The organism is Pseudomonas sp. NY15463 (assembly GCF_048068415.1).
In the GTDB taxonomy this organism is placed as follows: Bacteria; Pseudomonadota; Gammaproteobacteria; order Pseudomonadales; family Pseudomonadaceae; genus Aquipseudomonas; species Aquipseudomonas mosselii_C.
Map to the genome: position 1 here is coordinate 1 of NZ_JBLUQD010000003.1, position 55,907 is coordinate 55,907.

The 55,907-nt window shown below is 62.7% G+C and carries 54 protein-coding genes (1 of these 54 running past the window's edge); 28 read left to right on the forward strand and 26 right to left on the reverse strand.

Going from position 1 to position 55,907, the window contains the following annotated elements:
• Positions 1-127: 127 nt before the first annotated feature.
• Both ACNFIC_RS07830 and ACNFIC_RS07835 read right to left on the reverse strand, forming a co-directional pair.
• Positions 128-1,348, reverse strand: coding sequence for a CaiB/BaiF CoA transferase family protein (locus ACNFIC_RS07830; protein WP_416780649.1), 1,221 nt, complete (start codon positions 1,346-1,348; stop codon positions 128-130).
• A 15-nt stretch (positions 1,349-1,363) separates the two neighbouring features.
• On the reverse strand, positions 1,364-2,545 hold the full coding sequence (locus ACNFIC_RS07835) for an acyl-CoA dehydrogenase (protein WP_138221598.1): 1,182 nt from the start codon (positions 2,543-2,545) through the stop codon (positions 1,364-1,366).
• A 163-nt stretch (positions 2,546-2,708) separates the two neighbouring features.
• On the opposite strand from ACNFIC_RS07835, the gene ACNFIC_RS07840 reads away from it, so the two are divergent.
• The 10 genes from ACNFIC_RS07840 (at position 2,709) to ACNFIC_RS07885 (ending at position 12,475) form a co-directional block, all read left to right on the forward strand.
• Positions 2,709-3,620: a LysR family transcriptional regulator gene (locus ACNFIC_RS07840; RefSeq protein WP_416780651.1), complete on the forward strand. Its 912-nt coding sequence runs from the start codon at positions 2,709-2,711 to the stop codon at positions 3,618-3,620.
• A gap of 418 nt (positions 3,621-4,038) precedes the next feature.
• A complete protein-coding gene (locus ACNFIC_RS07845; protein WP_138221600.1) occupies positions 4,039-5,160 on the forward strand; it encodes a Re/Si-specific NAD(P)(+) transhydrogenase subunit alpha in 1,122 nt (373 codons plus the stop codon).
• 11 nt (positions 5,161-5,171) lie between these two features.
• On the forward strand, positions 5,172-5,492 hold the full coding sequence (locus ACNFIC_RS07850; RefSeq protein WP_138221601.1) for an NAD(P) transhydrogenase subunit alpha: 321 nt from the start codon (positions 5,172-5,174) through the stop codon (positions 5,490-5,492).
• Positions 5,489-6,925, forward strand: a complete 1,437-nt coding sequence (locus tag ACNFIC_RS07855) for an NAD(P)(+) transhydrogenase (Re/Si-specific) subunit beta (protein WP_138221602.1) — start codon at positions 5,489-5,491, stop codon at positions 6,923-6,925. The genes ACNFIC_RS07850 and ACNFIC_RS07855 overlap by 4 nt, the downstream gene beginning before the upstream one ends.
• A gap of 187 nt (positions 6,926-7,112) precedes the next feature.
• Positions 7,113-8,606 (forward strand): acetyl-CoA hydrolase/transferase family protein, encoded by a 1,494-nt coding sequence (locus ACNFIC_RS07860; protein ID WP_138221603.1) that lies wholly within the window; start codon positions 7,113-7,115, stop codon positions 8,604-8,606.
• A 360-nt stretch (positions 8,607-8,966) separates the two neighbouring features.
• A complete protein-coding gene (locus ACNFIC_RS07865; RefSeq protein ID WP_138221604.1) occupies positions 8,967-9,182 on the forward strand; it encodes a DUF1127 domain-containing protein in 216 nt (71 codons plus the stop codon).
• A gap of 281 nt (positions 9,183-9,463) precedes the next feature.
• Complete coding sequence (locus tag ACNFIC_RS07870; protein ID WP_416780657.1) at positions 9,464-9,781, forward strand: DUF2388 domain-containing protein; 318 nt, start codon at positions 9,464-9,466, stop codon at positions 9,779-9,781.
• A gap of 87 nt (positions 9,782-9,868) precedes the next feature.
• Positions 9,869-10,162, forward strand: a complete 294-nt coding sequence (locus tag ACNFIC_RS07875; RefSeq protein ID WP_138221606.1) for a DUF2388 domain-containing protein — start codon at positions 9,869-9,871, stop codon at positions 10,160-10,162.
• Between the two features lie 37 nt (positions 10,163-10,199).
• Positions 10,200-10,520: a DUF2388 domain-containing protein gene (locus ACNFIC_RS07880; protein ID WP_138221607.1), complete on the forward strand. Its 321-nt coding sequence runs from the start codon at positions 10,200-10,202 to the stop codon at positions 10,518-10,520.
• Positions 10,517-12,475: a DUF4105 domain-containing protein gene (locus ACNFIC_RS07885; protein WP_138221608.1), complete on the forward strand. Its 1,959-nt coding sequence runs from the start codon at positions 10,517-10,519 to the stop codon at positions 12,473-12,475. The genes ACNFIC_RS07880 and ACNFIC_RS07885 overlap by 4 nt, the downstream gene beginning before the upstream one ends.
• A 128-nt stretch (positions 12,476-12,603) precedes the next feature.
• On the opposite strand, the gene ACNFIC_RS07890 is transcribed toward ACNFIC_RS07885, so the two are convergent.
• Positions 12,604-13,005 carry a GFA family protein gene (locus tag ACNFIC_RS07890; RefSeq protein ID WP_138221609.1) on the reverse strand — a complete coding sequence of 134 codons (402 nt, stop codon included), beginning with the start codon at positions 13,003-13,005 and terminating at the stop codon, positions 12,604-12,606.
• Between the two features lie 269 nt (positions 13,006-13,274).
• Between ACNFIC_RS07890 and ACNFIC_RS07895 the strand changes: the two genes are divergently transcribed.
• The 5 genes from ACNFIC_RS07895 to ACNFIC_RS07915 all read left to right on the forward strand — a co-directional run bounded on the left by ACNFIC_RS07895 (position 13,275) and on the right by ACNFIC_RS07915 (position 19,928).
• Positions 13,275-14,582 carry a CitMHS family transporter gene (locus ACNFIC_RS07895; protein WP_138221610.1) on the forward strand — a complete coding sequence of 436 codons (1,308 nt, stop codon included), beginning with the start codon at positions 13,275-13,277 and terminating at the stop codon, positions 14,580-14,582.
• Positions 14,583-14,655: 73 nt separating this feature from the next.
• Entirely contained in the window at positions 14,656-15,426 is a 771-nt protein-coding gene (locus ACNFIC_RS07900) for a TerC family protein (RefSeq protein WP_138221611.1), read from the forward strand.
• 236 nt (positions 15,427-15,662) lie between these two features.
• A complete protein-coding gene (locus tag ACNFIC_RS07905) occupies positions 15,663-17,321 on the forward strand; it encodes a Na/Pi cotransporter family protein (protein ID WP_138221612.1) in 1,659 nt (552 codons plus the stop codon).
• 30 nt (positions 17,322-17,351) lie between these two features.
• Positions 17,352-18,758, forward strand: a complete 1,407-nt coding sequence (locus ACNFIC_RS07910) for a M16 family metallopeptidase (RefSeq protein ID WP_138221613.1) — start codon at positions 17,352-17,354, stop codon at positions 18,756-18,758.
• A gap of 147 nt (positions 18,759-18,905) precedes the next feature.
• Positions 18,906-19,928 carry a DUF5924 family protein gene (locus tag ACNFIC_RS07915; RefSeq protein ID WP_138221614.1) on the forward strand — a complete coding sequence of 341 codons (1,023 nt, stop codon included), beginning with the start codon at positions 18,906-18,908 and terminating at the stop codon, positions 19,926-19,928.
• A gap of 78 nt (positions 19,929-20,006) precedes the next feature.
• On the opposite strand, the gene ACNFIC_RS07920 is transcribed toward ACNFIC_RS07915, so the two are convergent.
• The 6 genes from ACNFIC_RS07920 to ACNFIC_RS07945 all read right to left on the reverse strand — a co-directional run bounded on the left by ACNFIC_RS07920 (position 20,007) and on the right by ACNFIC_RS07945 (position 25,389).
• Positions 20,007-21,236 (reverse strand): nucleoside recognition domain-containing protein, encoded by a 1,230-nt coding sequence (locus ACNFIC_RS07920; RefSeq protein WP_138221615.1) that lies wholly within the window; start codon positions 21,234-21,236, stop codon positions 20,007-20,009.
• A 138-nt stretch (positions 21,237-21,374) separates the two neighbouring features.
• Positions 21,375-22,709 carry a glutamate/aspartate:proton symporter GltP gene (gltP, locus tag ACNFIC_RS07925; RefSeq protein ID WP_138221616.1) on the reverse strand — a complete coding sequence of 445 codons (1,335 nt, stop codon included), beginning with the start codon at positions 22,707-22,709 and terminating at the stop codon, positions 21,375-21,377.
• Positions 22,710-23,439: 730 nt separating this feature from the next.
• A complete protein-coding gene (locus ACNFIC_RS07930) occupies positions 23,440-23,898 on the reverse strand; it encodes an inhibitor of vertebrate lysozyme family protein (protein WP_138221617.1) in 459 nt (152 codons plus the stop codon).
• 3 nt (positions 23,899-23,901) lie between these two features.
• Positions 23,902-24,063 carry a DUF1328 domain-containing protein gene (locus tag ACNFIC_RS07935; RefSeq protein ID WP_138221618.1) on the reverse strand — a complete coding sequence of 54 codons (162 nt, stop codon included), beginning with the start codon at positions 24,061-24,063 and terminating at the stop codon, positions 23,902-23,904.
• 44 nt (positions 24,064-24,107) lie between these two features.
• Positions 24,108-24,392, reverse strand: coding sequence for a hypothetical protein (locus ACNFIC_RS07940; RefSeq protein ID WP_138221619.1), 285 nt, complete (start codon positions 24,390-24,392; stop codon positions 24,108-24,110).
• Positions 24,393-24,567: 175 nt separating this feature from the next.
• Complete coding sequence (locus tag ACNFIC_RS07945) at positions 24,568-25,389, reverse strand: BON domain-containing protein (protein ID WP_416780663.1); 822 nt, start codon at positions 25,387-25,389, stop codon at positions 24,568-24,570.
• Between the two features lie 208 nt (positions 25,390-25,597).
• On the opposite strand from ACNFIC_RS07945, the gene algB reads away from it, so the two are divergent.
• Together algB and ACNFIC_RS07955 are read left to right on the forward strand one after the other, a co-directional pair.
• Entirely contained in the window at positions 25,598-26,944 is a 1,347-nt protein-coding gene (gene algB, locus ACNFIC_RS07950; protein ID WP_138221621.1) for a sigma-54-dependent response regulator transcription factor AlgB, read from the forward strand.
• Positions 26,941-28,719: a KinB sensor domain-containing domain gene (locus ACNFIC_RS07955; RefSeq protein ID WP_138221622.1), complete on the forward strand. Its 1,779-nt coding sequence runs from the start codon at positions 26,941-26,943 to the stop codon at positions 28,717-28,719. The genes algB and ACNFIC_RS07955 overlap by 4 nt, the downstream gene beginning before the upstream one ends.
• On the opposite strand, the gene ACNFIC_RS07960 is transcribed toward ACNFIC_RS07955, so the two are convergent.
• From ACNFIC_RS07960 to ACNFIC_RS07995, 8 genes are all read right to left on the reverse strand, one after another.
• The gene (locus ACNFIC_RS07960) at positions 28,720-30,336 is read right to left on the reverse strand and encodes an EAL domain-containing protein (protein ID WP_416780666.1); all 1,617 of its coding nucleotides are present in this window, start codon (positions 30,334-30,336) and stop codon (positions 28,720-28,722) included.
• Positions 30,337-30,460: 124 nt separating this feature from the next.
• A complete protein-coding gene (locus ACNFIC_RS07965) occupies positions 30,461-31,237 on the reverse strand; it encodes an N-acetylmuramoyl-L-alanine amidase (protein WP_205884558.1) in 777 nt (258 codons plus the stop codon).
• Between the two features lie 66 nt (positions 31,238-31,303).
• Positions 31,304-31,693: a hypothetical protein gene (locus tag ACNFIC_RS07970; RefSeq protein ID WP_138221625.1), complete on the reverse strand. Its 390-nt coding sequence runs from the start codon at positions 31,691-31,693 to the stop codon at positions 31,304-31,306.
• Positions 31,694-31,816: 123 nt separating this feature from the next.
• Entirely contained in the window at positions 31,817-33,883 is a 2,067-nt protein-coding gene (locus tag ACNFIC_RS07975; protein ID WP_416780668.1) for a diguanylate cyclase, read from the reverse strand.
• A 212-nt stretch (positions 33,884-34,095) separates the two neighbouring features.
• Positions 34,096-34,950 carry an endonuclease/exonuclease/phosphatase family protein gene (locus ACNFIC_RS07980; RefSeq protein WP_416780669.1) on the reverse strand — a complete coding sequence of 285 codons (855 nt, stop codon included), beginning with the start codon at positions 34,948-34,950 and terminating at the stop codon, positions 34,096-34,098.
• Positions 34,951-34,961: 11 nt separating this feature from the next.
• The gene (gene dsbA / locus ACNFIC_RS07985; protein ID WP_138221628.1) at positions 34,962-35,597 is read right to left on the reverse strand and encodes a thiol:disulfide interchange protein DsbA; all 636 of its coding nucleotides are present in this window, start codon (positions 35,595-35,597) and stop codon (positions 34,962-34,964) included.
• A gap of 151 nt (positions 35,598-35,748) precedes the next feature.
• Entirely contained in the window at positions 35,749-36,366 is a 618-nt protein-coding gene (locus ACNFIC_RS07990; RefSeq protein WP_138221629.1) for a c-type cytochrome, read from the reverse strand.
• A gap of 31 nt (positions 36,367-36,397) precedes the next feature.
• Complete coding sequence (locus ACNFIC_RS07995; RefSeq protein WP_138221630.1) at positions 36,398-36,700, reverse strand: c-type cytochrome; 303 nt, start codon at positions 36,698-36,700, stop codon at positions 36,398-36,400.
• Positions 36,701-36,893: 193 nt separating this feature from the next.
• Here ACNFIC_RS07995 and yihA point away from each other — a divergent pair, with 193 nt between their 5' ends.
• Positions 36,894-37,526 carry a ribosome biogenesis GTP-binding protein YihA/YsxC gene (gene yihA, locus ACNFIC_RS08000; RefSeq protein WP_138221631.1) on the forward strand — a complete coding sequence of 211 codons (633 nt, stop codon included), beginning with the start codon at positions 36,894-36,896 and terminating at the stop codon, positions 37,524-37,526.
• Positions 37,527-37,873: 347 nt separating this feature from the next.
• Here the strand turns inward: yihA and polA are convergent, their stop codons facing one another.
• Positions 37,874-40,624 (reverse strand): DNA polymerase I, encoded by a 2,751-nt coding sequence (gene polA, locus ACNFIC_RS08005; RefSeq protein WP_416780673.1) that lies wholly within the window; start codon positions 40,622-40,624, stop codon positions 37,874-37,876.
• Positions 40,625-40,699: 75 nt separating this feature from the next.
• Between polA and ACNFIC_RS08010 the strand changes: the two genes are divergently transcribed.
• Both ACNFIC_RS08010 and ACNFIC_RS08015 read left to right on the forward strand, forming a co-directional pair.
• Positions 40,700-40,990, forward strand: a complete 291-nt coding sequence (locus ACNFIC_RS08010) for a DUF2782 domain-containing protein (protein ID WP_138221633.1) — start codon at positions 40,700-40,702, stop codon at positions 40,988-40,990.
• 67 nt (positions 40,991-41,057) lie between these two features.
• Positions 41,058-42,008, forward strand: coding sequence for a homoserine kinase (locus ACNFIC_RS08015; protein ID WP_138221634.1), 951 nt, complete (start codon positions 41,058-41,060; stop codon positions 42,006-42,008).
• Positions 42,009-42,155: 147 nt separating this feature from the next.
• Here ACNFIC_RS08015 and ACNFIC_RS08020 read toward each other — a convergent pair whose 3' ends face one another.
• Complete coding sequence (locus ACNFIC_RS08020; RefSeq protein WP_416780675.1) at positions 42,156-43,112, reverse strand: zinc ABC transporter substrate-binding protein; 957 nt, start codon at positions 43,110-43,112, stop codon at positions 42,156-42,158.
• 18 nt (positions 43,113-43,130) lie between these two features.
• On the opposite strand from ACNFIC_RS08020, the gene zur reads away from it, so the two are divergent.
• The 4 genes from zur (at position 43,131) to ACNFIC_RS08040 (ending at position 45,985) form a co-directional block, all read left to right on the forward strand.
• On the forward strand, positions 43,131-43,616 hold the full coding sequence (gene zur / locus ACNFIC_RS08025) for a zinc uptake transcriptional repressor Zur (RefSeq protein WP_138221636.1): 486 nt from the start codon (positions 43,131-43,133) through the stop codon (positions 43,614-43,616).
• Positions 43,613-44,386 carry a zinc ABC transporter ATP-binding protein ZnuC gene (znuC, locus tag ACNFIC_RS08030; RefSeq protein ID WP_138221637.1) on the forward strand — a complete coding sequence of 258 codons (774 nt, stop codon included), beginning with the start codon at positions 43,613-43,615 and terminating at the stop codon, positions 44,384-44,386. The genes zur and znuC overlap by 4 nt, the downstream gene beginning before the upstream one ends.
• Positions 44,379-45,161 carry a zinc ABC transporter permease subunit ZnuB gene (znuB, locus tag ACNFIC_RS08035; protein WP_416780678.1) on the forward strand — a complete coding sequence of 261 codons (783 nt, stop codon included), beginning with the start codon at positions 44,379-44,381 and terminating at the stop codon, positions 45,159-45,161. The genes znuC and znuB overlap by 8 nt, the downstream gene beginning before the upstream one ends.
• 116 nt (positions 45,162-45,277) lie before the next feature.
• Positions 45,278-45,985, forward strand: coding sequence for a PA5502 family lipoprotein (locus ACNFIC_RS08040; RefSeq protein ID WP_416780680.1), 708 nt, complete (start codon positions 45,278-45,280; stop codon positions 45,983-45,985).
• A gap of 53 nt (positions 45,986-46,038) precedes the next feature.
• Here the strand turns inward: ACNFIC_RS08040 and katE are convergent, their stop codons facing one another.
• Positions 46,039-48,183 carry a catalase HPII gene (gene katE, locus ACNFIC_RS08045; protein WP_416780681.1) on the reverse strand — a complete coding sequence of 715 codons (2,145 nt, stop codon included), beginning with the start codon at positions 48,181-48,183 and terminating at the stop codon, positions 46,039-46,041.
• 221 nt (positions 48,184-48,404) lie between these two features.
• On the opposite strand from katE, the gene ACNFIC_RS08050 reads away from it, so the two are divergent.
• The 3 genes from ACNFIC_RS08050 to ACNFIC_RS08060 all read left to right on the forward strand — a co-directional run bounded on the left by ACNFIC_RS08050 (position 48,405) and on the right by ACNFIC_RS08060 (position 50,918).
• The gene (locus ACNFIC_RS08050; RefSeq protein WP_138221641.1) at positions 48,405-49,412 is read left to right on the forward strand and encodes a methionine ABC transporter ATP-binding protein; all 1,008 of its coding nucleotides are present in this window, start codon (positions 48,405-48,407) and stop codon (positions 49,410-49,412) included.
• A complete protein-coding gene (locus tag ACNFIC_RS08055; RefSeq protein ID WP_138221642.1) occupies positions 49,412-50,083 on the forward strand; it encodes a methionine ABC transporter permease in 672 nt (223 codons plus the stop codon). The genes ACNFIC_RS08050 and ACNFIC_RS08055 overlap by 1 nt, the downstream gene beginning before the upstream one ends.
• 64 nt (positions 50,084-50,147) lie before the next feature.
• A complete protein-coding gene (locus ACNFIC_RS08060; RefSeq protein WP_138221643.1) occupies positions 50,148-50,918 on the forward strand; it encodes a MetQ/NlpA family ABC transporter substrate-binding protein in 771 nt (256 codons plus the stop codon).
• A gap of 109 nt (positions 50,919-51,027) precedes the next feature.
• Here ACNFIC_RS08060 and ACNFIC_RS08065 read toward each other — a convergent pair whose 3' ends face one another.
• Genes ACNFIC_RS08065 through ACNFIC_RS08085 form a run of 5 tightly spaced genes read right to left on the reverse strand, consistent with a single transcriptional unit; the run spans position 51,028 to position 54,911 of the window.
• The gene (locus tag ACNFIC_RS08065) at positions 51,028-51,660 is read right to left on the reverse strand and encodes an SCO family protein (RefSeq protein WP_138221718.1); all 633 of its coding nucleotides are present in this window, start codon (positions 51,658-51,660) and stop codon (positions 51,028-51,030) included.
• Positions 51,657-52,556, reverse strand: a complete 900-nt coding sequence (gene cyoE / locus ACNFIC_RS08070; RefSeq protein WP_138221717.1) for a heme o synthase — start codon at positions 52,554-52,556, stop codon at positions 51,657-51,659. The genes ACNFIC_RS08065 and cyoE overlap by 4 nt, the downstream gene beginning before the upstream one ends.
• A complete protein-coding gene (locus tag ACNFIC_RS08075) occupies positions 52,541-53,614 on the reverse strand; it encodes a COX15/CtaA family protein (RefSeq protein ID WP_416780686.1) in 1,074 nt (357 codons plus the stop codon). Before ACNFIC_RS08075 ends, cyoE begins: the two co-directional genes overlap by 16 nt.
• Positions 53,615-53,623: 9 nt before the next feature.
• Positions 53,624-54,202 carry a hypothetical protein gene (locus ACNFIC_RS08080; RefSeq protein ID WP_138221715.1) on the reverse strand — a complete coding sequence of 193 codons (579 nt, stop codon included), beginning with the start codon at positions 54,200-54,202 and terminating at the stop codon, positions 53,624-53,626.
• Positions 54,168-54,911: an SURF1 family protein gene (locus ACNFIC_RS08085; RefSeq protein ID WP_138221714.1), complete on the reverse strand. Its 744-nt coding sequence runs from the start codon at positions 54,909-54,911 to the stop codon at positions 54,168-54,170. The genes ACNFIC_RS08080 and ACNFIC_RS08085 overlap by 35 nt, the downstream gene beginning before the upstream one ends.
• 62 nt (positions 54,912-54,973) lie before the next feature.
• Here ACNFIC_RS08085 and ACNFIC_RS08090 point away from each other — a divergent pair, with 62 nt between their 5' ends.
• On the forward strand, positions 54,974-55,177 hold the full coding sequence (locus tag ACNFIC_RS08090; RefSeq protein WP_416780688.1) for a twin transmembrane helix small protein: 204 nt from the start codon (positions 54,974-54,976) through the stop codon (positions 55,175-55,177).
• A 105-nt stretch (positions 55,178-55,282) separates the two neighbouring features.
• Here the strand turns inward: ACNFIC_RS08090 and ACNFIC_RS08095 are convergent, their stop codons facing one another.
• On the reverse strand, positions 55,283-55,907 hold the 3' portion of the coding sequence (locus tag ACNFIC_RS08095; protein WP_138221712.1) for a cytochrome c oxidase subunit 3. 263 nt of this gene lie beyond the right edge of the window; only the last 625 of its 888 coding nucleotides appear in the window; the start codon falls outside the window, past its right edge; its stop codon occupies positions 55,283-55,285.

Here is a 55,907-nt window from a genome sequence, read left to right on the forward strand (position 1 = left end):
CTGGAAGTGGGGCGCATTATAAGGGGATCTGAAACCCCGTCAACCCTTATTTTCAAAAAACCTTAATATCGCCGAAAAACAAAGCGGGGAGGCCTGTCGGCCTCCCCGCTTTATATAGAGAGAAGCGTCAGAGCACACCCGCCCCACGCAGCCGCTGCACAGCCTCGGCACTCAGCCCCAGCACTTCGCCGAGCACCGCCTCGGTGTGCTCGCCCAGCAACGGCGGCCCCTGCCGATACTCCACCGGCGTCTGCGATAGCCTGATCGGGCTAGCCACCTGCGGGACGCTCCCGGCGAGCGGGTGGGGAATATTCACCGCCAACCCACGGGCGAGCACCTGCGGATCCTGGAACATCTGCGCCAGATCGTTGATCGGACCACAAGGCACACCAGCCTGCTCCAACGCACTCACCCATTCGGCCGTGGTCTTGAACACTGTCGCCTGGCGAATCAATGGGATGAGCTCAGCACGGTGCGCCACTCGCTGCTTATTGGTCGCGAAGCGCGGATCATCCGCCCACTGCGGCTGACCGGCCACCTCGGCGAACTTTCGGAACTGCCCATCATTACCAACGGTGAGGATGAAATCCCCATCCGCCGTGGGAAAGTCCTGATAAGGCACGATGTTGGGATGCGCATTCCCCAGGCGACGAGGCGAGACTCCTGTGGTGAGGTAGTTCATCGCCTGATTGGCGAGGCATGCCACCTGAACATCCAGCAACGCCATGTCGATGTGTTGGCCAATCCCCGCCTGGTCACGGTGGGCGAGGGCAGCCAGTATCGCCACCGTGGAATAAAGGCCCGTCAGGATGTCGGTCAATGCGACACCTACCTTCACAGGTCCTGCACCGTCTTCACCCTCCGGGCGTCCAGTCAGGCTCATCAGCCCACCCAGCCCCTGGATCATGAAGTCGTACCCCGCCCGCTTGGCATATGGCCCGGTCTGACCGAAGCCGGTAATCGAGCAGTACACAAGCTTCGGGTTCATCGCCTTCAGGCTTTCATAGTCCAGCCCATAGCCCGCCAAGCCACCTACCTTGAAGTTCTCGATCACCACATCCGACTTGGCCGCTAGCTCACGCACAAGGCGCTGCCCCTCGGGCTGGGTGAAATCGATGGTCACCGAACGCTTGTTGCGATTGGCCGACAGGTAATAAGCCGCCTCACTGGTATTTTCCCCCGCGGCGTCCTTGAGGAAGGGCGGCCCCCAAGCGCGGGTATCATCCCCCGAGCCTGGACGCTCGACCTTGATCACGTCCGCCCCAAGATCAGCGAGGATCTGCCCCGACCACGGCCCGGCCAGCACCCGTGAAAGATCCAGCACCCGCAGATGGGAAAGCGCACCCATGGCCTGGCTCCTCTATTAATAGAACGCCTGGATGCCGGTTTGCGCACGCCCAAGGATCAGCGCATGCACGTCATGGGTGCCTTCATAAGTGTTGACCACTTCAAGGTTGACCAAGTGACGCGCCACGCCGAATTCGTCGGAGATGCCATTGCCACCGAGCATGTCACGCGCCATGCGAGCGATATCCAGGGCCTTGCCGCACGAATTGCGCTTCATGATGGAGGTGATCTCAACGGCAGCGGTGCCTTCATCCTTCATCCGCCCGAGGCGCAGGCAACCCTGCAAGCCCAAGGTGATTTCGGTCTGCATGTCAGCGAGCTTCTTCTGAATCAGCTGGTTGGCTGCCAACGGCCGGCCAAACTGCTGGCGATCCAACGTGTACTGGCGAGCCGTGTGCCAGCAGGCTTCGGCCGCCCCCAACGCACCCCAGGAAATGCCGTAGCGGGCGGAGTTGAGGCAAGTGAACGGCCCCTTGAGGCCACGCACCTGCGGGAAGATGTTCTCTTCGGGCACGAATACGTTGTCCATGACGATTTCGCCGGTGATCGAGGCGCGCAGGCCAACCTTGCCGTGAATCGCCGGGGCGCTGAGCCCTTGCCAGCCTTTTTCCAGGATGAAGCCGCGAATATCGCCTGCGTCATCCTTGGCCCAGACCACGAACACATCGGCGATCGGACTGTTGGTGATCCACATCTTGGCGCCCGTCAGGCGATAGCCACCCTCGACCTTGCGCGCACGGGTAATCATCGAACCTGGATCGGAACCGTGGTTGGGCTCGGTCAAGCCGAAGCAACCAATCCACTCCCCGGTGGCCAGCTTGGGCAGATACTTCTGCTTCTGTGCTTCGCTGCCGAATGTGTTGATCGGCACCATCACCAATGAAGACTGCACGCTCATCATCGAGCGGTAGCCCGAGTCGATGCGCTCCACCTCGCGCGCAATCAGCCCGTAGCACACATAGTTCAAGCCACTACCGCCGTACTGCTCGGGGATGGTCGCACCCAACAGACCCACTTCGCCCATTTCGCGGAAGATCGCAGGGTCGGTCTGCTCATGACGGAACGCCTCCAGCACACGCGGAGCCAGCTTGTCCTGGGCGAATTGGAAAGCGCTGTCACGCACCATGCGCTCCTCTTCAGTGAGCTGCTGGTCGAGCAGCAGGGGATCGATCCAGTTGAAGCTTGCTTTACCGGCCATGTGCAGAAACCTCGAAGTCGGGCAGGGAAGGGTGGCGTTGGATTGATCCTAGGCCCGAACCGTCGGCACGACAAACGAGGATTGCGCACGCTTTAGTGATATTTTCTCACTTCGTAATCAGCCAAACGCCAAGTCTGCTGACTAACTAGTGAGGTCGACGTACATGCGCCGTAAGATCCCGAGCACCACAGCCCTGGTTTGCTTCGAAGCGGCGGCACGCCACGAGAGCTTCACCAAGGCTGCCCATGAACTGGCCCTTACCCAAGGCGCGGTCTGTCGGCAGATCGGTGGCCTGGAAGCGTTCCTCAACGTGGAACTGTTCCGGCGCTCGCGCCGTGGCGTGAAGCTGACCGAAGCGGGCCTGTCCTATAGCCGCCAGGTCTCGGCGCAGCTCGATGCCGTGGAGCGCGACACGCTATCGGTCATGCGCCAGCAGGGCGCGAACGTGATAGAGCTGGCGGTAGTGCCAACCTTCGGCACTCAATGGCTTTTGCCCAGGCTCAAGGACTTCCAGCGGCGCCACCCGGAGGTCACGGTCAACCTCACCAACCGCACGCGACCTTTCCTGTTCGCCGATACTCCGTTCGATGCCGCCATCTACTTCGGCGATGCCGACTGGTCGGGCACCCAGGCCCATCGCCTGATGGGCGAGAACCCGCTGCCGGTGTGCAGCCCAGCCTTGCTGGGCGGCCAAGATAGACTTGAGGCCAAGCGGATTGCCGAGTTGCCGTTACTGCAGCAGACCACACGCCCTTACGCCTGGCGACAATGGTTCGGCGGGCAGGGCATGAGCGTTGAGCGCGATTTGACCGGCCCTCGCTACGAACTGTTTTCAATGCTGGCCCAAGCGGCCATGCACGAGATGGGCATAGCACTGATCCCACCGTTCCTGATCCAGCGCGAGTTGGAAGAGGGCAGGCTGGTGGTCGCAAACAGGCATGCCCTGTCCAGCGACAAGGCCTACCATCTGATGATTCCCGAGCGGAAGGTGGAATCCGCCTCGCTGCGGGCCTTCCGAGACTGGCTGGTGGCACAGGCGCAACAGTACACGGCGCTTGAGAAACGACAGATCTGACCCGGTAGTCAATTATTCTAAACACCTACAGATATACGTATTTGTCGCCAATTCGTAATCTGTACCAATGACACGAAAAACTCGATCAACCCTAGCAGCCGCGCGGTTTTGCAGCGTATTTTGCGACATTCACCACGCTACTAACGATCATCGGCAAAAAATTTTCAAAATTCCTCCTAACCTCGAAATAGCGCGTCCTTGAAGGGTTTCTAGCCGTCAGTTGCGACATACGGTCACAGGATGACTTGTAGTTTTGAGTTCGTATCGCTTCAGAACCGGTTGAAGGCCCTTGGGTTCGTCTGCAAAATGCCTCCCCCGGCCGGGATCCGGCGGGGTCGTGCTCTACGACCGCCCAGCTGCACCTTCCGAAGTGCGCGGGTTTTTATAAAGACAAAAGGTCACCGCAGGAGACAAAGTCGTGCACATTGGTGTTCCTCTCGAGACGCAGACCGGTGAGACAAGGGTCGCCGCGACCCCGGAAACCCTCAAGAAACTGATAGGCCAGGGCCATCAGGTCACCGTGCAACGGGGCGCTGGGCTCAATGCCAGCATCCCGGACACGGCCTTCGAAGCCGTTGGCGCGAAACTGGGCGAAGCGGCCGATGCCTTCGGCGCGCAGTTGGTGCTCAAGGTGGTCGCGCCCAACGATCAGGAGCTTGCCCTTATCAACCGCGGCAGCCTGCTGGTGGGCATGCTCAACCCGTTCAACAGCGAACTGATCGGCAAGATGGCCGAGCGAGGTATCACTGCCTTCGCCCTGGAGGCCGCGCCACGTACATCGCGGGCCCAAAGCCTCGACGTGCTGTCGTCCCAGGCCAACATTGCCGGCTATAAAGCCGTGCTGCTGGCGGCCCATCACTATCCGCGCTTCATGCCCATGCTGATGACCGCTGCCGGCACGGTGAAGGCAGCCCGCGTGCTGATTCTGGGCGCCGGTGTCGCTGGCCTGCAGGCCATCGCCACGGCGAAGCGCCTGGGCGCGGTGATCGAAGCGTCGGATGTACGCCCGGCGGTGAAGGAGCAGATCGAGTCCCTAGGCGCCAAGTTCATCGATGTGCCCTACGAGACCGATGAAGAACGCGCCTGCGCCGAAGGGGTGGGCGGCTATGCCCGGCCGATGCCGGCCAGCTGGATGCAGCGTCAAGCGCAGGCCGTGCACGAGCGCGCCAAGCAGGCCGACATTGTCATCACCACCGCACTGATCCCAGGACGCAAGGCCCCCACTTTGCTCAGCGCCGAAACCGTCGCACAGATGAAGCCCGGTTCGGTGGTCATCGATCTGGCTGCTGCCCAAGGCGGCAACTGCCCGCTGACCGTCGCCGACCAGGTGGTTCAAACCAATGGCGTGATCATCGTAGGGCCGACCAACCTGCCCGCCCAGGTGAGTGCCGATGCATCGGCGCTGTACGCACGCAACCTGCTGGACTTCATGAAGCTGCTGTTCGACAAGGACGGCGCACTGACCATCAACCTCGAAGACGACATTGTCGCCGCGTGCCTGATGTGCCGCGACGGCCAAGTCGTGCGCAAAAACGGCTGAGGAGCACGACAATGGAAGACATGCTGATTTCCCACGGCATCTATAACCTGATCATCTTCGTGCTCGCCATCTATGTCGGCTACCACGTGGTATGGAACGTCACCCCGGCCCTGCACACCCCGCTGATGGCCGTGACCAACGCCATCTCGGCGATCGTCATCGTCGGCGCCATGCTGGCGGCCGCGCTGACCGTCACCCCGGCAGGCAAGCTGATGGGCACCCTGGCCGTGGCACTGGCCGCAGTCAATGTGTTCGGTGGCTTCCTCGTCACCCGCCGCATGCTTGAGATGTTCAAGAAGAAAACCAAGAACGAGGCGCAGAAGTCAGCATGAGCATGAATCTGGTAACACTTCTGTACCTGGTCGCTTCGGTCTGCTTCATCCAGGCGCTCAAGGGCCTGTCGCACCCGACCACCTCGCGGCGCGGCAACCTGTTCGGCATGCTTGGCATGGGGATCGCCATCCTCACCACGGTAGGCCTGATCTACAAACTCGGGGCTGAGCTGGCGACCGCCGGCATCGGCTACGTGATCGTCGGCCTGCTGGTCGGCGGTACTGCCGGCTCGATCATGGCCAAGCGTGTCGAGATGACCAAGATGCCCGAGCTGGTCGCATTCATGCACAGCATGATCGGCCTGGCGGCGGTATTCATCGCCATCGCGGCGGTGCTAGAGCCACAGTCGATGGGCATCGTGGCCACCATCAGCGATCCGATCCCGACCGGTAACCGTCTGGAGCTGTTCCTCGGCGCGGCGATTGGTGCCATTACCTTCTCCGGCTCGGTGATCGCGTTCGGCAAGCTGTCGGGCAAGTACAAGTTCCGCCTGTTCCAAGGCGCACCGGTACAGTTCGTCGGTCAGCACAAACTGAATCTGATCCTGGGCTTGGCCACCATCGCCCTGGGGCTGCTGTTCACCTTCACTGGCCACTACAGCGCGTTCACCCTGATGCTGGTGCTGGCCTTCATCATGGGCGTACTGATCATCATCCCAATCGGCGGCGCCGACATGCCGGTGGTGGTCTCCATGCTCAACAGCTACTCGGGCTGGGCAGCGGCCGGTATCGGCTTCTCGCTGAACAACTCGATGCTGATCATCGCAGGTTCGTTGGTCGGTTCGTCCGGTGCGATCCTCTCGTACATCATGTGCAAGGCGATGAACCGCTCGTTCTTCAACGTGATCCTCGGCGGCTTTGGTGGCGATACCGATACTGGCACAACACAAGGTACGAAAGAGCAGCGCCCAGTGAAGTCCGGCTCAGCCGACGATGCCACCTTCCTGTTGAGCAACGCCGACAGCGTAATCATCGTCCCCGGTTACGGCTTGGCGGTGGCACGCGCCCAGCATGCACTCAAGGAACTGACCGAGAAGCTGACCCACAACGGCGTGACCGTGAAGTACGCGATCCATCCGGTGGCGGGGCGCATGCCTGGGCACATGAACGTGCTGCTGGCCGAAGCCGAGGTGCCGTACGACCAGGTGTTCGAGATGGAAGACATCAACGCCGAGTTCGGCCAGGCCGATGTGGTACTGGTCCTGGGTGCCAACGACGTCGTCAACCCGGCAGCCAAGAACGATCCCAAATCGCCGATCGCCGGCATGCCGATCCTCGAAGCGTTCAAGGCCAAGACCATCATCGTCAACAAGCGCTCCATGGCCAGTGGCTATGCGGGCCTGGATAACGAGCTGTTCTACCTGGACAAGACCATGATGGTGTTCGGCGACGCGAAAAAAGTCATCGAAGACATGGTCAAGGCCGTGGAATAACACCACCCCTATATAAAGAAGCGCATAAGGCCCCCGAGGAGTTATTCCGCGGGGGCCTTTTGATTGGCTTGATCCAGATCAACGGCTCTACTTCCGGCCCTGGCATACGACCATGGTCGCGGGACGGCATCGGGCGAAATCTCTAGACTGCGCTCCCAGTAGCCTCAGTAGCCCGAGATAACAATCCATGTACCGTGATCGTATCCGCTTGTCCTCCCTGCACAGCAAGGTAATGAGTGCGGCTGATGCCGCTGGACTGATCCAGGACGGCATGACCGTCGGCATGAGCGGTTTCACCCGCGCCGGCGAAGCCAAGGCCGTGCCACACGCACTGGCCGAGCGTGCTAAACAGTCGCCGCTGAAGATCAGCCTGATGACCGGCGCCAGCCTGGGCAACGATCTGGACAAGCAACTGACCGAGGCCGGCGTACTGGCCCGCCGCATGCCCTTCCAGGTCGACAGCACCCTGCGCAAGGCCATCAACGATGGCCAGGTGATGTTCATCGACCAGCACCTGTCGGAAACCGTCGAGCAGTTGCGCAACAAACAGCTCACCCTGCCGGACATCGCGGTGATCGAAGCGGTGGCCATTACCGAGCAAGGCCATATCGTGCCGACCACCTCGGTCGGCAACTCGGCCAGTTTCGCGATCTTCGCCAAGCAGGTCATCGTCGAAATCAACCTGTCGCACAACACCAACCTCGAAGGCCTGCACGACATCTATATCCCGACCTACCGCCCGACCCGTACGCCAATCCCGCTGGTTAAGGTGGACGATCGCATCGGCAGCACTGCCATCCCGATCGATCCGGCCAAGATCGTCGGCATCGTCATCAGCGACCAGCCGGACTCGCCGTCCACCGTGCTGCCGCCTGACCACGAAACCCAAGGCATTGCCGACCACCTGATCGCCTTCTTCAAGCGCGAAGTGGAGGCCGGGCGCATGACCAACAAGCTCGGCCCACTGCAAGCCGGTATCGGCAGCATCGCCAACGCGGTGATGTGCGGTCTGATCGAGTCACCGTTCGAAGACCTGACCATGTACTCCGAAGTGCTGCAGGACTCGACCTTCGACCTGATTGACGCGGGCAAACTGAGCTTCGCCTCGGGCAGCTCGATCACCCTGTCGAGCCGGCGCAACGCCGATGTGTTCGGCAACCTGGAGCGCTACAAAGACAAGCTGGTACTGCGCCCGCAGGAAATCTCCAACCACCCTGAAGTGGTACGTCGCCTGGGTATCATCGGCATCAACACCGCACTGGAGTTCGACATTTATGGCAACGTCAACTCCACACACGTCTGCGGTACCAGGATGATGAACGGCATCGGCGGCTCGGGCGACTTCGCCCGCAACGCGCACTTGGCCATCTTCGTCACCAAGTCGATCGCCAAGGGCGGTGCGATTTCCAGCGTGGTGCCGATGGTCAGTCACGTGGACCACACCGAACACGATGTCGACATCCTGGTGACCGAGGTGGGCCTGGCCGACCTGCGCGGGCTGGCACCGCGGGAACGCGCGCGGGTAATCATCGACAACTGTGTACACCCGGACTATCGCGCGGCCCTCAACGACTACTTCGAGCGTGCCTGCCAGCGCGGCGGCCACACTCCGCACATCTTGCGCGAGGCCTTGAGCTGGCACGAGAACCTGGAAGAAAGCGGGCGCATGTTGGCCAGCTGATCCTGTAAGCGACTCAATCGCGGGGCAGACCCGCTCCCACAAACACCCTACCAGGTCATGTGAGAGCGGGTCTGCCCCGCGATGCGTTTGGACCGACACACCAAGATCAAATAACTGTTCTACTGTACTGGTAAATCCTCGCCCTACCGAACAGGGCGAAGGAGTCTTCACGTCAAAATGCACACTATTGGTGCAGACCAGTACAGTTTAGCCAATTTTGAGTGCAACAGCGGCATTACACAGTTAACTGAGTGAGCGTATTACTGTTGAACTGTATCTACTGTTATGGACAGCGGAGGAGGAAGATGGGCACCAGTTAAATCACTACCTAATCCCGCCATAAGCGGAAGGATGTCAATCATGGAACGTACCCTCAGTTCCGGTCTGGTTTTCGAAAGCAACGCCCAAGCTTCCAACGCCTCGCTGCCGCTGCGCGCCCTGTCGACCCTGCTGCTGTGGCAGCGCCGCATGGCCAGCCGTCGTCAACTGGCCCGTCTGGACGCCCGCCTGCTGGCTGACGCCGGTATCAGCGAGTCGCAGCGTTACGAAGAGCTGAGCAAGCCTTTCTGGCGCTAAGCACCGGTCTGCGGCCCAGGCCGCAACCGCGAATTCACAAGAACCCGTCGCAGGTGACTGCGACGGGTTTTTTGTTTGTATGCCGCACAATAGAGCGGTCCAGGCCGCGACCATTACAGTTTTGTAAATCTATTAAATGACAGTAACAGTTACGTTTTGTCATCCCTGCTCACTGCAGAGGGGCGAACCGGCACGTGTTACGCTTGTCATACACGCCTGGCCACGCCCATCCGTACCGAGCCCGTAACACACAGACACAGACCTGCGCAGGAGTTCCAACCATGTCCCGTAATCATCTGCTTGGCGCCGCGTTGCTGCTGTCGCTGACCGGCGCGGCTCACGCCACCAGCTTCGTGGTCACCACCGACGCCGTGGTCGGTGCGCTTGCCGCGACCACTGACGCCACCTCGGACGTGACCTCGTCGTTGCGCGACGACAAGATCGTCCAGGCCGCTCGCGACGATGCCGCCAGCTTCGTTGGCAGCGAAGGCGCCATTCGCGGTGCCAAACTGGAAAGTGCCTTCGTTCACATTCGCCAGCAACTGCCCGACCTGCAAGCCAGCGACACGCAACTGGCACGCGCTATCCTGACGCTCTAACACAAGCCTCGCGCCCGGATTCACTAGCCCTGGCCCGTGCATCCGGGGTAGCCTTCGCTGCCCGAAACCACGACCACCCGAGAGCCTATGCGTTATTTACCGCCTTTGCTGTTCGCCTTGGCCGGTGTTGGGAGCGCCCATGCCATGGATGTCACCACCCAGAGCCTCGTTGTCACTGGCTACGTCACCAGCCAGGTGACCACCGCACCATTCGATCGCAAGGTCGTCGCCGCCGCCCGTGACGATGCTGCCGCGTTCGTCGCCACCGATGGCATGATTCGGGGTGCACGCCTGCAAGCGGCGCTGATTTCGCTGCGTGAACAGCGCGCCTGTCATGCTGTCGGCGATCTTGAACTGGCCGAGGCAATTCTCGTCCAATGAATACCTCTGACTCCTTCGTATCTTTTGGAGATGCTCCATGCGTAAACCGCTGATCGCCGCCACCCTCGGCATGTTGCTGCTGGCTGACTTGGCTCAGGCACACACCTTGGTGGCCACCAGCAACATCATCGTCCGTGCCTTTGGCCGTTCGATCGATTTCACCTCCGACACCACCACCTCGATCCGCGACTCGAAAGTGGTACGCGAGGCCCACGATGACGCCGCCAGCTTCGTTGCCAGCGACGGTGACATCCGTGGCGCGCAGCTCGAAGCCGCGTTCGACACCCTGCGCGCCCGCGTACCCGAGGCCCGTGACGCCAGCGACCAGGTGCTGGCCGAAGCCATTCTCGCTCTGTGAAGCGCGTGCGTGCCTGGCTGCTAGGCTGCGTCCTGACGCTGCTTGGCACGCCCGCCCTGGCCGACCTGCAGCTGACGCTGCAGGCCGACAGCCTCGACCCTGCGCAACGACAAGCCACCCAAGTATTGCTCGATGAAGCCATGGCCAAGCTGCCACCCCGCTTCAAGCAGGCCCTCGACCGCCAGGTGCTGGTCAGCTGGTCCGCGCACATGCCCGAGGATGCCTACGGACAGGCGACCCCTGTCTCGACCCTGGACCTCAATCGCCGCTTGCTACCCAGCCTGGTCGATGGCAGTGCTGCCCGCGAAAAGACCGGCCGCCCCCACGGCACCGTGCGCGAGGAACTGCTGGCCACGGTCCTGCATGAACTGACCCATATCTACGACCGTGCCCGCCTGTGGCCGAGCGCCGAGCGCCAACTGATCAGCCGCTGCAAGCGCCAGCAGGACACCCTAGGCAAGGTAGGCCTGCCTCAGGACTGTCGAGGCGAGGCCGAGCGCCGCTTCACCCTGAGCGACGATCCGCGTCTGCTCGACCTTGCCGGCTGGCCGCAGTACGTGGGCCGCCGCGGCGAGCGCGAACAGCACAACGGCCAAAGGGTGCGCAGCCCCGACGCCTACGAGTTGAGCAGCCCGAAGGAATTCATCGCGGTCAACATGGAGTATTTCCTCCTCGACCCGAGCTACGCCTGCCGCCGACCGGCGCTCAATCAATACCTACGTGACCACTTCGGCTGGGCGCCGCAACAGGATACGTGCGCCAAGGGCTTGCCGTTTCTCAACGCCGGCAACGACTTCGCCCGCCAACCGCTGGGCGAAATCGACCCCGAGCGCGTCTACCAAGTTGACTACTTGCTGGCCGAAGCCAACCAGAACTGGGTCAGCCGCTGGGGCCACAGCATGCTGCGCCTGGTCATCTGCGCCCCCGGCCGCCCGCGGGGCCCAGACTGCCGCCTGGACCTGGACCAAAGCCTGGTGCTGTCGTACCGCGCCTTCGTCAACGACGTACAGCTGTCCAGCTGGGACGGCCTCACCGGCGCCTACCCATCGCGGCTGTTCGTGTTGCCACTGGGGCAGGTGATCGACGAATACACCAAGACCGAACTGCGTAGCCTGGCCTCGGTGCCCCTCAAGCTCAGCCGCAGCGAGATCGAGAACCTGGTACGCCAAGCAGCCGAGATGCACTGGAGCTACGACGGCAACTACTACTTCCTGTCCAACAACTGCGCGGTGGAATCGCTCAAGTTACTGCGCAGTGGCAGCGCTAACCCGCGCCTGAACGACCTCGACGCGATCATGCCCAATGGTCTGCTAGAAGTGCTCAAAGGTCGCGGCCTGGCCGACACCAGCGTGCTGGATGACCCGCGCGAAGCACTGCGCCTGGGCTATCGCTTCGACTCGTACCGCGACCGCTACCAAGCCATGTTCGAGGTGCTGAAAAAGCAGCTCCCGGTCAAGCAGAGCGCCGTTGAGGACTGGCTGGCCCAGGACGCCGAGGCGCGCCGCCCATGGTTCGAGCGCGCCGACCTGCGTACCAGCGCGGCGTTGTTGCTGCTCGAACAGGCCGCACTGCGCCGCCAGCTGCTGCTCGCCCAGGACGAGGTGAAACAGCGCTACCTGAATGAGCGGGCGCTCAAGGATGGCAGCTTCGACAAAGCCAACGAAACCTTGCAGGCGATGCTGGCCAACAGTGGCTTCCTCAGCCGTCCGGCTGAGCTGCTGGGGGCGGGTGGCTATGGCCTGCCGCAGCCGGATGAGCGCAAGCAACTGGAGCAGGTGAGCAGTGAGCGTCAGGCGCAGTTGCTGCAATTGAGCACCACTCTCGACCAGCAGGTAAGGGCGCTGCTGGGACCGGAGCGGGGCAGGGAGATCAAGGCGGTCGAGGCCAATATCAAGCAGGTGGGCGAACACCTGAGGGCGCTGCACAAGGCGGCGGGCGGATTGCAGTTGCCCTGACCACACGGTTCTAAACGCCATCCTGTAGAAGCGGCCTTGCCGGCGCGCCGGACCGGCCAGAACGGGCTGCGCTGGATTCGGGATTCACGCAACCCTGTGGAAGCGGGTTTACCCGCGAATGGCTCCGGCTACAGGCGTTCCTCATCCTCCTGCGGCAAGCCCTCGTCCACCCGCATCCACGGCAAACGGCTGCCGACCCAGATATGCCGCTTGGGCACCGCCCGCTGCGGCTGATCCAGCGTCGCCACTGTCACGTCGATGGTCTGCGGGCTGTGAGTGGTCACCAGCGCCACATGCGCCCCACAGCCGCCACAGAAATAGCGGCTGCAACTGTCCGGCGCCACGTACCGCTGGGGCGACCCGCAGAGCCATTCGAAATCGTTCAGCGCCAGCGTCACCCAGGTCACCAATGTGCCGCCGCTGACCCGCCGACAGATCGAGCAATGACAATGCGCGACGTCACCCAAATCGCCGCGCAACCTGTACCGTAGAGCGCCGCAATGGCACCCACCCTCGACCACTTCAAGCATCGATACGACCTCCCGTCGCCTTGCGCAGGACGAAAGCTGGCTGAAAGCTTGCCCGCATAGGATAGCGCCACTACCGGCGTAAGACCGGTCGCCAGGGCATCTGGAATTTTCCGAGCCCGGCCCATCCAACAACAACAATGGTGATACCGATGTTTTCCTGTGCCCGTGTTTGCGTTATCCCCCTCCGCTTACTCCTCGTGCAGCGCCCGACGCGCTGACCCTCGCCCGAATACTTCTTCTTTTCGCCGCGCCACGCCTGGAGTACCGCCATGCTGACCTTCCTCGGCTTTGCCATGGTCATCACCTTCATGTACCTGATCATGACCAAGCGCCTGTCGGCCTTGATCGCGCTGATCCTGGTTCCAATCCTGTTCGCCCTGTTCGGGGGCTTCTACAGCGACATCGGTCCGATGATGCTGCAAGGCATCAGCAAGCTCGCGCCCACCGGCGTGATGCTGATGTTCGCCATTCTCTACTTCGCCCTGATGATCGACTCCGGCCTGTTCGACCCGGCCGTGCGCAAGATCCTCAAGCTGGTCAAGGGCGATCCGTTGAAAGTCTCGGTAGGCACCGCCGCGCTGGCCTTGGTAGTGTCCATGGACGGTGACGGCGCCACCACCTACATGATCTGCTGCGCGGCCATGCTGCCGCTGTACAGCCGCCTGGGTATGAGCCCACGGATCATGGCCGGCCTGATTATCCTGGCCGGCGGCGTCATGAACATGACCCCGTGGGGCGGTCCGACCGCACGCGCCGCCAGTGCCCTGCACGTGGACCCATCGGACATCTTCGTGCCGATGATTCCGGCCATGGCCTTCGGTGTGCTGGCGATTCTGGCCATCGCCTACTGGTATGGCAAGCGCGAACGCGCCCGTCTGGGCGAGCTGCACCTGCCCACCGACGACATCGACCACAGCGAAATCAGCGTCTCGCAGTTCCCCGAAGCGCGCCGTCCCAAGCTGATCTGGTTCAACGGCGCACTGACCGCCGCCCTGATGGTCGCGCTGATCGCCGGCGTGTTGCCGCTGCCGGTGCTGTTCATGATCGCCTTCAGTATCGCCATGATCGTCAACTACCCCTGCCTGCAACAGCAGAAGGATCGTATCGCGGCCCACGCGTCCAGCGTGCTGGCAGTAAGCGGGCTGATCTTCGCGGCGGGCATCTTCACCGGCATCCTGTCCGGCACCGGCATGGTCGAGGCCATGTCCAAAAGCCTGCTGGCGGTCATCCCTGAGGCGTTCGGCCCGTACATGGCCGTCATCACCGCCATCGTCAGCATGCCGTTCACCTTCTTCATGTCCAACGACGCCTTCTACTACGGCGTACTGCCAGTGCTGTCGGACTTCGCCAGCCACTACGGCGTGACCCCGGTGGAAATGGCCCGAGCCTCGATCGTCGGCCAACCGGTACACCTGCTCAGCCCGCTGGTGCCCTCCACCTACCTGCTGGTGGCGCTGGCCGGGATCGAGTTCGGCGATCACCAGCGCTTCACCCTCAAGTGGGCAGTGCTGGTATGCCTGTGCATAATGTTCGCCGCATTGGCGCTGGGCACCTTCCCGCTGTTCAGCAGTCTTTGATACAAGCGCATCATCCCAACCGCCCGACCCCCTCCACGTGGGTGTCGGGCCTTTACCGCTCGAAGGAATACACATGGAATGGCTGACCAGCCCGGAAATCTGGGTTGCCTTTTTCACCCTCACGGCCCTTGAGATCGTGCTCGGGATCGACAACATCATCATGATCTCGATCCTGGTCAGCCGCATGCCCAAGCACATGCAGCCTCGCACCCGGATCTTCGGCCTGGCCCTGGCCATGGTCACGCGGATCATGCTGTTGCTGTCGATCACCTGGGTCATGCGCCTGACCGACGACCTCTTTGAGGTGCTCGGCCAAGGTATCTCCGGCCGCGATCTGATCCTGTTCTTCGGCGGCCTGTTCCTGCTGTGGAAAAGCTCGCAAGAGATCTACCACGGCCTGGAAGGCGAAGACGAAAGCAGTGACGCGCCCAAGGGCGCAGGCGGCAAATTCCTCTACACCATCATCCAGATCGCGATCATCGACATCGTGTTCTCCCTGGACTCGGTGATCACCGCCGTGGGCATGGTGTCGCACGTACCGGTGATGATTGCCGCGATCATCGTCGCCGTCCTGGTGATGATGCTCTGCGCCGGCACCATCAGCGACTTCATCGACAAGCACCCTTCGCTGAAGATGCTCGCCCTTTCGTTCCTGATCGTGGTCGGTACGGTGCTGATCGCTGAATCCTTCGATGTCCATGTACCCAAGGGGTACGTCTATTTCGCAATGGCGTTCTCGCTGGCGGTCGAAGCGATCAACATCCGCATGCGCACCGCCAAGGCGCGCAAACAAGGGCAGGAGCCGGAGGCAGTGAAACTGCGCAAGGACATTCCCGGTCAGTAAACGCTGCAACCGCGGTTAAACACAGGGCCCTTCGGGGCCCTGTGTCGTTTCGGCCCGGCCTGCACCACCCCCGCAGCTGTTTCAAATAGATGTCAGCCATGCCAAGCTGGCGGCAGCTACGCAAAACAACTAAAGCTTGAATGAGCCCTGCACAAAACCGATGCCCACCCCCGGGCCAGGCTCACTGCATTGCCAATTGGCCCCGTGTGGGGCACAAGAACACAGGGGGCCCGACCATGCTGACCTTGCTCAACCTGCTCTCCGCCGTGGCCTTGCTGGTCTGGGGCACGCATATCGTGCGCACCGGCATCCTGCGCGTGTATGGCTCAAACCTGCGCCGGGTGCTGAGCCAGAACATGAACAAACGCCCACTGGCGTTCATCGCTGGCATCGTGGTCACTGCCGTTGTGCAGAGCAGCAACGCCACTGCCATGCTGGTCACCTCATTCGTCGGCCAAGGCCTGATGGCCATGACCCCGGCCTTGGCGATCATGCTCGGAGCGGACGTGGGGACCGCACTGATGGCGCGGGTGCTGACCTTCGACCTGTCCTGGCTGTCGCCACTGCTGGTGTTCGTGGGGGTGATCTTCTTTCTGTCGCGCAAACAGACCCGCCTGGGGCAGATGGGCCGCGTGGCCATCGGCCTGGGGCTGATCATCCTGGCTCTGGAGCTGATCGTGCAGGCCGCTGCCCCGATCACCCACGCACAAGGGGTGAAAGTGCTGTTCGCCTCGCTGACCGGCGACATTCTGCTCGACGCATTGGTCGGCGCACTGTTCGCCATGGTGTCCTATTCAAGCCTAGCCGCCGTGTTGCTCACCGCGACCCTGGCCGGCGCCGAGGTGATCAGCCTGCCAGTAGCCATTGGCCTGGTGGTGGGCGCCAACATCGGCAGTGGCCTGCTGGCGTTCATCAGCACCAGCATGCAGAATGCCGCCGGGCGCCGCGTGGCGCTGGGCAGCCTGCTGTACAAGCTGATCGGCCTGGTGCTGATCATCCCGGCGCTGCACCCGCTGGTGGAGTGGATGGACAGCCTGAGCTTCAGCCCGCAGGAGCTGGTGATCGGCTTCCACCTGCTCTACAACACCCTGCGCTGCCTGCTCATGCTGCCCACCGTGCCCCTCATGGGCCGGCTGTGCAACACACTGCTGCCCGAGCGCGACAACACCACTGGCCCGCTCAAGCCCCGACACCTCGATGCCACCGCCTTGGCAACCCCAAGCCTGGCACTGGCCAACGCCGCACGCGAGACCCTGCGCCTGGGCGATATCGTCGACAGCCTGCTCGAAGCGATGCTCAGCGCCCTGCGCGGCCACACCACGGCCATGCCGCAGCAAGTCCGTGCCCTGAGCGAGGACGCCGAAGCACTGTACAGCGCGATCAAGCTGTATCTGGCGCAGATGCCCCGGGAAGACCTCAGCGAGGCCGACAACCGGCGTTGGGCCGAGATCATCGAACTGGCCATCAATCTCAAGCTGGGCTGCGACCTGATCGAGCGCATGCTGCGCAAGGTGCAACAGCAGAAGACCTCGCAACGCCGAGAGTTCTCGCAGGTGGGCCTGGAGGAACTGACCGGCCTGCAAGAGCAACTGCTGTCCAACCTGCGCCTGGGCCTGACCGTCTTCCTCAGCGCCGACCCCGAGAGCGCACGCCTGCTGCTGCGGGAAAAACGTCGTTTCCGAGCGCATGAGCGGCGCCTGGCCCACGCCCATGTCAGCCGCCTGCAACGCAAAGTGGTGCAGAGCATCGAGACCAGTTCGCTACACTTGGAGCTCATTGCGGACATGAAACGGTTGAACTCTTTGTTCTGTAGCAGTGCCTATGTGGTACTGGGCGGAACCGACACCGGCGGGCTGATGCTCGACAGTGTGCCAGACGAAGCCCGCCAGCCCTGACCCACGCATCCCGGAGACCGTAGCTCGCTTATGCGTTGCCTGATGTTCGTTTGCCTGCTGATCTGCAGCCTGCCCAGCCTCGCCCTGGACCGTTCGCGGGTGGAAGGTTACCTGTTGCCCAATGGCCTGCAAGTGATCCTAAAATCCGGTTACGAGCGCGATCATGTGTCGATTCGCCTGGTCGTCGGCGTGGGCCTGGACGACTTCGACTGCAACCAGCGCGAGTTGCCGCACCTGCTCGAACACCTGCTATTCAGCGGTATCGACGAAACCGGCGAGGGTGGCCTGGAAGAACGCTTGCAAGCACTGGGCGGGGAGTGGAACGCCTTCACCAGCAGCGCCGACACCACCTTCGTAATCGAGGCGCCAGCACGTAACCAGCGCAAGGTCCTCGACCTGTTACTGGCGCTGCTGCGCGACACGCGTATCGATGACAAGGCCCTGGCCACCGCCAAGCGCATCATCGAGCGCGAGGACGGCGGCCACTACGGCCACCTGCAACGCTGGCTCGACCGCCAGCAAGTCGGCCACCCGGCCAGCGACCAGCTGGCGACCGAGCTGGGTCTGAAGTGCAAGGAGCGCTCCGACCTCGACGACATGACCCTTGAACAGGTCCAGCAGTTGCGCGAACGCTGGTATGCAGCCAACAACATGAGCCTGATCGTGGTCGGTGGGCTCGACCGCGTGCTGCCCGCCTACCTGGAGCGCACCTTCGGCACGCTGCCAGCCAGCGAGCCCGAGGAGCGCCGCAACCTCGAAAGCATTACCCAGCAAGCCGAGCACCGCCGTGACCTGACCCGTGGCTGGCTGGGCGACAGCGTCAAACTGCACTGGCTGTTCGTCGAACCCACCCCCGAGGATGGCCAGGAGCAGACCCTCGAGCTGTTGTCACGCTACCTGGATTGGGCCCTGTACGACCAACTGCGCCTGCGCCACGGCCTGTCGTATGGCCCTTCGGTGCAGCGCGAAAGCTTCGGCGACAGCGGCCTGCTGAGCCTCAACGCCGATCTTGAGCGCAACGACCTCGACGCCGCGCTCAACGTGCTCGACCAACTGTTCGAGCACCTGCGCACCCACGGCCTAGACCCGGACACCTTTGCCCGCATCAAGGAAGCAGCAATCGCGCGCGAAAGCTGGACCACACAGGGCAACAGCGCGCTGGCCGACTACTACTGGGGCGCGCTCAACGCCTACGACAATGGCCGCTTCAGCGACCCGGTCCGTCAAATGCGCCTAGTCAGCCTCACACAGGCCAACCAGGCGCTGCACGAACTGCTGAAGCAGCCCGGCTACCTACGCATCGAAAAGCCCTTGCTCAGCTATGACGAGCTGTACGGCTGGGTGGCGTTAGTGTTGGGGCTGATCCTGGCCGCCGCGCTGATCCGCTGGCGGCGCCCAAAGGCCGCCAAGCCCAGCGATGCTACACGGGAGCGGTGAATCGGCGGTATCCTGTACAGCCCTCTTCGCGGGTAAACCCGCTCCCACAGGTATTGCGTGTGCCTCAAGGACTGCGCTAGACCTGTGGGAGCGGGTTTACCCGCGAAGAGGCCGGCACAGCCACCTCATTTTCCTTGTCGTAGACCCATGCCCCCAATCCCCAATTTCGTCCTGCGCGTGATCGAACTGCTCAAGCGCTACCCCGGCATCATCGCGCTCGGCGGTTTCCTCTCTGGTATCGGTAGCTTCATCCTGGTCGACCGCCAGGCCGGACTTGCCAGCTGGATCGCCATCCTCATGCTGGTCAGCTGGGTCTGGCTGATGCTGGAAAACACCCTTACTGGCCTGTTCACGCGTACGTTCAAACGCGAGATCCCACAGCCGCTGTTGCGCTACGCGACACAGATGATCCACCAGGAAAGCCTGTTCTTCGTCCTACCGTTCTTCTTCATCACCACCACCTGGAACAGCGGCCAACTGGTGTTCACCGGCCTGCTCGGCGCGGCGGGCCTGATCTCGATCATCGACCCGCTGTACTACAAATGGCTGGCCCCCCGGCGCTGGCTATTCCTGGCCCTGCACACCCTGACGCTGTTCGCGGCGATGCTCACCGCGCTGCCGATCATCTTGCACCTGACCACCGCGCAGAGCTTCAAGCTGGCGCTGATCGCGGCCATGGTGCTGTCATTCCCCAGCCTTGCCAGCAGTTTCCCGATCCGCACCTGGCGCCGTGGCGTGGCGCTGGTACTGGTGACCCTGGCGGTCGGCGCTGGTGGCTGGTGGCTGCGCTCGTGGGTGCCGCCCGCTACGTTGTGGCTGACGGATGTGGCGGTCAGTACCGAGGTAATCAACCGTCAGCCAGGCGCGTCGCTGGACGAGGTTCCCGCCAGCCGTGTCCGCAATGGCGGCTTGTACGCCTACACCGCGATCAATGCCCCACGCGGCCTGGACGAGCGCATTTACCACGTGTGGCAGCTGGACGGCAAAGAAGTCGACCGCATCGCCCTGGACATCCACGGTGGGCGTAAAGAAGGCTACCGCGCCTGGACCCGCAAGCAGAACTTCCCGCCCAATCCGGTGGGCAAGTGGCAGGTGCGGGTACTGACCGAGGACGGGCAGGTCATCGGGGTGCTGCGATTCGAGGTGGTGGACGACGCACCGGCGGGTTGAGGCCATCGTCCTGCGCCCAGCGCCCGCTCAGTACGCACGCACCTGAACAGCCTGCGCTTGCCCGGTCCGATACCCGGCTCAGGCAAAGAACCAGTAGCAGACGAAGATCGCCGCGATTACTCCGCACAGCTCGGCCAGCAGGGCGCAACCGACGGCGTGGCGCACCCGCTGGATACCCACCGCGCCGAAGTACACCGCAAGCACGTAGAAGGTAGTTTCGGTACTGCCTTGGATGGTCGCGGCCACCAATGCGGGGAAGCTGTCCACGCCATGGGTCTGCATGGTTTCGATCAACATGGCCCGTGCAGCGCTGCCGGAGAACGGCTTGACCAGCGCCGTGGGCAGGCCTTCAACGAAGCGGGCGTCCAGACCCAGCGCATTCACCGCATGGCGGATGCCGTCCAAAGCCAGCTCCAGAGCGCCCGAGGCACGCAGCACGCCCACGGCGACCAGCATCGCCACCAGGTAGGGCAACAGGCCCTTGGCCACATCAAAACCTTCCTTGGCCCCCTCGACGAACGCCTCATACACTTTCACGCGCTTCAAGGCGCCGATCACCAGGAACAGCATGATCACCCCGAACAACGTCAGGTTACCGAGGATCGACGACAGGCTCGCCAACGCGGCAGCCGACAAGGTGCCGAGAAACGCCATGAAACCGCCCAGCAGCAAAGCACCGGGGATTAGATAGGCCAGCACCACCGGGTCCCACAGGCGCAGACGCTGCATCACCGCTACCGACAGCAGGCCGACCAAGGTCGACGCACTGGTAGCCAGCAGGATCGGCAGGAACACCAAGGTCGGGTCGGTGGCTCCTTGCTGGGCGCGGTACATGAAGATGGTCACCGGCAGCAGGGTCAGCGACGAGGCATTGAGTACCAGGAACAGAATCTGCGCGTTGCTGGCCGTAGTGCTGCTGGGGTTGAGTTCCTGCAGGGCACGCATGGCCTTGAGCCCGATGGGTGTGGCGGCGTTGTCCAGGCCCAGGCCGTTGGCGGCGAAGTTCATGGTGATCAGGCCCAAGGCAGGGTGGCCAGGCGGCACTTCGGGCATCAAGCGGGCGAACAGCGGGCCGAGCACCTTGGCCAACCATTCGACGATACCGGCCTTCTCGGCGATCTTCAGAAAACCCAGCCACAGCGTCAGGGTGCCGAACAGCAGGACCATGACCTCCACCGATAGCTTGGCCATGGCGAAGATGCTCTCGACCATCGCGGCGAAGATACCGGCATTACCGCCCACCAGCCATTGGAGCAGGGCGGAGATGGCCGCCACCAGGAAAAAGCCGAGCCACAGACCGTTGAGCATCCGTGAGTTCCCCTGTGAAAAATGCCCGAATGATAGCGCAAGATCGCCTCGAATCATTCGCCTACCGTGGGAGCGCATGGCACTGCAAATGCAGAAAGCCCCGACGAGTCGGGGCTTTCTGTTTTCAGCGCAGCCGTCTTATTGGTTGGCGGTCTGGCCGGCGACCGCAGCCGCCTTGTTGCTTTTTGCCAGCGCCAGCGACGCGTAGTAAGCCTCGCCCTTGGCGCTGTCGTACATGCCTTGCCACTTGGCGATGACCACCGCGGCCAAGGCGTTGCCAACCACGTTCAGTGCGGTACGGGCCATGTCCATGATGCGGTCGACACCGGCGATGAACGCCAGGCCTTCCAACGGGATGCCCACGCTGCCCAGGGTAGCCAGCAGGACCACGAACGATACTCCCGGAACCCCGGCGATGCCCTTGGAAGTAACCATCAGGGTCAGTACCAGCATCAACTGCTGGCCAATCGACAGGTCGATGCCGTAAAGCTGGGCAATGAAGATCGCCGCGATGCTCTGGTACAGGGTCGAGCCATCAAGGTTGAACGAGTAACCGGTCGGCACCACGAACGAGCAGATCGACTTCGGCGCGCCGTACTTCTCCATCTTCTCGATCACGCGCGGCAGCACGGTCTCGGAGCTGGAGGTGGAGTAGGCGAGGATCAGCTCGTCCTTCATGATGCGCATGATCTTGATGATCGAGAAGCCGAACACACGTGCCACCAAGCCCAGCACCATGAAGGCGAAGAAGGCGATGGCGAAGTACACCAGCAGCACCAGCTTGGCCAGCGGCAGCAGCGAAGCGAAGCCAAAGTTGGCGACGGTGGCGGCGATCAGGGCGAACACGCCGATTGGGGCGTAGTTCATGATCATGTGGGTGACCTTGAACATGGTCTCCGACACGCCCTGGAAGGTACGCACCAGCGGCTCGCGCAGCTCGGCGTTGAGGCTCGACAAGCCCATGCCGAACATCACCGAGAAGAAGATGATCGGCAGCATCTCGCCACGCATCAGCGCTGCGAAGATATTCGACGGAATCAGGTTGAGCAGGGTTTCGATGAACGCATGCTCATGCTGCACCTCGGCCGCAGTGGCCTGGTACTTGGAGATGTCGACGGTGCCCAGAGTGCTCATGTCGATGCCAGCGCCTGGGTGGAACACGTTGGCCAGCACCAGACCAACGACGATGGCGATGGTGGTCACCACTTCGAAGTAAACAATCGTCTTCAGGCCGATACTGCCCAGTTTCTTCGCGTCGCCTACCCCGGCGATGCCCACGATCAGCGACGAGATCACGATCGGGACGACGATCATCTTGATCAGGCGAATGAAGATGTCGCCAGCGGGCTGGAGGACGTTGCTGATCCACCATGCCTTTTCTGCACTGAAATGATTCAGTAGCGCGCCGACTGCAACGCCCAGTACCAGACCGATGACGATCTGCCAGGCGAGGCTCAGTTTTGCCTTCTTCATGTCATTACCCTTTGTTGTAGTGGTCACAGTCACCCACCGCAAAGCCTCGTCCCAGAGCCTTTAGTAGGCAGTTGGAGAAGGGCTGTGCAGGCATGGTGGCCCCATGTAGGTTTACCGCGAGCTCGCCTTGAAGGGGCTCGGGCCAGGTAAAAAAGGCGGCAACTATTGCGATGGGAGAGGGGCCAGTCTAATGCCTGAAACGACTACCCTATGCAGAATCGGCATGAGACTCAGCGCTGAAATCGGGCATCGTCAAACCCTTGATTTTAAGCGTTCGGATTTCCGAACAGGGCCGAACCGCCATTTTTCGGCAGATTTGACGGTATGAACTGGAAGGGGAAAATGGCGTGTTCGACAATCCGAATGGCCGAAATACCGCCTGAGCTGACCGCTCGGACAGCCGAAAAAAATTAGATGTACGGTCGCGACAAAATGTTTCTTCGAGGACAGGCGCACACCTGTAAGTCGGTTTTCACCGACAGGCGCTTCGGAAGCCAGATCGGCCCCTGCACCACGCAGGCCCTGGCCGATCTGCAGCTCCCGATGCCACCCTCTCCTGACCCGGCCCATCAAGGAGGTACTCCCTGTACCCCTAGGCCACTCCGATCCTGCATCGATCAGAACAGCCCGGCCCCCTGGTCATACGCCACCTCTCTTCGAGGCGGCGCATCATAGAAGCCAGAAAGATAGAAAGGTTCGGCTTCTATTTCGTGACAATGCGTGGCCCGCTTCAGTACCAGTTCGGATCACGCTTAAGTTGCTCCTTGAGCAACGCCTTCATGCCGTCATCGGGCTTGCCCAGCCAGCGGTAATCCGCGTGACGGGTGGGCGACTTATCCGATGGCAAGCCTTCGGGAACCTCCACGAGCATCCCGTAGGCCGCATCCTTGTCCCAGCTGAAAGCCACGATCAAGCGCTTGTAGGTGCAGTTGTCAGCGGACTCGCACAACGGGCCGACCAAGTAACGGTCGCCGTCCTCGGTGACCGCCGACATCTGCAAGGGCGCACTGCCACTGAGGTTGATCACCCACTCGGGCAGGCGCTCCTCGCCCTTGATCGCGCCTTGCCAGGCTGTCCGGTACTGGGCGTCCTGACCCAGCAACTCATCGACACGGGCCTGGCCGTCGTTGGCTGCCATGGCCGTGCTGACGGCGCCCAACAGCAGGGCGCCGGCCAGGATCCTCTTCATGGTTCAGCCCCTGCGACGTCCGAAGAAGAAGGAAGCGACGAACAGCACCAGGAAGATGATGAACAGAATCTTCGCGATACCGGTCGCAGCACCGGCGATACCACCGAAGCCCAGCACAGCAGCAATGATGGCGATGATCAGGAAAGTGATGGCCCAACTCAGCATGATGTTTCTCCTTTCTTGCGTGTGCGAAATCGGTCGTCGTTGGGTTAGAACACCCAGCGCTCCTGCGGTACGACGGTTTCAAGGACAGCCGGGGCGGTGTCGGCAGCCGGCAGCGGCTCGGCTGCCCTGACCAAGGTGTTGGCACGGGTCGCGCGCAACTCAGTCAACAGCGCGGTCTGCGCCGCGACCTGCTCGGCCAGCCGAGCAGTCTGCACGCTGTAGTAGAACTGACCGGCCGCCAAGGTGAGCAGCACCGCCATGCCGAGGAACAGCATCTGGCGAATGGGCAATACGGCGGACTGCGTGCGGTTGGCGGTTGGGCGGTTCATGCCGGCTCCTCCTGCTGTACTTGTTGTGTAAACCTGAGTACGTCATTGCAGCCTGCATGCCAGTCTTGTTTTCTAAATAAAATCCTTATTAATCAATAATTTAAAAACATTACCAAACAGCTCGGGGACGTATCTTGCACGATGCCCCTTCGGCGAGCCGTGCGTTTTGCACGATTCAGCCCTCGACCTTGGTCGCCACCTTGAGCAGATCCGCGTCAACGCCGCGTACACCCACGACCTGTCGCGCCACCTCCACGGCGATAGTGCGCTGCTCGCTGCTGACCACCTCACCAGACAAACGCACCATGCCCTGCTCGCTGGCGACCTTGATGTTCAAACCATCGAGGTTGCGGCTGAAGCGGTAGCTGGTCTGGATCTTGTCGACGATCCAGCTGTCGGCAGGCTGCGGCCCGGCCGGGGCATCCACGGGCTTCTCGCGGGCCTTGGCCAAAGCAGTGCTGTCCAAGCTGACCAGGTTGTTGACCAGGTAGACTCCGTCGGTGGTACGCGCCAGCACTCCGGCCAGTTCCTTGGCCTCGGTGCTGTCGACCTTGCCGCGCAAGGTCACCACACCCTCGCGGCTTTGCACCTCGATCGGCGCCTGCTCGGTGACCCGGCTCCACAACAGGCGTGCGCGGATCACCGCACCAAGCGTGGCGTCCTCCACGCGCTGGGCATAGGCGCGAGGTTCCAAGGAGCGCTCGCTCAGCGCCGGGTTGACGCGCAATTGGTTATCGACCTGTTCAATGCCGCGGGTGGCCATCGCCACCCGCTCGGCAAGGTCGCGCTCGACCGGGTTCTCCACTTCACCTGTCAAGCGCGCCTGGCTGCCATCGACTTCTACCTTTATCGGAAAGGGGTTGAGCAGGCGATTGAGCGACAGCGCGGTCTGCAAGGCGCCCTCCAGGCGCGCATCCTGCACCGGGTCGGCGCTGGCCATGACACTCAGCGGCAAGAGGCAGCACGCCAAGACGATCGAGCGAGGGGAAAAGAACATGAATGATCTCCTGTCGAACACTTCGAATCGGGGCCTTTACAACCTTCAGGCCCTCCAAAAAAATCAAAAAAATTTAATATAAACAGCCATTTAGCCATCACCACTGCATCCGGGTAGCATGCGTGCCGCAGAATCAATCAGAATTGACCATGCAACTTGCCCGATTTTTCCGACACTAATTGAGATCTTTCCCAAAGGAGCGTAGGAAATGGATTCATCCCAGGACAAACAAGGCCGCATTCTGTTGGTGGATGACGAGTCCGCGATCCTGCGCACCTTCCGCTACTGCCTCGAAGATGAGGGGTACAGCGTGGCCACCGCCAACAGCGCTGCCCAAGCTGAGACCTTGTTGCAGCGCCAGGTGTTCGACCTGTGTTTCCTCGACCTGCGCCTTGGCGAGGACAATGGCCTGGATGTATTGGCGCAGATGCGCGTACAAGCGCCTTGGATGCGGGTCGTGATCGTCACGGCCCACTCGGCGATCGATACCGCCGTGGACGCCATCCAGGCTGGCGCCGCCGATTATCTGGTCAAGCCATGCAGCCCAGATCAATTGCGTTTGGCGACCTCCAAACAATTGGAAATGCGCCACCTTTCGGCGCGCCTGGAAGCGCTCGAAGGCGAAGTGCGCAAGCCCAAGGACGGCTTGGACTCGCACAGCCCGGCGATGATGGCGGTGCTTGAAACCGCCCGACAGGTGGCGACCACCGATGCCAATATCCTCATCCTGGGCGAGTCGGGAACCGGTAAAGGGGAACTGGCCAGGGCCATCCACGGTTGGAGCAAGCGTGCACGCAAGGCCTGCGTGACCATCAACTGTCCATCGCTCAATGCCGAGTTAATGGAGAGCGAACTGTTCGGCCACACCCGTGGCGCTTTCACCGGTGCCAGCGAGAGCACCCTCGGGCGGGTTAGCCAGGCCGATGGCGGTACGCTTTTTCTCGACGAGATCGGCGATTTTCCCCTCACGCTTCAACCCAAGCTGCTGCGGTTCATCCAGGACAAGGAGTACGAACGTGTCGGCGACCCAGTGACCCGCCGTGCCGACGTGCGCATCCTCGCGGCGACCAACCTCAACCTTGAAGAAATGGTCCGCGAAAGCCGTTTCCGTGAAGACCTGCTGTACCGCCTGAATGTGATCACCCTGCACCTGCCGCCACTGCGCGAGCGCAGCGAGGACATCCTGACCCTGGCTGACCGCTTTCTCGCCCGCTTCGTCAAGGAGTATTCGCGCCCGGCCCGGGGCTTCAGCGAAGAAGCGCGCAGTGCGCTGCTCAACTACCGCTGGCCGGGTAACATCCGCGAGCTGCGCAACGTGATCGAGCGTGCCAGCATCATCTGCCCGCAGGAGCGCGTTGAAGTCAGCCACCTGGGCATGGGCGAGCAACCAGCCAATAACGCGCCTAAAGTCGGCGCCGCGATGAGCCTGGACGAACTTGAGCGGGCCCACATCGGCGCGGTGCTGGCCGCCAGCGACACCCTCGACCAGGCCGCCAAGACCCTGGGTATCGACGCCTCCACGCTGTACCGCAAACGCAAGCAGTACAACCTATGAAATGGCAGATGAAGCTGCGTACGCGGCTGTTTCTCAGCACCTCGGTCTTGGTCACGGTGGCCCTGCTAGGGTTGCTGCTGGGGCTGGTCAGCGTGCTGCAGATGGCCAGCGTGCAGCAACGCCTGGTGCAGGACACCAACCATACGCTGTCGCTTGGCCTGCAACTGCGACAGAACCTGGGTGAACAGCTCACCCTTATCCTCGACGACGATGCCAATCCGCAAAACCTGAGCGCCCTTCAGGAGCGCTTCCAGAGCCTGCTTGAGCAAGGCCTTGAAGAGGGCGGCGAACGTGCAGCTTTCAGCCAGGCCAGCAGCAACTACCAGGCGTTTCTACAGGCCTATCGGCAAAGCGCGGCGCCAGCCCACAGCATGGGCTTGGATCAACCGCTGGGCGCCGCGTTCAACCAGGTCCGCACCGACCTGCTCGACTCGCACCGCCAAGCCCTGGAACACATCACCCGTAGCGAAGAGCACGCACGCGACCGGGCACTGCTTGTCAGTGGCGTACTGGGGCTGATGGGGTTGACCGTGCTGGTGCTAGGCTTTATCACCGCGCACAACATCGCACGCCGCTTCGGCGCGCCTATCGAGGCCTTGGCCAAGGCCGCCGACCAAGTGGGGCAAGGCAATTTCGAAGTGACCCTGCCGATAACCCAGGCCGCCGAGCTGAACCAGCTCACCCGCCGTTTCGGCTTGATGGCCGAAGCGCTGCGTAAACACCAGGCAACTAACGTCGATGAGTTGCTGGCCGGCCAGCAACGCCTGCAAGCGGTACTCGACAGTATCGACGACGGCTTGCTGATCATCGACCGCAAAGGCTGCCTGGAACACCTCAATCCGGTCGCGCAGCGCCAGCTTGGCTGGGACTCTAGCCGCCTGGGGGTGAGCCTTGCCCAAGCGCTGCAACGCCCTGAGCTGGAGCAGCAAATGCGCCAGGTACTGCGTGGCGGCAGCCTGGATCGCCCGCCGGAAGACTTGAGCCTTGAGGTGGATGATGAAAGCCGCCTGCTGACCTACAGCCTGACCCCGGTCAGCCACCCACAAGGACCGATCCTCGGCGCGGTGATGGTGCTACACGACGTCACCGAGCAGCGCGCGTTCGAACGCGTACGCAGCGAGTTCGTGCTGCGCGCCTCTCACGAATTGCGCACCCCGGTCACCGGTATGCACATGGCCTTCGGCCTGCTGCGCGAGCGCCTGCGCTTCGCCCCGCAAACCCGCGAGTACGACCTGTTGGAAACCATCGGCGAAGAAATGCAGCGCCTGACCCAGTTGATCCACGATCTGCTCAACTTCTCCCGCTACCAGAGTGGCCTGCAGAAGCTGGACCTGGCGCCCTGCGTCCTCGACGAGCTGTTCGAGCGTGCCGAGGCGCGCTTCGCCGCACAAGCGGCGGAGAAACAGATCGAACTGATCCGCGAGCTTGAACCACCATTGCCACGCATCCAAGCCGATATCGCCCAGCTCGACCGGGTGCTGGACAACCTGCTGAACAACGCCATCCGCCATACCCCCAACGGTGGACACATCCGCCTGCATGCGCGCCGGCACGCCGAGCGGGTGATCATCAGCGTCGAGGACAATGGCGAGGGCATCGCCTACGGGCAGCAGGGCCGCATATTCGAGCCATTCGTACAGGTGGGGCGCAAGAAAGGCGGCGCCGGACTCGGGCTGGCACTGTGCAAGGAGATCGTGCAGTTGCACGGCGGGCGCATGGGGGTGTTTTCACGACCGGGGCAGGGTACCCAGTTCTACATGGCCCTGCCGGTCTGATCAGGGTTCATCATCGAGCCTGCGCCCCAGCACTCGCCGACCACGGGTGATCAGTTCGATGAACTGCCGGGCGCTGAGCGGATGGGCGAACAGCCAGCCCTGGCCATAGCGGACCCCTTCGCCGCTGAGCAATGCCGCTTGCTCCTCGCTCTCGATACCTTCGGCAATTACCCGCAGGTGCAGGTCATGCGCCATGCGGATGATGTGCGGCGCCACACCGCTGCTCGCCGCATCGTGACCCAGGGCGTCGATGAACGCCTTGTCGATCTTCAGGCAATCCACCGGCAGGGTCTGCAAATACGCCAGGCTGCAATAGCCGGTGCCGAAATCGTCGATCAACACCTGATGCCCGGATGCGCGCAACGCTTGCAGGTTGTCGCGGGCTATCACCACATCGATCAGCCCACGCTCAGTCACCTCGAAGGCGATCTGGCGCGCAGCTACCCGATGCTGGGCCAACAGCTTGGCCGCGACCCGACCGATGCGCGGTGCCATCACATCGCAGGCAGCCAGGTTGACCGAGATGTACAGCTGGCAGTTGGCGCGCAATAGCTGGCCCAGTTGTTCGAGCACCCGTTGCAGCACGAAATCGGTGATTTGGCGGATCTGCCCGGTGTTCTCCGCCAGCGGGATGAACAAGTCCGGGCTGGTCAGGCTGCCATCCGGGCGGCGCCAGCGCACCAGTGCCTCAGCACCCACGCAACGCCGGCTGTCGAGTTCGAAGATCGGCTGATAGAGCACCTGTAACTCGCTACGGCGCAGCGCGTTCTGTAGCTCCGAACTCATCGAGCGGCGCTGCTGGATCACTTGCAGCACCAGCCAGCCAATGCAGCAAGCCAGCACCAGGCTGCCGGGGAACAGCAACCACAGCATGCCATTGAGCCTGAGCGGCAGGCCGGCCCGAGGGGCGATCAGCACCAGTTGGTAATCCGGCGACTTGGTGGCCATCCGGTAAACCAGCCGATCATTGAGCTCGAGCAACGACTTGTGCGAGGGCGGCGGCCAGTCGGCGGTAGGAGGCCAGGTTTGTGCCGGGCCCAGTACCGGAATCGCCCGGCTCCCTCGGTCGAGCACCACCAGCAGGCTGCCGCCTGGCGGCAGGTCGACCACGTCGGTCAGGTGCCCGCGCGAGGTGGACACCAGGAAGTTTCCCCGCCCCAGCATCAAGGCCGCGAGGTTTTCGTTGGGTTCGGTGGTGGTATTGAGCCAGTAGCTATAGGTGGGGCCTTGGATATCCGGGCCGCGCAATGGCTCGACCAGTCGCTCCCCGCGGTTGGAACAGGCGACCTGCGAGTCAACGTAGGCGGTCTCGTAAATGAAGCGGGACGCCAATGCCACCTGCTGCAACTGGCGCAACATCGCCTGGCTGCAACCGCGCAGCGGCTGGGCCTGCAATTGATCGACCCCTTCGCGCAACTGGCCGAATACCTGTTCGAGCCGGTCGAGAAAGCGCTCGCCACGCGCGTTCATTTGGGCGATTTCGCTCTGGCGCATCTGCTGCAACGTCACCCCCACGCTGGCAGCCAACAGCAGCGCGGCACTGGCCGAGGCCGCGAGCACCGCCAGCGGCCAGGGACGGTGAAAAAATTGGCGCACTGCGGCAGTGAGGGCGAGCATGCACGGCATCCAGTTGAATACCAAAGGTATAGCAACGGAACGGCAGGCTGGCTCAGCCGTTGGGCGGGCTGAATTGCCCGTACAAAGTCAGCCAGCCCTGCCAGGCTGCGTGATCGCCTACAGATTACCGCTGGCGGTTGAGCACCTGCAGCATGGCGGCGGTCTGGGCGTCGGGCATACCATCGAAGCGTTGCGGGCGGAAGCGCATCTGGAACGCGGCAATCACGTGGCGGGTGGCCACGTCCAGCTCGCCGGTCTGGTCGATGGCGTAGCCAAAGCGCGCCAATTGCTGCTGATACCAGCCAACCGTCGGCGGGTTGGCCTCGAAGTACACCTGCTGGCGAGCCACCGCGCTGGCGTCGGGCCAGATCCCCAGCCCCGCATCGGCCAGGCGCTTCCACGGGAACATCGGGCCCGGGTCGAGCTTGCGCAGGGGCGCGATATCGCTGTGTCCGATGATGTGTCTTGGGCTGATGCCGTTGCGTTTGACAATGTCCTTGAGCAAGGCGATCAACGCTTGCACCTGCGCTTCGCTGTATGGGTGCCAGACCCTGCCGTTCGGGGTGTCGGTGTAGCCCGGGTTGACGATCTCGATGCCAATCGAGGTGGAGTTGAGCCAGGTACGGCCTTCCCACTGGCTTTCACCGGCGTGCCAGGCGCGACGGCTTTCATCCACCAGTTGATAGACCGTGGCAGGTCCGTCGCCAATCAGGTAGTGACTGCTCACCTCACCGTGGGTCAACAAGGCCAGCGAACGCTCAAGCGATGCGTTGGTGTAGTGCAGGACGACGAACTGGATCCGGCTGTCCTGGTTGACCGAAGGGTGGCTGCGGTCGATGCGCAGGCCACTGGCGCAACCGGCCAGGGCAAGCAAAAGCAGGGCGGTGAGAAGTGTTTTCATTGCAAGGAGCACGTCATGGTCAGCGGACAACAGCGCTACAGTATAACGTGCTCTTGATCCACTGCCTCAACGAACACACATGAGCTGAAACTGCATCGCCCCGTCACCGGGCGCCTCCAGCCCCACCAAGCGAGTCGCGACCCTCACCATCCCCGCCGAGGCCGCTCCGATGACCTTGCCCTGGCCATGAATCAGCCGTTCATAAGTACCTACATCGATAGGGGACATGCTGCAGAAGGTCGGATCGCCTTGCGTGACACCCTCATCCAGCAGCAGGGTGTATTCGGTAATGTCTTGCCGCGTATAACGTTTGACCTCAGTGATCCAGTCTGGTGACTGCTTCACCACATAGCCACGTGCACTGATGTGCGCCGTGAATATTTGCGGGGCCGCCTGGACGACACACTGCAATCCCATCGTCAGCAGCAGCGCGCTGAGCAAACGCTTGAGCGTCATGTTTTTCACCTTCTACCTGAATCACCGCGCAGGCCTGATGCTTCAGCCAGGCCCAGTGCGGTGATGTTCGATGAATCCAGGTAGGTCGCTGCGGTAACTACATACAGCCGGGTAAAGGCAGCTTCATGCCTGCTCCACCCGGTTACGCCCACTGTCCTTGGCCCGGTACAACGCCTCGTCGGCGCGCTTGAGCACCTGGTCGCCGCGCTCGCCGGAACGGAACGCACTCACGCCAATCGACGTGGTGATCACCACCCGCTCGCCCTTGAAGTGGAACGGGCACGCCTCGACCGCCGCACGCAACGCTTCAGCGACCTGCGCAGCAGCCGGCGGCGATGTCTGTGGCAGCAGCAGAACGAACTCCTCGCCGCCAAAACGCGCGATGAAGTCACGTCCACGCAGGCGTTTGCGCAACTGCTCGGCGACGATCTTCAGTACCTTGTCACCGGCCAGGTGGCCATATCCGTCGTTGATTCGCTTGAAATGATCGAGGTCGAGGATAGCCATGGCCAAATGGCCACCGTTTTCCTGCCAGTCGAGTACCTCACGCTCAAGCTGCTCGGACCAGGCTGCACGGTTGGGCAGGCCAGTCAGCGGATCGACCATCGCCTTCTGCCGCTGCTCTTCGAGGTGCTCGCGGTAACCCAGTGCCTCCTGCTCCATACTCGCAACCCGCTCGACCAACCCTTGCAGGCGACCGGCCAGTTCCTGCTCGCGGCGGTCGCGTTCGAGCTGGTGCTGGTCCATGGTCCCGAGCAAGCCTTCAAGACGGTTTTCCAGAATGTGCTTGAGGCTGTCCACATCCGCTGCATCCTGCACGCTGCTCTGCAGGCCGTCGACCTGCTCGCGAAGCTGGCTGTCCAGCTCGCGGGCAACGAAGCTGTTGTCAGCGTGACCGGCACTGGCTTCGTGCAGGTGGCTCTGGAAACTGTCCAGACGCTCGTTGAGCTGCTGCAGATAGGCTTCGAATTCATGCTGACCGCTGTCTGTGATCGCCAGCATGAGTACCGCCAGATCATCCAGCACCGGGATCAGCTCGTACCAGTTCAGCCCACGCGCAACGCGCTCGCGCATCTCCAAGGCTTGGGCCTTATGGCGCTCAGGCAAGCTGAGGTCATCGAGCAAACCGATAAGGGTCTGCTCGATATGCGCGGCCACCTGACTGTAAGGCGGCTCGACAGCGTCAGGCAGGGCGTAGGGGCCGTCCTCGCCCTCGATGATGTCCTCGCCATCCGGTGCAGCGCTAGGTGGCAGCACTGATACGATTTCGGCTGGCGCCTGGTTCGGGGATTCGCTCGCAGCTTGCGCGCTTTCAGATTCGGGCTCAGCCATCGTCGCAGGTTCATCGGCACCGCCCGACGCAGTGTTTTGCAGAACCTCGAGCGCTGACGCTGGCTCAGCCGTGATCGGTGCCGGGCCAGGCACCTCGACATGAGCGAGCGAAGCCTGCCCAGTTGCCTCAACCACCACCTGCGCGCCAGCCGCAGGGGCAGGCGTGGGCAGGGGATGCAGTTCATCGGCATCCTGTGGCATTTCCTGCACTTCCTGCACTTCCTGCACTTCCTGCGCTTGCTCCGCCGCCGGCGTGGGCGTTTGTGGCAGCACGCTCGGCAAGCCAGGCATATCGCGGGGCACGTCGGTATCCCCTGAAACTTGCGGGTTCTGCTCGCGACCACCGAACAGGCGCTGAAGCAGGCCAGGGCGTGCCTCCTCATCAGGTTTGCTCAGCGCATTTAGAGCCTTGCCCTGCAGGCCACTGAGTTCGCCGAGCAAGGGCGGCAAGTCGCGGGACTGAGCGACCCCGCCGTCGAGCTTTTTCGCGAGTTTCTTCAGGGGGCGCGACACATCGCCGGGCAGCGGCAGGGTCTGCAACTGGGTGACCAGCGCGTTCAACGCATCGCTGACTTGGTTCATGCGGGTTTCGCGGCGCTGCTCGGAGTCGAGCACGGCTTGTTCCAGACGCGGAATCAGCCCGGCAAGGCCTGCGTCCATGTTGTCGCTGCGGATCACCTCGCGCATTTCCTTCATGCACTGGTCGACGATCTTGTCACTCCCCTCCGCCGCCAGGGTGCTGCGCACCAGGCCGCGACGCAGCAAGTCGAGACGCGCTTCCCAGCGCCGTTCGAGCTTCTCCTGCTGCTCGATGCTCTTGAGGTACTTTTCTTTCCAGCGCTCGGCTTCTTGGGTCATGCCTGGATCCGCATCCGGTGAGGGCTTCTCGCCCAGTGATGACTCCGTTTCGGCGCCAATGCCAAACGCTTGAGTCCTCCTGACGCTAATGATCTGTGCGGGAAACACCGGCGCGGGCCGCGGCAGGGCCCGGGAGGGTTGCCCGACACGACGCCGCAACCCTTCACGGCAGCGCTACGCCAACGTGAACAGCTGATTTCCGACACAAGGCACTAGGTCAGGACCGGCAGCGTATCCACAGTCAATGCATCAGGCAATCGGATCTCGACGGCAACCGGAAGGTGATCGGAAATCGGCTGTGCCAGTACCTCGACGCGCTCGAGGGTAAGGCTTGGGCTGAGCAGGATATGGTCCAGGCAGCGCTGCGGTCGCCAACTGGGGAAAGTGGCTTCGACGTGCGGCGCGATCAGACCCAGGTCGCGCAGGGGCGAATGCTCGAGCAGGTCATTGGCATGGGTGTTCATGTCACCCATGAGAATCTGGTGGCGGTAGCCGCCGATCAGCTCACGTATATAGGCCAACTGCCGCGCGCGGGTCTTGGCGCCCAGGGCCAAGTGCATCATCACCACGATCAGCGCGTCCTCGCCCTCGCCAAAACGCACCAGAATCGCACCACGACCCGCCGGGCCGGGAAGTGGATGGTCTTCGAGATGTTGCGGCTTTAGGCGGCTGAGCACACCGTTGCTGTGCTGGGCAAAACGCCCGAGGTTGCGGTTGAGCTGTTGATACCAGTAGGGGAACGCGCCCAGCTGCGCGAGGTGTTCCACCTGATTGACGTAGCCCGAGCGCAGGCTGCCGCCATCGGCTTCCTGCAACGCCACCAGGTCGAAGTCAGCCAGCAGGTCGCCGATCTTCTGCAAGTTGCCGGCGCGGCCGTTGTGCGGCAGCACGTGTTGCCAGCTGCGGGTCAGGTAGTGGCGATAGCGCTCGGTGCTGATACCGACCTGGATATTGAAACTGAGCAGCCGCAGACGACCATCCTCCGGCAGGCCCGAGGCCTGTAGGTGATGCTCGTTGACCTGCGGCTGGTGCAAACCGACGACGCGTGAGGTGCGAAAGCGGCCCATGCTGGCGCCGCTTACTTAGCGGCGCGCTCCTTGGCGATCAGTTGGTCAGCGACGTTCAGCACGCCTTCCGGCCCTTGGGCGGTACCCAGGTCGAAGCGGTACTTGCCGTTGACTACCATGCTCGGCACGCCGGTGATTTCGTACTTCTTGGCCAGCTCTTTGGCTTGGTTGACCTGGCCCTTGATGGCGAAGGAATTGAAAGTGGCGAGGAACTTGTCCTTGTCGACGCCCTGGGTGGCCAGGAAGTCCGCCATGTCTTGCGGGTCGGTCAGGCGCTTGCGCTGGTTCTGGATGGCATCGAACACCGCAGCATGCACCTTCTGCTCGACGCCCATGGCTTCGAGGGTCAGGAACATCTGGCCGTGGGCATCCCATGGGCCACCGAACATGGCCGGTACGCGCTTGAAGTTGACGTCCTTGGGCAACTTGTCGATCCACGGGTTGAGGGTCGGCTCGAAGTGGTAGCAGTGCGGGCAGCCGTACCAGAACAGTTCGACGACCTCGATCTTGCCGGGCTGGGACACAGGCACCGGGTTGCTCAGCTCGATGTACTGCTTGCCAGCGGTTGCAGGCTCTGCGGCCTGCACGGTGGCCATACCGAATGCGCTGGCGGCGACCAGTGCAGCGCTGAGAATCAGTTTACGCATGCTTTACTCCTGAGCAGTCTTTGGTCGCCTCGACGCGACCTGTGCTCAGACAGGCCGGGAAGGGCGCGAGTTCTGTAGTGTACGGCCATGAACAGCAAAAAGGGCAGCCCAAGCTGCCCTTTCATCTTTGCCCGACATCATTAACCGAATGTTAATGCAGGCCCTGGATATAGCTGGCGATAGCCTCGATATCCTTGTTGCTGAGCTTGCCGGCGATGGTGCGCATGGTCATGGCATCGCCATCGTTGGTACGATTGCCTTCGCGGAAGTCAGTGAGCTGCTTGGCCACGTACTGCGCGTGCTGGCCACCCAAGTGCGGGAAGCCGGCCAAGGCTAGGCCTGCGCCATTGGGTGAGTGGCAACCGGTGCAGGCAGGCATGCCTTTTTCGAGGTCCCCGCCGTTGAACAGCGCGCGGCCGCGCTCCACCAGTTTAGGGTCGGCGGCGCCGACGCTACCTTTCTGGCTGGAGAAGTAGGCGGCGATATCGGCCAAGTCCTGGTCGTTGAAGTTGGCCAGCATGCCCGTCATTTCCAGAACCGTACGCTTGCCGGACTGGATGTCGTGCAGCTGTTTTTCGAGGTAGCGCTGGCCCTGGCCTGCAAGTTTGGGGAAGTTCGGTGCCAGGCTGTTGCCGTCAGGGTTGTGACAGGCCCCACAGACAGCGGTTTTGGCCTGACCGGCAGTGGCATCGCCTTTAATGGGATCGGCAGCACTTGCCGCACCTGCGACCCCCATGGTCAACAGCAGACTCACGAATAGTTTGTTCATCAGCTAATCCAACACGGCTAAGGGTGAAATGTTATGTATCGGGACTGCCGCTCATCCAAAGGATGACCAATCGGTAGTCCTCGGCACTGCAGTCCATGCACAATCCACGCGGCGGCATAGCCTTGAAACCCTGTGTAACATGCACCACCAGCTGTGCCATGCCTTGCGCCAGTCTCGGCTCCCAAGCTGCCCGGTCACCCCGTTGGGGGGCCTGTGGCAACTGTCCGGCGTGACAGGCCGCACACGTGCGGTTGTACAACGCCTCGGGATCCTGTGTAGCCTGTGCGCTGAAAATCGGCAGGAACACACCGACAGCAAGCAGCCATTTCGCCATGCGCAACGACCTGACAGGGTTGGGGGCCGCGCTGCGTTCTGTCGCGCGAGCTATTGTTCGACACCCCATGCCCAATCTCCTTCGCTGGGAGAAAGAGCACACAAAAACTGGGGCATTATATACTTCCGCCATCCAAACGGAAACGACACTGCTTGCCGGCCCTGGCCTTGGCAACACCCACATCGGATATCCCATGCAAGTCAAGAACCCCATCCTCGGCCTCTGCCAGAAAGCCAAATTCGCCCTCAGCGCCGCCAAGGTCGAACAATGCCCTGAAGACCAGGGTTACGAGGTGGCCTTTGCCGGCCGTTCCAACGCTGGCAAATCCAGTGCCCTCAATACCCTGACCCATGCCAGCCTGGCGCGGACGTCCAAGACCCCGGGCCGCACCCAGCTGTTGAATTTCTTCAGTCTGGACGATGAACGGCGATTGGTCGACCTGCCGGGCTACGGATATGCAAAAGTGCCGATTCCGCTCAAGCAGCACTGGCAAAAGCACCTGGAGGCCTACTTGGGCGGACGTGAGTGCCTGCGCGGGGTGATCCTGATGATGGACGTGCGCCACCCGATGACCGATTTCGACAAGATGATGCTCGATTGGGCCAAGGCCAGCGGCATGCCGATGCACATCCTGTTGACCAAAGCCGACAAGCTGACCCACGGTGCGGGCAAGAACACGCTGCTCAAGGTGCAGTCGGAGATCCGCAAGGGCTGGGGCGACGCGGCGACCATCCAGCTGTTCTCGGCACCCAAGCGCCAGGGGCTGGAAGAGGCCTATCGGGTGCTGGCGGACTGGATGGAGTTGGAAGACAAGCCGGCGGCTTGACCGCTTGTGTGGGGCGGCACAAGGCCGCTCCTACACGGTTGCGCAGTACCTGGAGGTCAAATTCCAGGCAAAAAAAACCCCGGACTTCATATGGGGAGGGGGAAGTTCGGGGTTCAAGTCCGGACCGCTAGGGCGGGGTCCAGATATCTGCCAACACTTAACACAACATAGGAGCATCGAAAGGCTTCACCAGCCATTCAGGTACTCTGAGTGGCGGTTCACCGGTTTAGTTCCGGGGCTCTGAAAACTATTTGCGATAGTTTCATGAAACACCGGATCTAAGGGAGGGGAGGCCAGCCGGATCCGCGACACTACGCCGCAGATCCTACACCGCTTCACGGCGCCATTCAGTGAGCTTCGTCCCAATTCGAGCCAACGCCCACTTCCACCAGCAGCGGAACGTCCAGTTGCGCAGCGCCGCTCATGTACCCGCGAATTTCATCTTTCACCTGCGCCACCAGGTCCTCACGCACCTCCAGCACCAGTTCGTCGTGCACCTGCAAGATCACCCGTGCATCCAGGCCGCTGTCAGTCAGCCAGTTATCCACAGCCACCATGGCGCGTTTGACGATGTCCGCGGCGGTGCCTTGCATCGGCGCGTTGATCGCGGTGCGTTCGGCGCCTTTGCGCAGCGCAGGGTTCTTGGCGTTGATATCCGGCAGGTACAGCCTGCGGCCGAACAGCGTTTCGACGAAACCTTGTTCAGCGGCCTGGGCGCGGGTGCGCTCCATATAGGCGAGCACGCCCGGGTAGCGCGCGAAATAGCGGTCGATGTAGTCCTGGGACTGTTTGCGATCGACGCCGATCTGCTTGGCCAGGCCGAACGCGCTCATGCCGTAGATCAGGCCGAAGTTGATGGCCTTGGCGCTGCGCCGCTGGTCGAGGGTGACGTCCTCCAGGGCCACGCCGAACACTTCGGCAGCCGTTGCCCGGTGCACGTCCAGGTTATTGCGAAACGCGTGCAACAACCCCTCGTCCTTGGCCAGGTGGGCCATGATGCGCAACTCGATCTGCGAGTAGTCCGCCGCCAGCAGCTTGTAGCCGGGGCTGGCGACGAAGGCCTGACGGATGCGCCGGCCCTCGGCGGTGCGAATCGGGATGTTCTGCAGGTTCGGGTCGTTGGAAGACAAGCGCCCGGTGGCTGCCACAGCCTGCTGGTAGGAGGTGTGGATGCGCCCGGTACGCGGATTGATCTGCTCGGGGAGCTTGTCGGTGTAGGTGTTCTTGAGCTTGCTCAGGCTGCGGTATTGCATCAGCACCTTGGGCAGCGGGTAGCCTTGCTCGGCCAGTTCATCGAGCACCGCCTCGGCCGTGGACGGCTGACCCTTGGCCGTCTTGCTCAGTACCGGCATGCCCAGCTTGTCATAGAGGATCCCCCCCAGCTGCTTGGGCGAGCCAAGGTTGAACTCCTCGCCGGCCAACACGAACGCCTCACGCTCAAGCTCAACCATCTTTGCCCCCAGCTCACCGCTCTGCACCTTGAGCAGCGCGGCATCCACCAGCGCACCCTGGCGCTCGATACGAGCCAGCACCGGCACCAGCGGCATCTCGATGTCCATCAGCACCGGCTGCACGCTCGGCGTCTCCGCCAGGCGTGCCTGCAAGGCGTGGTGTAGGCGCAGGGTAATGTCGGCGTCCTCGGCCGCATAAGGGCCCGCCTTGTCCAGCGCAATCTGGTTGAACGTCAGCTGCTTCGCGCCCTTGCCGGCGATTTCTTCGAAGGTAATCGTGGTGTGGTCGAGGTAGCGCTGCGCCAGGCTGTCCATGTCGTGGCGGGTGGCGGTGGAGTTGAACACATACGACTCAAGCATGGTGTCGTAGGCCACGCCGCGCACCTGGATGGCTGGGCTGCCATTGGCCAGGATGTTGATGTCGTACTTGGCGTTCTGGCCGACCTTGGCCTTGGCCGGATCTTCAAGCAAAGGCTTGAGCGCCAGCAGCACGGCTTCGCGCTCCAGCTGCGCGGGTGCGCCTTCGTAGTCATGGGCCAGCGGCACATAGGCAGCCTCGAAGGGCGAGACGGCGAACGACACGCCCACCAGCTGTGCCTTCTGCGCATCCAGCCCGGTGGTCTCGGTGTCGAAGGCGAACAGCGTTGCCGCACGCAGCTTCTCAAGCCAGGCGTCGAAACGCGCCTGTTCGAGGATTGTTTCGTACTTAGGCTCGACCTTTTCCGCCGGTGCCTGGGCAACGGCGGTCATCGCATTGCCAGCCTGTACGGCGTCACGCTGCACATCGGCGATCCAGCTCTTGAACTCCATCTCGGTGTACAACGCCAGCAGGGCGTCGCGATCAGGCTCGCCGCACACCAACGCGTCCACCGCCACGTCCAGTTCGACATCGCACTTGATGGTGGCCAACTCATAGGAGAGGAACGCGGCATCACGGTGCTCGGCGAGCTTGGCCGGCAGAGTCTTGGCGCCGCGAATGGCCAGCGCCGGAACCTTGTCGAGATTCTCGTAAAGGGCGTGCAGACCGCCACCGATACCGGTCAGCAGCCCCACGGCGGTTTTTTCGCCAACGCCCGGCACGCCGGGGATGTTGTCGACCTTGTCGCCCATCAGGGCGAGGAAATCGATGATGTGCTCGGGACCCACGCCAAATTTTTCGTGCACGCCAGCAACGTCCAGCACACTGCCGGTCATGGTGTTGACCAGCGTAACGTGGCCGTCCACCAGTTGGGCCATGTCCTTGTCACCTGTCGAGATGATCACCGGGCGCCCGGCTGCGGCGCTGCTACGTGCCAGGGTGCCGATCACGTCATCGGCCTCGACGCCTTCGACGCACAGCAGCGGATAACCCAATGCGCGCACGCTGGCGTGCAACGGCTCGACCTGCACACGCAGGTCATCGGGCATGCTCGGGCGATTGGCTTTGTATTCGGCGAACATGGCATCGCGGAAGGTTCCGCCCTTGGCGTCGAACACCACCGCGAACAGGCTGTCCGGATACTGTCGGCGCAAGCTCTTGAGCATGTTCAGCACGCCCTTGACCGCGCCGGTAGGCATGCCTTTGGAGGTGGTCAGCGGCGGCAGCGCGTGGAAGGCGCGGTAGAGGTAGGACGAACCGTCCACCAGGACGAGGGGCGCTTGGCTCATGAGGAGAATCAACCTTTTCGGCAGGTCCGGCGCTAGAATAGCCAGAACATTTGACGACAAAGGGACTAGGTTATCATGCGTACACTCAATCGCCTGTTACTGCTCGGTCTGCTGGCCACCATGCCAGTCGTCACCCTGGCGGCGGAAGACGCGCCATCGGCAGATCCCGATGTCACCATTCGCACGGAAGGCGATAGAACCATCCAGGAGTACCGTCAAAACGGCTTCCTGTATGCGATCAAGGTCACGCCCAAGGGCGGCAAGCCTTATTTCCTGGTACGCGCCGATGGCACCGATGCCAATTTCATTCGTTCCGACCAGCCGGACATGCTGATTCCGGCCTGGAAAATTTTCGAGTGGAAGTAACCGCGGGTACCGTTCATATCAACCCGGCACTTCCCGGCGGAAGTGCCCGTATGGGCAATTTTTCGACATGTCAGTCTTCACCCCCGTGACCCGGCCTGAGCTGGAAACCTTTCTGGCGCAATACGAGCTGGGCCGTCTGCTCGACTTCCAGGGCATCGCCGCCGGCACAGAGAACAGCAACTTCTTCGTCAGCCTGGAACAGGGGGAGTTCGTCCTGACGCTGGTCGAACGTGGGCCGGTCGAGGACATGCCGTTCTTCATCGAACTGCTCGACGTCCTGCATGAGGCCGACATGCCGGTGCCCTACGCCGTGCGTGCGCGCGACGGCAAAGGCCTGCGCGAGCTGTGCGGCAAGCCTGCCCTGTTGCAGCCACGGCTGTCGGGCAAGCACGTCAAGCAGCCGAACAACCAGCATTGCGCCCAGGTCGGTGAATTGCTGGCGCACATCCACCTGGCCACCCGCGAGCGCCCCCTCGAACGCCGCACCGACCGTGGCCTGGACTGGATGCTGCAATCGGGCGCCGAATTGCTGCCGGGCCTGAACGCCGAACAGGCCGCGCTGCTGACCCCGGCCCTGGCCGAAATCACCGCGCACAAGGCGCAGATCATGGCCCTGCCCAAGGCTAACCTGCACGCTGACCTGTTCCGCGACAACGTGATGTTCGAAGGCACCCACCTGAGCGGGCTGATCGACTTCTACAACGCCTGCTCCGGGCCAATGCTGTACGACATCGCAATCACTGTGAACGACTGGTGCCTGGACGCACACAGCGGTATCGACCTGGCCCGCGCCCAGGCGCTGTTGGGCGCCTATGCGGCGCTACGGCCGTTCACGGCGGCCGAGGCCGAACTGTGGCCGGTGATGCTGCGGGTAGCGTGCGTGCGCTTCTGGCTGTCGCGGCTGATCGCCGCCAGGGAGTTCGCTGGCATGGACGTGACCATCCATGACCCACGGGATTTCGAAGTGCGCTTGGCGCAACGCCAGCAGGTGGCATTGCACCTGCCGTTCGCCTTGTAATCGCACTGACCAACACCAACACCGCCGCTCCCTGTAGGAGCGGCTTTAGCCGCGAACACCGGCGCAGCCGGATGGGCTGCGCAGCAGCCCTGGCGATCTTGCATGGCCCCGAGATCTTGAGCCGCGTCTAACGGCCCATGCCGAAGCTCAAAGCTGCTCCAGGCACCCCGCCAGATCCCCGCCCAGCTTCTCCAGCAAACGCTCGTAGCCCTTGCCATCCACCGGATCCGTTCCGCCCAGTGCATCCAGCTCGGCCAACCGCACCGGCAGGCCCGCCGTCAGCGTTTCGGCCAGGCGCGGACGCAGCGGCGGCTCGCTGAATACGCAGGTCTTGCCCACTTCCTGCAAGCGCTTGCGCATGGCCGCAACATGCTGCGCGCCCGGCTGCACCTCGGAGGCAACGCTGAACACGCCGGTGTGCTTCAGACCATAGGCAGCTTCGAAATAATCGAAGGCTTCGTGGAACACGAAGTAAGGCTTGTCGGCAACGCCTGCCACCCGCTGCTTGATGCGCACATCCAACGCATCCAGACGCTCGACGAACTGTTTAAGGTTCGCCTGGTAGCGCGCCGCATTGGCTGGGTCCGCTGCCGCCAGGTCAGCGGCCATCTTCGTCGCAATCACCCGCGCGTTGACCGACGACAGCCACAGGTGTGCGTCGAGACTGCCTGGGCGGTGGTCGTGATCATGGTCGTCGTGGTCAGCTTCATCGTGGGAGTGGCTGTCCTCGCCAAAATGGCGCAGCTGCATGCCAGGGAGCGACTGCACAGCCACGCTTGGCTTGCTACGCCCGCCCAGCACACGGGGCAGGAAGTTCTCCATGTCCGGGCCGATCCAGTACAAAAGGTCCGCGTCGCCGACCTTGCGCACATCGGAAGGGCGCAACGCGTAATGGTGCGGCGACGCCCCCGGCGGCAGCAACACGTCGGGGCTACCGACACCGTCCTGTACCGCGGCAGCAATCTGTTGCAAGGGCTTGATGCTGGTCAGCACACGCACCTCGGCGTGGGCCGAAAAGGCGATGAAAGCGACAAAGAGAGCAAGGAATCGGGACACGGTGGATACTCGGCTCGTCAGAAACAGGTAACATAATAACGTCTCCATCCAGAACCGTCGCTGCCCATGTCCATCACGCCGCTGGCCCACCGTCCCCACGATCATTCCCATTGCGTTCATAGCGCGCTGGCCGAGGCCGATGCGCTGTGCAATCGCCAGGGCTTGCGTCTGACCGCCCTGCGCCGTCGCGTGCTGGAGCTGGTGTGGCAGAGCCACAAGCCATTGGGCGCCTACGACATCCTCGCCGTGCTCAGCGAGCAGGACGGGCGCCGCGCCGCGCCACCCACGGTGTACCGGGCCCTGGATTTTCTCCTCGACAACGGCCTGGTACACCGCATCGCCTCGCTCAACGCCTTCATCGGCTGTAGCCACCCCGAGCATGCGCACCAGGGTCAGTTCCTGATCTGCCGCGAATGCCACGTGGCCATCGAACTCGAACAAGACAGCATCAGCAACGCCATCGTCGACAGCGCCAAAACCGTTGGTTTCAGCGTCGAAACCCAGACCGTGGAAATCGTCGGCCTGTGCGGTAACTGCCGAGGCAAGGCATGAGCGACGCCCTGATCCGCCTCGAACAGGTCGGCGTTAGCTTTGGCGGCGAGGCGGTGCTCGACAGCATCGACCTGGCCGTGGCCCCGCGCCAGATCGTCACGCTCATCGGCCCCAATGGCGCCGGCAAGACGACCCTGGTGCGCGCCGTGCTCGGGCTACTCAAGCCGCACCGTGGCAAGGTGTGGCGCAAACCGAAGCTGCGCATCGGCTACATGCCGCAAAAGATCCAGGTCGACGCCACGCTACCGTTGTCAGTGCTGCGTTTTTTGCGCCTGGTGCCCGGGGTAGACCGCGCGGCAGCCTTGTCGGCGTTGCAGGAGGTGGGCGCCGAACAGGTGATCGACAGCCCGATCCAGACCATCTCTGGCGGCGAAATGCAGCGCGTGCTGCTGGCCCGCGCGCTGCTGCGCGAACCCGAGCTGCTGGTGCTCGACGAGCCGGTGCAGGGCGTCGACGTGGTCGGCCAGACCGAGCTGTACAACCTCATCACGCGCCTGCGCGACCGCCACGGCTGCGGCGTGCTGATGGTCAGCCACGACCTGCACCTGGTCATGAGCGCTACCGACCAGGTGGTCTGCCTAAACCGTCACGTGTGCTGCTCGGGCCACCCCGAACAGGTCAGCAACGACCCGGCCTTCGTCGAGCTTTTCGGCCAGAACGCGCCGAGCCTGGCCATCTACCACCACCATCACGACCACAGCCACGACCTGCACGGCTCGGTCGTAGCCCCCGGCGCCCACGTTCACGGAGAGCACTGCAAGCATGGCTGATTTTCTTCTCTACGCCCTGCTTGCCGGCCTGTCGCTGGCGCTGGTGGCCGGTCCGCTGGGTTCGTTCGTGGTATGGCGGCGCATGGCCTATTTCGGCGACACGCTATCCCACGCCGCGTTACTCGGTGTCGCACTGGGCTTCGCCCTGGATGTCAGCCCGGCCCTGGCGGTCACCGTTGGCTGCCTGCTGCTGGCGATCCTGCTGGTGACGCTGCAACAACGCCAGCCACTGGCATCGGACACCCTGCTCGGCATCCTCGCCCCCAGCACCCTGTCGCTGGGCCTGGTGGTGCTGAGTTTCATGCACGATGTACGCATCGACCTGATGGCCTACCTGTTCGGCGATTTGCTGGCGATCAGCACCACGGACCTGGCCTGGATCCTGGGCGGCAGCGCGTTGGTGCTGACGCTGCTGGCCGTGTTCTGGCGGCCACTGCTGGCCGTTACCGTGCACGAAGAACTGGCGATGGTCGAAGGCCTGCCAGTGGCAGGCCTGCGCCTGGCACTGATGCTGCTGATCGCCGTGGTGATCGCGGTTGCCATGAAGATCGTCGGGGTGCTGTTGATCACCTCGCTGCTGATCATCCCGGCAGCCGCGGCACAACGTCACGCTCGTTCGCCTGAACAGATGGCACTGGGCGCCAGCCTGCTGGGTATCACTGCCGTATGCGGCGGTCTGGCCATGTCGTGGTTCAAGGACACCCCGGCAGGGCCATCGATCGTGGTCTGCGCGGCAGTGCTATTCTTGCTGAGCCTGGCGTTGCCAAAACGCTGAAAAATCCCAGCCACACGCAACCTTTTCGCTGGTAAAGGGTCTGTAAGACCGGTTTTCGAGCGTGCGCACCTGGGTGTAGACTTGCTCGCTTTTTGCGCAAATAGAGAGTCGCAGGAATGAAGCTGTTCGCCTCCCGTTATCTGCTTGTTGCCACGTTTTCCCTGTTCCTGGCCGCCTGCTCCAGCGCACCGGTCGAGCAGCCGGTCGTGCCTGCCCAGCCAGATGCCTGGCAGCAACTGGAACAGAGCATCGCCACCAACGAGCTGGCCACCGCCGAAGATCAGCTGGCCGCCTTGCAAACCCAGACGCCGGACGATGCGCGTCTCGAACCGCACCAGCGGCAGTTGGCCGAAGCCTATTTGAAACGCAGTCAAATCGTCCTGCAAAAGGGCGATGTCAACGCCGCCGCGACCGCCTTGGCCCGCGCCCGCGCGCTGATGCCTCAGGCACCGGCGGTGACCGGCGGCGACACCATGGCCCATGCCCGCAAGGCCGAGCTGGAAAAAGCCGAAGCCGCACTCAAGGCTGCCGAAGCCAAGCCCAGCGCCCGGATCATCGACCCCGCCGCGCCACACACAGTCATCGCCCTGAAGACCACTGACAGCCGCGCGCTGCGGCGCCAGTTGGTCGACATCGCCGCCGACGTGGTGAGCTATCGCTGCGAGGTGGTATTCCAGGTGCCGCGTACGCGTGATGCGCCGTGGCTCAAGACCCTGCTGCAAAAGCGCGTGCACATGCTCGACAGCAGCTTCGTGCTCAAGCAGAGCCACGAAATTCAGCGCGCGCTGCCAGCACAGGTTGTGCTGATACCGCATCAGCCCTGACGGATTGGCATCAAGGGCCAAGTCGGCGCCATGCGCCGACGTGCCCCCATCGGTCAGGCCGGCACCGACTCGGCAACCGCCTCGCGCGCCCACACCCGATGCTCCGCCAACGCCTTGAAGAACGCCTCGAAGGTCTTTTGCTCATCGCCCAGCAATAGCCCTGCATCCTCCTGTAGCCCCAGCTTGTTCAGCAACAGCTTGCCGTCCAGGCTCAGGCCCATGGGCTTGAGGTGCTTGTAGGTCTCCAACAGGAAGTGCTTGGCCACCCCACTGCCTTCCAGCGCCTGGAGCGAAGCCTTGCCCGCCGGCACCCAGACGCCATCAAACATCACCGAAGGCATCCCTTCGATCGAGGCATCCACCGGCAAGGCCTTGCCGTCGGCGGTCTTCACCGGCGCCGACGTCGGCCCCAGCAGCATCGGCCGGGCACGCTGCGCCTGCAGGGCCTTGACCACCTTGTCGACACTCGCCACCTCCACCCCATCGGCCACCAGCACGCCGATCTTGCGCCCGCTGATGCCAATCTCGCCTTGCTTGCCGAGCTGGCTCAGGGCCTTGGATTGTTTGAGCTTGCTGCCTTTGACCTTGACCGTCGCGGCCTTCGGCGCGGGCAGACCCAGGTTGGCCGACACTGCCGCCGCCAGCGTGAGATCGATGTTGGCAAGGATTTCGTTGACCACGCGGGCCCGGATCGCTTCGCGCTCCACCTTACCCAGCTCGAAGCTGTACGCCTTGATGATGTGCTGTTGCTCGTGCGCGCTCATGCTCTGAAAGAACAACCGGGCCTGGGAAAAGTGGTCGCCGAAGGAATCGCTGCGCTGGCGAATCTTGTGCGCATCGATGCGCTCCTGGTAACTCTCGAAGCCGCCATCCTGAGGCGCTGGCGGGGTCTCTTTGGGCCAGCCGCCATCGATGGAATTAGGCTCGTACGAGGCGCGGCCCTTGTCGAGGGTCATGCGGTGCATGGCATCCCGCTGGCCGCTGTGGTTGGGCGCCAGCGGGCGGTTGATCGGGATTTCGTGGAAGTTCGGCCCGCCAAGCCGGCTGATCTGCGTGTCGGTGTAGGAAAACAACCGGCCTTGCAGCAGCGGGTCGTTGGTGAAATCGATGCCCGGCACGATATGCCCTGGGCAGAACGCCACCTGTTCCACTTCGGCGAAAAAGTTGTCCGGGTTGCGGTCGAGCACCATCTTGCCCAACGGCGTCACCGGCACCAGTTCCTCGGGAATCAGCTTGGTCGGGTCCAGCAGGTCGAAGTCGAACATATGCTCATCGGCTTCAGGCACGATCTGTACACCCAGCTCCCATTCCGGGTAGTGCCCGGTTTCGATGGCTTCCCACAGGTCACGGCGATGATAGTCGGTGTCCTTGCCCGCAAGCTTCTGCGCCTCGTCCCACAGCACCGAATGCACGCCCTGGCGTGGCTTCCAGTGGAATTTGACGAAACTGGCCACGCCTTGGGCGTTGATCAGGCGGAACGTATGTACGCCAAACCCTTCCATCATCCGCAGGCTGCGCGGAATGGCACGGTCGGACATGGCCCAGATGACCATGTGCGCCGTCTCCGGGACCAGCGACACGAAATCCCAGAAGGTGTCATGCGCCGAACCGCCGGTGGGCATCTCGTTGTGCGGTTCAGGCTTCACGGCATGCACGAAATCGGGGAACTTGATCGCGTCCTGAATGAAAAATACTGGCATGTTGTTACCAACCAGATCGAAATTGCCCTCATCGGTGTAGAACTTCACTGCGAAACCGCGCACGTCGCGCACCGTGTCGCCGGAGCCACGCGGGCCCTGCACGGTGGAGAAACGCACGAACACCGGGGTGATCTTCTCTGGGTCTTGCAGAAAGCCCGCCTTGGTCAACTCGGAGTGGCAGCCATAGCTCTGGAAATAGCCATGGGCCCCGGTGCCGCGGGCATGCACGATGCGCTCAGGAATGCGCTCGTGGTCGAAGTGGGTGATCTTCTCGCGCATGATGAAGTCTTCGAGCAGCGATGGCCCACGCGCACCGGCTTTGAGGCTGTTCTGGTTGTCAGCGATCTTCACGCCCTGATTGGTGCGCAGTGCCTGGCCCGTAGCATCGCTACGGAACGCCTCGAGGCTCTGCAGCTTGGCATTGGTGTTGGCGCGGTCCGGCGTGTCGGTGCCCGCCACCTGGCTCTGGCGGGACTCGGGGGTCTTCTTGCTGGCCATGTTCGCTTCTCCTCAGTCTTCAGGCTGCCCGTGCGGGCTTGTTCAAGTAGTGACTGAGGGGCGTTGGCGAGCGTTCAATCAGGATTACCGGTTGTCGCGTTATGCCCGCTGGGTTGGACGGTGACGAAATAAATGCTAAGAACAGCGAGTGGAAAAGGCTAAAATGCGCGACCCCGGCTCACCGCTGGCCCACATTCCATGCGCCCCACAAGGTTCGCTCAGTGATCGAGTTTCAAAACGTCCATAAGACCTACCGCGTCAATGGTAGGGACATCCCGGCCCTGAACCCGACCAGCCTGACCATCGAAGATGGCCAGGTGTTCGGCCTGATCGGCCACTCCGGCGCCGGCAAAAGCACGCTGCTGCGCCTGATCAACCGCCTCGAAAACCCCACCGGTGGCCAGATCATCGTCGACGGCGAGGAGGTCACCGCCTTCGACGCCAATCAGTTGCGCGGCTTCCGCCAACAGGTCGGGATGATCTTCCAGCACTTCAACCTGCTGGCCTCCAAGACGGTTGCCGATAACGTCGCACTGCCGCTGGTGCTGGCTGGCGAGCTGTCGCGCGACGCGATCAACGAGCGCGTCATGCAGCTGCTGCAACGTGTCGGCCTGCAAGACCATGCCAAGAAATACCCGGCCCAGCTCTCGGGCGGTCAGAAACAGCGCGTCGGCATCGCCCGCGCCCTGTCGACCAACCCCAAGATCCTGCTCTGCGACGAAGCCACCAGCGCCCTCGACCCGCAAACCACCGCATCGGTGCTGCAACTGCTGGCCGAGATCAACCGTGAGCTGAAGCTGACCATCGTGCTGATCACCCATGAAATGGACGTGATCCGCCGAGTCTGCGACCGCGTGGCGGTAATGGACGCCGGCAAGATCGTCGAGCAAGGCCCGGTGGCCGAGGTGTTCCTGCACCCAAAACACCCAACCACCAAGCGCTTCGTCCAGGAAGACGAGCAGGTCGACGAAGGCGAGCAACGCGACGACTTCGCCCACGTCCCTGGGCGCATCGTGCGCCTGACGTTCCAGGGCGATGCCACCTACGCACCGCTGCTGGGCACCGTGGCCCGCGAGACCGGCGTGGACTACAGCATCCTCGCCGGGCGTATCGACCGCATCAAGGATGTCCCCTATGGCCAGCTGACCCTTGCCCTGATCGGCGGGGACATGGACGCGGCGTTCGCACGCTTCACGGCAGCTGACGTACATATGGAGGTACTGCGTTGATGGACGCTCTGAATTTCTTCGCCAACGTCGACTGGGCCGAAATCTGGCTGGCTACCCTCGACACCATGATCATGCTGTTCGGCTCGCTGTTCTTCACCGTGCTGCTGGGCCTACCGCTGGGCGTGCTGCTGTTCCTCTGCGGGCCACGCCAGATGTTCGAACAGAAGGGCGTGTACGCGCTGCTGTCGCTGATCGTCAACATCCTGCGCTCGCTGCCGTTCATCATCCTGTTGATCGTGATGATCCCGGTCACCGTGCTGATCACCGGCACCTCGCTGGGCGTGGCCGGCGCCATCCCGCCGCTGGTGGTGGGCGCCACGCCGTTCTTCGCGCGGTTGGTCGAAACCGCCCTGCGTGAGGTGGATCGGGGGATCATCGAGGCGACCCAGTCGATGGGCGCCACGACCCGCCAGATCATCACCAACGCGCTGCTGCCCGAGGCACGCCCGGGTATCTTCGCCGCCATCACCGTCACCGCCATCACCCTGGTGTCCTATACCGCAATGGCCGGTGTGGTGGGTGCCGGTGGCCTCGGCGACCTGGCCATCCGCTTCGGCTACCAGCGTTTCCAGACCGACGTGATGGTGGTCACCGTGGTGTTGTTGCTGGTACTGGTTCAAGTTCTGCAGAGCGTCGGCGACAAACTGGTCGTGCATTTCTCCCGTAAATAACCCCAATGGGGTCGGCCCGGCCGACCCGTTCGGGGGCCGTCGCGGCCCTCACAAGGAGTGATCAATGAAGAAGCTGCTTGCTGTCGTCGCCGCTGTCGCGGCCTTCTCGGCCCACGCCGAAACCCTGACCGTCGCGGCCACCCCGGTGCCGCACGCCGAGATCCTCAACTTCGTCAAACCACAGCTGGCGAAAGAGGGCGTGGAGCTGAAGGTCAAGGAATTCACCGACTACATCCAACCGAACGTGCAAGTGGCCGAAAAGCGCCTGGACGCCAACTTCTTCCAGCACCAGCCGTACCTGGATGAGTTCAACAAGGCCAAGGGCACCCAGCTGGTGAGCGTTGCCGGCGTGCACATCGAACCACTGGGCGTGTACTCGACCAAGTTCAAGAAGCTCGACGAGCTGCCAACCGGCGCCACCGTGGTCATTCCCAACGATGCCACCAATGGCGGCCGCGCCCTGTTGCTGCTGGACAAGTCCGGCGTGATCAAGCTCAAGGACAACAAGAACATCCTGTCCACCGTGAAGGATGTTGCCGAAAACCCCAAAGGCGTGAAATTCCGTGAGCTGGAAGCGGCCACCATCCCGCGCGTGCTGACACAGGTCGATGCTGCCCTGATCAACACCAACTACGCGCTGGAAGCCAAGCTGAACCCAGAAACCGACGCCCTGGCCATCGAAGGCAGCGACTCGCCGTACGTGAACATCCTGGTTGCCCGCCCGGACAACAAGGACAGCGATGCCATGCAAAAGCTGGCAGCAGCACTGCACTCGCCTGAGGTGAAGCAGTTCATCAACGAGAAGTACAAAGGCGCTGTGGTTCCAGCGTTCTAAGCTGACCTACCTCGCTGGAATCGCAGGCCGTCCAGGCTACCGCGATTCTATGTAGGAGCGGCCGGTCCGGCGCCCCGGCTAGGCCGCTCCTACAAAGTCCACGCGCGACTCAATCGCGCTTGACCAGCCCCGGCAACTGCGCCACCAGCTTCTGGTTGTTGAACGGCGCGCGAATGAAGCCGCGCTGGCGCCCGTCCGGCCCGACCACAGCCAGATTACCGCTGTGGTCCACGGTGTAGCCGGGTTTGCTGGTATCTGCCGGAATGAACGGAATGCTCAGGCCGTTGGCCAGCTTCTGGGTGTCCTCGATGCTTCCCGCGACCCCGACGAAATCCTTGTCGAAATAGCCAAGGTACTGCTTGAGCTGATTTGGCGTGTCACGGTTCGGGTCCACGCTCACCAGCACCACCTGCAAGCGTTCGACCGCTTCCTTGGGCAACTCGCTCTTCACCTGGCGCAGTTGGGCAAGGGTGGTCGGGCAGATGTCCGGGCAGTAGGTGTAGCCGAAGAACAGCAACGACCACTTACCCTTAAGCTGGTCCAGCGCGATTGGCTGGCCGTTCTGGTCGGTCATCTTCACATCCGGCACCGTGCGGCTCTGGGGCAGCAGGATGATGCCGGCATCGATCAGCTCGGTGGGGTTCAACTGCCCCCGGTCGTTGAGCACCTTGTTGACGGTCAAACCCATGATCAGCGCGACCAGGGCAACGAGGATGAAGACGGTTTTCTGGGTTCGGGTCATAGGCTCAGCAACAGGTAGTGATCAACGAGCAGGGCGATGAACAGGGCGAACAGGTAGCCGATAGAGTACTTGAACGTCTTGATCGCCGCGTGCGGCCGGCTGCCACGGTACAACACCCACGCCCAGTGCAGGAAGCGCAGCCCCAGTACCAATGCACACACCAGATACAGCGGCCCGCTCATGTGGATGGCGAACGGCAACAGGCTCACCGCCAGCAAGATCAAGGTGTAGAGCAAGATATGCAGGGCCGTGTAGCGCTCGCCATGGGTCACCGGCAGCATGGGAATATCCGCTTTTTCGTACTCGGCCTTGCGGTGGATGGCCAACGCCCAGAAATGCGGCGGGGTCCAGGCGAAGATGATCAACACCAGCAACAGCGGCTCGGCGCCCACATGTCCGCTGACCGCGACCCAGCCCAATAGCGGCGGGGCAGCGCCAGCCAACCCACCGATCACGATGTTCTGAGGCGTGGCACGCTTGAGAAAGCCGGTATAGAGCACCGCATAACCCAACAGTGAGGCCAGCGTAAGCCAGGCGGTCAGGGCGTTGGTGAAAGCCAGCAAAACGGCCATGCCCGTCAGCCCCAGCACCAGGGCGAAACCCAGCGCCGCATGTGGCGCGACCCGCCCCTGGGCCAGCGGACGTTGGTGGGTGCGTGCCATCAGCGCATCGATGCGCCGGTCGACCACATGGTTGACTGCCGCCGCCGCGCCGGCGCACAGGCCAATCCCCAAGTTGCCAAACAGCAGCACGCTCCAGGACACCCCGGCGCGGGTGGCGAGGAACATGCCCACCAGCGAAGTGATGAGCATCAGTACCACTACCTTGGGCTTGGTCAGTTCCAGGTAATCGCGCCAACCCGCGCGCTGGCGTTGCGTGCCTAGAAGCGTCGCCACGAATCGTTCCTCATGTGCAGTGAGACACCCGCGTGAGTTACTGGGCGCAGGCGCCAGCCCAGCCCGACAGGCAATTTGTCCGCCACGCGAATGCGGTAGTTCACCAGCACCATGCTTAGCAGCAGCAGGGCGCCGCCCGCGTTATGCGCCACCGCGACCGCCAGCGGCAGGTGCAATACCACGTTGCTCACGCCCAGCCCCACCTGTACCGCCAGCGCCAGCAACACCAGGCGCGCCAGGCCCGTGAGGCCGTGACGATGGAGTTTCCAACTGAGCGTCAGCAGCACTGCCACGACCATCAAGGCGCCCAGTCGGTGGCTGATGTGGATTGCCGTGCGTGCATCACTGTCCAACTGCCCGCCGAGGTAGTTGGGGCCCACATGCTGGGTGAGGTGGAAGCCATTGCTGAAGTCCGCTGCCGGCCACCATTGGCCATGACAGGTGGGCAGGTCGATACACGCGACGGCAGCGTAATTGGCACTGACCCAGCCGCCCAGGGCGATCTGCCCGATCACCACCAGCAAGGCCAGCGCCGCGATCCTGCGCACACTCAACGGCAGCTTGGGCAATGGCGCAAAGGCCCGAGATAGACGCAGGGATAACAGGAACAAGAGGCTCAGGGTGGTGAATCCGCCAAGCAAATGCGCGGTGACCACCTGCGGCCAGAGTTTCAGGGTCACGGTCCACATGCCGAACGCCGCCTGGGCCAGTACCACACCCAGCAACAGCAGCGGCAAACGGTAGGGCTGGCCGTCCCGGGCATGTCGGCGCACGGCCTGGACGGCCAGCAGGGCAATCACCAGGGCAAGCGTGCCGGCAAAGTAACGATGCACCATCTCGGCCCAGCCTTTGGCCGCCTCGACCGGGTGCTCGGGGAAATGCCGCTCGGCATGCGCCAGTTGCGCGTCGGTCTTGGGCACGCTGATGAAGCCGTAGCAGCCCGGCCAGTCAGGACAGCCGAGGCCGGCGTGGGTTAGCCGGGTATAAGCGCCGAGCAGTACCACCAACAGCGCCAGCAAGGTGGCGAACACCGCGAGTCGGAATCCAGGTCTGGCCATGGCAGGCTCCTAGCCGATGTTGGACAACTTGAGCAGATGGCGCAGGTCGTCCAGCACCTGCTTACCGTTGGCTTTAGCGTCGTAGCGCAGCACTAGGTTGCCGTGCGGATCGACGATCCACAGCTGCGGCCCCGGCACGCTGACAGCGTGCTGGTAGCGCTGAAGATCCAGCGGGTAGCGCTGCAACTGCGGGTATTCACGCCCCAGCAGCGCCTGGTAGTCCGTCGCCAGCGGCTGCGCGGCGGCCAGGGCATGGCTGGCACGGCTGGCGTCACGGCCCAGGCCGATCTGGATCTGCCGGGCCAGGTACACCAATTGGCGGCAGTCATCGGCACACGCCTGCGGGGCGCTGACCAGCAGTTGCCAGCGTGCGTCCTGGGCATCGATGCCAATGTCGGCGCGGCCCTGGCCGTTGCCGATCATCTCGCCGTGGTAGCTGCGACCGTCCGGCACCCAGAAGTTGAGCTTGTACATGCTGGTGGCGAGGATCATCGGCCCCAGCACCACCAGCAGGATCAGCAGCAGTTGCAGGCGCCCACGGGCCTTGCGGCCTTCAGGCACGTTCAGCGGGGAGGTGGCGGCGGCCATGAGGGTTCTCCTTATTGTGTCTGTGCCATCCGAAATACAGGTAGAGCAGCACCAGGGTGCTGGCCAGGGCGAACCACTGCATGGCATAGCCCAGGTGTTTTTCCGGCCCCATGGCAACCACCGGCCAGTCCAGCCGGTAGCTGGCCGGGCCTGGCTGCAGGCGCAGCTCGTGAGCGAAACCTTCGCGCCCCAACTGCTGCCAGAGCCCGTTGGGTTCGATGGCAGTCAGCAGGTGCGGCCACTGGCCACCAGTAGGGTCGGGGTGCAGTTGGAAGGTCTTGCCGGGGGCTACGTACACCGTCGCTTGCAATGCCAGGGCTTGCTCCGGGGTGTCGAAATGCACGGGCACCCGACGATCAGGCCAGGGCAGCCAACCGCGATTGACCAGCAGCCACTGACCGCTCTGCTGATCGAAGAAGGGTTGCAACAACTCGACGCCGGCCTTGCCGTCGCGCATTTGGTTGTCCAGCAACAGGCTGTGCTGGCTGTCGAAGTGGCCATGCAGGCGCACAGGGTAGAAAGCCGGATCAGGCAACTGCTGCAATTGCGCAACCGCCACCGGGGCCTCCAGCTGGCGCACCGCATAGGTGTCCATCAGCGTGCGCTTTTCGTCCGCACGGCGCAGTTGCCAGCAGCCAAGGGCGATCAGCCCGGGCAGCAGCGCGAGCACTACCAAGGTTGGCACCAGCCCCGGACGGAACGGCCTCATCGGGGGCCTGCCAGGGCGAACGCTATACTTGTGTTCATAACCGCATCCCCCGGAGTTTCGCCATGCTCAAGGCCGCGATCGTCCTGATGTTGCTGGCTACCATCGCCAGCCTGTTCAGTGGCCTGGTATTCCTGGTCAAGGATGAAGACCACTCGACCCGGCTGCTCAAGGCCCTCACCGTGCGCGTTGCCCTTGCCATCCTTACCGTCGGGCTGGTGGCCTGGGGGTTCATCAGTGGGCAACTGGTGTCCCACGCGCCGTTTTGAAGATGTCATCTGAACATGTGGGAGCGGGCTTGCCCGCGCATACGATGTTGCATGTTCCGACGCATTCGCGGGCAAGCCCGCTCCCACAGGGGTCTTGGTTGTCCTTCAAAGCACGTACACGAAGATGAAGAGCCCGACCCACACCACATCGACGAAATGCCAGTACCAACTGGCCGCTTCGAAACCGAAGTGCTTGTCCGGGTTGAAGTGCCCGCGCATCACCCGGCAGAACATCACGAACAGGATCAACGTCCCCAGCGTCACGTGCGCACCGTGGAAGCCGGTAAGCATGAAGAAGGTCGCGCCGTAGATCCCCGAGCCCAGGGTCAGCCCCAGCTTGGTGTAGGCCTCGTGGTACTCGAACGCTTGCAACGCCAGGAACGCCAGCCCCAGCAGGATGGTCAGCCCCAACCAGAGCTTCAGCGGCCCACGATGCCCCCTGCGCAGGGCGTGATGGGCGATGGTCACGGTCACGCTGGAACTCACCAGCAAGAGGGTGTTGATCAGCGGCAAATGCCATGGATCGATCACCTCCTTGGGCGGCGGGAACAGTTTCGGGTCGGGGGTATGCAGCAGCGGCCAGACGAACTCGAAGTTGGGCCACAGCATGTGCGCCACTCCCTTGTGCCCCTCGCCCCCAAGCCATGGCCCGGCGAGCACCCGCACGTAGAACAGTGCTCCGAAAAAGGCCAGGAAGAACATCACCTCAGAGAAGATGAACCAGCTCATG

Coding starts and splice junctions, on each gene's coding strand:
- ACNFIC_RS07830 (WP_416780649.1), bottom strand. CDS start 1,348: ATGGGTGCGCTTTCCCATCTGCGGGTGCTGGATCTTTCACGGGTGCTG.
- ACNFIC_RS07835 (WP_138221598.1), bottom strand. CDS start 2,545: ATGGCCGGTAAAGCAAGCTTCAACTGGATCGATCCCCTGCTGCTCGAC.
- ACNFIC_RS07840 (WP_416780651.1), top strand. CDS start 2,709: ATGCGCCGTAAGATCCCGAGCACCACAGCCCTGGTTTGCTTCGAAGCG.
- ACNFIC_RS07850 (WP_138221601.1), top strand. CDS start 5,172: ATGGAAGACATGCTGATTTCCCACGGCATCTATAACCTGATCATCTTC.
- ACNFIC_RS07855 (WP_138221602.1), top strand. CDS start 5,489: ATGAGCATGAATCTGGTAACACTTCTGTACCTGGTCGCTTCGGTCTGC.
- ACNFIC_RS07860 (WP_138221603.1), top strand. CDS start 7,113: ATGTACCGTGATCGTATCCGCTTGTCCTCCCTGCACAGCAAGGTAATG.
- ACNFIC_RS07865 (WP_138221604.1), top strand. CDS start 8,967: ATGGAACGTACCCTCAGTTCCGGTCTGGTTTTCGAAAGCAACGCCCAA.
- ACNFIC_RS07870 (WP_416780657.1), top strand. CDS start 9,464: ATGTCCCGTAATCATCTGCTTGGCGCCGCGTTGCTGCTGTCGCTGACC.
- ACNFIC_RS07875 (WP_138221606.1), top strand. CDS start 9,869: ATGCGTTATTTACCGCCTTTGCTGTTCGCCTTGGCCGGTGTTGGGAGC.
- ACNFIC_RS07880 (WP_138221607.1), top strand. CDS start 10,200: ATGCGTAAACCGCTGATCGCCGCCACCCTCGGCATGTTGCTGCTGGCT.
- ACNFIC_RS07890 (WP_138221609.1), bottom strand. CDS start 13,005: ATGCTTGAAGTGGTCGAGGGTGGGTGCCATTGCGGCGCTCTACGGTAC.
- ACNFIC_RS07895 (WP_138221610.1), top strand. CDS start 13,275: ATGCTGACCTTCCTCGGCTTTGCCATGGTCATCACCTTCATGTACCTG.
- ACNFIC_RS07900 (WP_138221611.1), top strand. CDS start 14,656: ATGGAATGGCTGACCAGCCCGGAAATCTGGGTTGCCTTTTTCACCCTC.
- ACNFIC_RS07905 (WP_138221612.1), top strand. CDS start 15,663: ATGCTGACCTTGCTCAACCTGCTCTCCGCCGTGGCCTTGCTGGTCTGG.
- ACNFIC_RS07910 (WP_138221613.1), top strand. CDS start 17,352: ATGCGTTGCCTGATGTTCGTTTGCCTGCTGATCTGCAGCCTGCCCAGC.
- ACNFIC_RS07915 (WP_138221614.1), top strand. CDS start 18,906: ATGCCCCCAATCCCCAATTTCGTCCTGCGCGTGATCGAACTGCTCAAG.
- ACNFIC_RS07920 (WP_138221615.1), bottom strand. CDS start 21,236: ATGCTCAACGGTCTGTGGCTCGGCTTTTTCCTGGTGGCGGCCATCTCC.
- gltP (WP_138221616.1), bottom strand. CDS start 22,709: ATGAAGAAGGCAAAACTGAGCCTCGCCTGGCAGATCGTCATCGGTCTG.
- ACNFIC_RS07930 (WP_138221617.1), bottom strand. CDS start 23,898: ATGAAGAGGATCCTGGCCGGCGCCCTGCTGTTGGGCGCCGTCAGCACG.
- ACNFIC_RS07935 (WP_138221618.1), bottom strand. CDS start 24,063: ATGCTGAGTTGGGCCATCACTTTCCTGATCATCGCCATCATTGCTGCT.
- ACNFIC_RS07940 (WP_138221619.1), bottom strand. CDS start 24,392: ATGAACCGCCCAACCGCCAACCGCACGCAGTCCGCCGTATTGCCCATT.
- ACNFIC_RS07945 (WP_416780663.1), bottom strand. CDS start 25,389: ATGTTCTTTTCCCCTCGCTCGATCGTCTTGGCGTGCTGCCTCTTGCCG.
- algB (WP_138221621.1), top strand. CDS start 25,598: ATGGATTCATCCCAGGACAAACAAGGCCGCATTCTGTTGGTGGATGAC.
- ACNFIC_RS07955 (WP_138221622.1), top strand. CDS start 26,941: ATGAAATGGCAGATGAAGCTGCGTACGCGGCTGTTTCTCAGCACCTCG.
- ACNFIC_RS07960 (WP_416780666.1), bottom strand. CDS start 30,336: ATGCTCGCCCTCACTGCCGCAGTGCGCCAATTTTTTCACCGTCCCTGG.
- ACNFIC_RS07965 (WP_205884558.1), bottom strand. CDS start 31,237: ATGAAAACACTTCTCACCGCCCTGCTTTTGCTTGCCCTGGCCGGTTGC.
- ACNFIC_RS07970 (WP_138221625.1), bottom strand. CDS start 31,693: ATGACGCTCAAGCGTTTGCTCAGCGCGCTGCTGCTGACGATGGGATTG.
- ACNFIC_RS07975 (WP_416780668.1), bottom strand. CDS start 33,883: ATGACCCAAGAAGCCGAGCGCTGGAAAGAAAAGTACCTCAAGAGCATC.
- ACNFIC_RS07980 (WP_416780669.1), bottom strand. CDS start 34,950: ATGGGCCGCTTTCGCACCTCACGCGTCGTCGGTTTGCACCAGCCGCAG.
- dsbA (WP_138221628.1), bottom strand. CDS start 35,597: ATGCGTAAACTGATTCTCAGCGCTGCACTGGTCGCCGCCAGCGCATTC.
- ACNFIC_RS07990 (WP_138221629.1), bottom strand. CDS start 36,366: ATGAACAAACTATTCGTGAGTCTGCTGTTGACCATGGGGGTCGCAGGT.
- ACNFIC_RS07995 (WP_138221630.1), bottom strand. CDS start 36,700: ATGGCGAAATGGCTGCTTGCTGTCGGTGTGTTCCTGCCGATTTTCAGC.
- yihA (WP_138221631.1), top strand. CDS start 36,894: ATGCAAGTCAAGAACCCCATCCTCGGCCTCTGCCAGAAAGCCAAATTC.
- polA (WP_416780673.1), bottom strand. CDS start 40,624: ATGAGCCAAGCGCCCCTCGTCCTGGTGGACGGTTCGTCCTACCTCTAC.
- ACNFIC_RS08010 (WP_138221633.1), top strand. CDS start 40,700: ATGCGTACACTCAATCGCCTGTTACTGCTCGGTCTGCTGGCCACCATG.
- ACNFIC_RS08015 (WP_138221634.1), top strand. CDS start 41,058: ATGTCAGTCTTCACCCCCGTGACCCGGCCTGAGCTGGAAACCTTTCTG.
- ACNFIC_RS08020 (WP_416780675.1), bottom strand. CDS start 43,112: ATGGAGACGTTATTATGTTACCTGTTTCTGACGAGCCGAGTATCCACC.
- zur (WP_138221636.1), top strand. CDS start 43,131: ATGTCCATCACGCCGCTGGCCCACCGTCCCCACGATCATTCCCATTGC.
- znuC (WP_138221637.1), top strand. CDS start 43,613: ATGAGCGACGCCCTGATCCGCCTCGAACAGGTCGGCGTTAGCTTTGGC.
- znuB (WP_416780678.1), top strand. CDS start 44,379: ATGGCTGATTTTCTTCTCTACGCCCTGCTTGCCGGCCTGTCGCTGGCG.
- ACNFIC_RS08040 (WP_416780680.1), top strand. CDS start 45,278: ATGAAGCTGTTCGCCTCCCGTTATCTGCTTGTTGCCACGTTTTCCCTG.
- katE (WP_416780681.1), bottom strand. CDS start 48,183: ATGGCCAGCAAGAAGACCCCCGAGTCCCGCCAGAGCCAGGTGGCGGGC.
- ACNFIC_RS08055 (WP_138221642.1), top strand. CDS start 49,412: ATGGACGCTCTGAATTTCTTCGCCAACGTCGACTGGGCCGAAATCTGG.
- ACNFIC_RS08060 (WP_138221643.1), top strand. CDS start 50,148: ATGAAGAAGCTGCTTGCTGTCGTCGCCGCTGTCGCGGCCTTCTCGGCC.
- ACNFIC_RS08065 (WP_138221718.1), bottom strand. CDS start 51,660: ATGACCCGAACCCAGAAAACCGTCTTCATCCTCGTTGCCCTGGTCGCG.
- ACNFIC_RS08075 (WP_416780686.1), bottom strand. CDS start 53,614: ATGGCCAGACCTGGATTCCGACTCGCGGTGTTCGCCACCTTGCTGGCG.
- ACNFIC_RS08080 (WP_138221715.1), bottom strand. CDS start 54,202: ATGGCCGCCGCCACCTCCCCGCTGAACGTGCCTGAAGGCCGCAAGGCC.
- ACNFIC_RS08085 (WP_138221714.1), bottom strand. CDS start 54,911: ATGAGGCCGTTCCGTCCGGGGCTGGTGCCAACCTTGGTAGTGCTCGCG.
- ACNFIC_RS08090 (WP_416780688.1), top strand. CDS start 54,974: ATGCTCAAGGCCGCGATCGTCCTGATGTTGCTGGCTACCATCGCCAGC.